We start from the raw sequence: 57,671 nt of genomic DNA, 5'->3' as shown, positions 1-57,671 counted from the left end.
CAAATGCACGCCGAGATTGGTTGAATTACGCACCGACGGCACCACGATGCCGATGGTATCTTGTACCATAAAACGACAAGCACGCGTCCCTGCATCTACGGCAGTCAAAATAAACAAGGCTTCAAATAAAATCGCAAAATGATACCAAAACCCCATCATCGCCGTACTACCAAAGATAGACGATAGGATATGCGCCATACCAATCGCAAAGGTCGGCGCACCGCCTGTCCGTGAGATAATGGAGCTCTCACCCACTTGCTGCGCTAGCGTCGTAAGCGCCTCGGGGGTAATTACAAACCCCAATTTTTGGATAGCGGCTGCCGCTGTCTCTGGGGTTGTACCTAAAAGCGCTGCTGGGGCATTAATCGCAAAATACATACCAGGGTCAAGAATGGTGGCACAGATCATTGCCATGATACCAACCATCGACTCCATGAGCATACCACCATAACCAATGGCGCGAGTATCTACTTCATTGTCCACAAGTTTTGGGGTCGTACCACTCGATACCAAGGCGTGAAAACCAGAGATAGCACCACAAGCAATGGTAATAAACAAGAACGGAAATAACCCACCTTTGAATACCGGACCTGTACCATCGATAAATTTGGTAACCGCAGGCATTTTTAACTCTGGCATGGTAAAGACAATCGCCAGTGCCAAACCTACAATCACCCCTATTTTTAAAAAAGTAGATAAATAATCACGCGGCGCAAGCAGCAGCCACACAGGCAATACCGATGCCACCACACCATAAATCATCAAAGCCCAAGTCAGCTGGGTACCGGTCAAGGTAAACAATTCAGCCATCGCAGGGTCTTTGGCAATATCGCCACCAAATACAATCGCCGCCATCATCAACACAAAGCCGATGATAGACACTTCCATGATTTTACCTGGGCGTAAATAACGCATGTAGATGCCCATCAGTAGCGCGATAGGAATCGTTGCCGCGATGGTAAATAGCCCCCAAGGACTGTGTGCCAATGCTTTGACGACTACCAGTGCCAGTACTGCAAGAATGATGACCATCACGCCTAGCGCACCGAGCATCACCGTAATACCCGTAAAAGTACCCAGCTCGTCTTTTGCCATTTCACCCAGTGATTTGCCATCACGGCGGGTCGAGATAAATAGTACAGTAAAATCTTGTACCGCACCTGCAAATACCACACCAATGATGAGCCATAGCGTACCTGGCAAATAACCCATTTGTGCCGCTAAGATAGGACCGACTAATGGGCCTGCCCCAGCAATCGCAGCAAAGTGGTGACCAAATAAGACGTATTTATTGGTAGGCACATAATCTAAGCCATCTTTTAGGCGGTGAGCCGGTGTCACGCGGCGAGGATTGAGCTCAAAGACTTTTTTGGCGATAAATAAGCTATAGTAGCGATAAGCAATGCTATACGAACACACGGCAGCAGCAACAAGCCACACGGCATTGATACTTTCGCCGCGGTGAAGGGCAATTGTCCCTAATGCCACTGCGCCAATAATTGCAACAAGTAACCATACTATCTTTGATAGCATGGGGGAGTTACTTGTCATTGCGGAATTTGTCTGCATGTCAACTCCTTTTTATATGAAGATCATCCTAGGATAGAGATAAACGCAAGTATGTTAAAAAGCAATTGTGTTAAATGGAACTAAATCAACATGTAATTACGTTAAATAATCATTGCTAGTTTTTTGTAATATTTTGCAAATTGTAACATGGATTAATGGTTATTCGTCATTCAATGTATGACTGTTACCCAATATATACTAAATTTACTGGCTTTAGCCTGCGTCGTTGTTTGGTATAATGACCCAATCGGCTTAAATGCCTGTACATTTTAGCTTATATTTTTTGACCAGCTTTACAAACTTAATCGACCGAGTCACTGCCACGGCATTTATTTTTGCATTTTTTATGTCTTTTCTTATATTTTTTTATGCTTTTTTTAATGAAACATACCCTATGAAACCAACCCAAAATCATAAGCCCCAAATGTTTGACCCAACAGCCAAAATGCCTCCGGTTGATACTGCCAGTAATGCCGATGCCAATCTGCTACATCAGTCAACTGTAACACTTGAAGGCATGCCAAAGGTGAGCGAGTTGCAAAAACTGCAATCAGATAACCGTACAGCGCGTAAGCCTTTTCAGTGGCAGTTTTTGTTGCCGCAATATTGGGGGATTTGGCTTGGGGTCGCGCTGATTTTGCCATTGATTTATTTGCCGTTGCGCTATCAATTTAAAATCGGTCATTTTCTGGGAAAATTGTTATTTGGACTGATTAAAAGCCGCCGAGCCGATACTTTGACCAATTTGTCATTGGCGTTTCCAGAGCTTAGCGAAGATCAGCGTTTAGAGATGGCAGAGAAGATTTTTATCAATGCCGGTGTGGGTGTGTTTGAGAGTCTGTGTGCGTGGTATCGACCGGATGTATTTACCCGCTGCGTCACTGTATCAGGGCTGCAACATGTAAAAAACGCCCAATCGCAAGGTAAAGCGGTGATTTTACTCGGTATCCATTCGACTTTGCTCGATTTGGGTGGACGGCTGACCACCATGTTTACCCCGCTGGATGTGGTGTATCGACCGCAAAACAATGCGCTGCTTGATTGGTTCATTTTTAATGCTCGCTCAAAAGTTTATAGCGACCAAATCAGTCATCGCAATATGCGCCATTTTGCCAAAAACCTTAAAGATAATCATGTGGTATGGATCACCCCCGACCAAGATTTTGGGCTAAAACAAGGCGTGATGGCAGACTTTTTTGGGGTACCCGCTGCCACTTTGACTGCACCACGTCGTATGGCAAAACTGGGCAATAAAGCCAATCTGCCTGCCGTGATGATATTGCATTTCTATCGGGAAACCCCGGATGAGATGCCAAAAGGTCGCAAACCGCATTATCACATCATCTTCTCGCCTATTATTGACAACTACCCAACCGAAGATGAATTAGCGGATGCCAATCGCATCAATCAGCTATTAGAAAATTATATCCGTATCGACCCGACCCAATACATGTGGTTTCATCGGCGCTATAAAACCCAGCCTACTGGTATCCGCTATTACCGCTAATTTTGCTCATTTGGCTCATGGAGCTCAGCCAATTTTTGGCATGAATTTGTAGTCAAAACCCGCTATACTAACGGACAATTTTTTTGCCTATTTTGTACTTTTTTTGCTTTTGTTTGGAATTTTGAATATGAATGACAAAACAGCCGCGCCGCGCCGCATTTTAACAGGTATTACCACCAGTGGAATTCCCCATCTTGGCAACTATGTCGGTGCCATTCGCCCAGCCATACAATCGGCGATACAAGGCGCGAGTACGGGAGAAAGCGATGCTTATTTTTTCTTGGCGGATTTGCACGCACTCATCAAATGCCACGACCCTGAGGCGATTCATGCATCGACCAAGGCAATTGCCGCTACGTGGCTTGCCTGTGGTCTCGACCCTGAGCGCGTGGTGTTTTACCGCCAGTCGGATATTATCGAAATTCCAGAGCTAACTTGGGTACTCAACTGTAACTGTGCTAAAGGCTTAATGAACCGTGCGCATGCCTACAAAGCCGCCGTAGATGCTAACCGTGAAACGCCAGACACTGACCCTGATTATGGCATTTCGATGGGGTTATTTAGTTATCCTGTGCTAATGGCCGCGGATATTTTGATGTTCAATGCCACCCATGTCCCTGTGGGTAAAGACCAAATCCAGCATATCGAGATGGCACGTGATATAGCAGGTACCTTTAATTTTCGCTATTGTGACCCAGAAAAACCGATTTTTGTACTGCCCGAAGCCATGGTAGATGATGACACGCCGCTACTGACGGGGCTTGATGGTCGTAAAATGTCAAAAAGCTATGGCAATACCATTCCGTTGTTTGGCGACGACCCACAAATAGATGGTGAAAAAGCGCTGCGAAAAGCCATCATGCGTATTGTCACCAATTCACAGTTGCCAGAAGAACCCAAAAACCCCGATGAGTCCACGATTTTTGAGATTTATCGTGCATTCGCTAGCCCAGAAGAACAACAACTACTGCGTCAACGTTTTGAGCAAGGTATCGGTTGGGGCGATGCCAAAGAAATGTTGTTTGAAAAAATTAACAGCGAAATTGCCCCTTTCCGTGCTCGTTACAATGAATTGATGGCGAATCCAAAAGAATTGGAAGAAATCCTACAAATGGGCGCAGAAAAAGCCCGCCGTGATGCGCGAAAACGCCTAGAAAAAGTACGAAAAGCCATTGGTATCAAACCCCTTGCCAAACTCAAAAAATAACGAGTCACTCATGTCATTTGCCCACTTTAAAGCCTACACCGATAGGCTTTATCAAATCGATAAAGCCTTTGACGATGCGCAGCCCAACCGTCTCAACCGACATCGCCACCTTGAGCCTGATTCAGCCGAGTTTCTTGCCAGTCTGGTTATCAGTAAGCGGGCTAAAAATATGTTAGAAATTGGCACATCAACGGGCTACTCTACGCTATGGCTAGGCTATGCGTTAGCCCAAATCAATCGCGCCAATACCGCGGATACTGCCACATTGACATCGATTGATATCGATGAATGGCGATTACTAACTGCTCGCAATCACCTGCGCACCTTGAAGTTTGACCACAATATCACGCTACAACAAGTCGATGCCAAGGATTTTTTACGTCAGTCAACTGCCCATTTTGATGTGATTTTCTTGGACGCAGAGCGCAGGTTTTATGGCGACTATGTGGCTGACTTTAAGCGATTGTTGACCTTTGGCGATATGTTGATTGTCGATAATGTCATTTCTCATGCCGATGAAGTAGCAGCGTTTTTGTCAGCCTTTGAACAGGACAACAACTATCTGTGCGCTACCCTATCAATTGGGGCAGGATTGTTTGTGGCGGTTCGACAGTAGTGACCAATTTAGCCATTCGAATTTTTGAGACGCCTGTTCAAAGTCTGCCAGAAGACCTCTATATTCCGCCTGAAGCCTTTGCCATTTGGCTAGAGCAGTTTGAAGGTCCGCTGGATTTTTTGTTGTACTTAGTCAAAAAAAATAACTTTGATATCACCACCACAGCAATTTTGCCGATTACCGAGCAGTACCTGACTTATATTGAGGAATTGGATGACAATCATTTTGAGTTAGCAGGCGATTATTTGCTGATGGCAAGTACCTTAATTGCTATCAAAAGTGCATTGTTACTACCAAGTCCGCAACGGCTGGAGGATGAAAAAAACCCCACCAAGCAGCTGATTGACAGACTTGAACAATACGCCCAAATCAAACACGCCAGTCAGCGTATCGATGCGTTAATGCGGCTTGAGCGCGATGTATTTTTGGCATACGCCAGTTTGCCAAGCCCTGATATATTAGCCAAAGAGATTGCACCCTATCCTGCCACCATGCTTGCCGACAGTTTAATCAAAATGCAGCTAAAACCCGATTACCAAATGCACCATGTCAAAGCCGATATCGTGCCTTTGGCAGAGCGTATGGCAAGTATTAGCCGTATGTTGGCAAGCCGTGGTCAAGGCACTTTTCACGACATATTAGATAAATCACAAGGCAAACTGGGTGTGGTGGTGAGTTTTGTCGCTATTTTGGAATTAGCAAAACAGCGGATGCTAAAATTTGTCGCACAAGAGGATGACAACGCTTCCGATGTAAGCGAACTAACCTTGATATGGGCATCGTCATGACCGATTTTAACCAACAACATCAGCTTGCCCAGCAGCATAGCAAATCTATCGAAGCGATTTTACATGCCTCAGAAACCCCGATTACTGCCAAACAGCTATGTCACTGGCTATCGATTAATCCAAACCAACTGAGCATGGCGCTCACAGTCTTGCAGCAGCGTCTATCACAAGGCGCGTTAACCTTAGCGGATACCGCGAGCGGCTACCGATTGCAAATCGCCAATGACTTTAGCCCACTTATTCAGCAAGTTTTTCCCCAGCGTCAAGAAACCTTAAGCCAAGCGTTATTAGAGACGTTAAGTGTGATTGCTTACAAACAACCGGTGACGCGTGGCGATATTGAGCAAATTCGTGGCGTGACTGTATCAAGCAATATTTTACGGCAACTATTTGATAAAGGCTGGATTATTGAGCAAGGATTTCGCGATACGCTGGGACGTCCTGCACTACTGCATACCACGCCAGCGTTCTTAGCCGCCTTTGGGCTTAAAAGCTTGCAAGATTTGCCAAAGCTACCTGATGTGCAACAGCTTGAGATATAAAAAGCTGCCGACTGGGCAGCTTCTTAAAAACCCTGCCTCAACAACAACCTGCCTCAAGGCAAGCGGCGAGCAGGGGGGCCCCACTGGTTGACATTTGGCTTGGTATCTGTGCAATACCATACTAGCAGCATAATCCCGCCAATAATGGGGATAAAGGCAATGAGCATCCACCAGCCTGATTTATTAATGTCATGTAAACGGCGAACACCTACTGCGATATTTGGAATCACCAATGCCAAAGAAATAAGCCCCGCCACAATACCATCAGTACCCATCATATAATCGATGATTGCCGCACCCAGATACAACATGAACCACGCCAAATAAAAATACCAATATTCTTTACGTCTAGCACGCCCTTTAAAATTGGCATAATTGCTGAGACTTTTTTTAACCCAATCAAAAAAGCCATAATTTTCTTCAATCGCCCATGCTGGATTGACGGCATTCATGCCCGCTGCGTTAGTAACTTGACCATAGTTGGCAGTTGTAGGGTTGTCTGTATAGCCGTGGGGGATGGGAGGAATCGTGCTATCTATCGGTTTGTTCAGATTGACTGCATTGCCTGCGGCAAGACCGACAACTGCCACTGCATAACCCTGCGCATCGACACTAAATTCTACTTGTTGTCCTGCCGTCGGTGCTGTGGCTTGTTGCCATTGTTGGCTAGTAAATGGGTAATTTTTTCCGTCATCCCCCATGATGATACCTTGACCATGTTGCGGCGAAAAATTGGCTATTTGCCCTCTCATTGTTATTATTCCCTGTGCTGTTATTGATTTACTTATGTCGATGATTATAACGTAAAATAATTTTTACAATGTGACATTATTTATGTTCAATTTTTGATTAAAATACTGGTTAAAATTTAGCCACATGACTTTATACTAGCATTCAACCATCGCTTGTCCTACAATAGGCACAAGCATGAAGTTTCATGCTATCACAACATTGTGAAATGTTGCTACCTATTAAAGGATTATTGAATGAAAGACGAAAAACTGCAAAAAGCGCTCGCCCGTCTAGGCTTAGGTTCGCGCCGCCAAATGGAAGATGTGATTCGCGAAGGTCGCGTCAGTGTTAACGGGACTGTGGCTACCATTGGTGACCGTGTCGGACAGGGCGATGAAATCCGAGTCGATGGACGTTTGCTACGCTATACCGCAGAAAATGAAAAACGCCGCCGTATCTTGATGTATTACAAGCCAGAAGGCGAAATTTGCTCAGCCCATGACCCAGAAGGTCGTCCCACGGTGTTTGAGCGCCTGCCACCCCTAAATCATGACCGCTGGGTAATGGTGGGTCGGTTGGACATCAACTCAACAGGTTTATTGCTATTTACCAATGATGGCGAACTGGCTCACCGTCTGATGCACCCATCAAATGAAATAGAGCGCGAATATGCGGTGCGTGTGATGGGCGAAGTCACCCCTGAGATTATCTTAAATCTCAAACGTGGCGTCATGCTAGAAGATGGTATGGCACAGTTTGATGACATCGTTGAAAAAGGCGGTGAAGGTATCAACAAATGGTACCAAGTCAAACTCAAAGAAGGTCGCAATCGTGAAGTGCGCCGCTTATTTGAATCACAAGGCTTAAAAGTAAGCCGATTACTGCGTATCCGTTACGGCTCTGTCAGTCTCCCAAGGGAGCTTCGCACGGGTCGCTATCTTGAGCTAGATCGCCGTGAGATTGACACCTTAGCAGGGCTTGTCAACATTCGCCCGCGCCAAGGCACAGGGCTTTATGGCATTGCCAAACGCCGCCAAGAACGCTTTGAGAAAAAACCGCTAAAAGCGCGCCGCGGCGGTCATCACTTACGCCGCGATAAAGAAAAAAGAAGTAGCTAACCGCTATAAAACTTACAAAAAAGCAACTTACAAAAAAAGCGTATCAAATTGATACGCTTTTTTCATTTTAATGTACCAATGTTAATCTACCATCAACTACGTGCGATTTTTGACATAGCGATAAGTTGACGCAAATTGCTGGCTGACTTCATGAAACATCTCATTAAGCAATTCATCTAATTGCCGATTGACGCGAGCCAATACCTCAATGAGCATCTCGCCTGCGGTCATCTCCCCCTGAATTTTTTGATTGAGCTGACTGGGATGATATTTGGCAATTTGGTCATACTGGTGTACAGCTTCGGGAATCGTCTGCTCAATCAAGCGGTTGACCACAAACTTATTTTCAGTCAACCATTGGGTTTGCGGGTGGTCTGGTTGGTTGACTGACTGACTTTGGTCACGTTGCCACGCCTGATAACGAATGAGTTTATCATGGATTGTATCAAGCAGCATCACAGCAGCTGTTGGCATACGTTCAATTGACGCGCCATCAATACCCAAAATCGAAGGTGAAGATAATCGCAGTTGTTGAGTTTTTGCTTTGAACCATTTTTTATTGCTTGCATTTTTGCTAGCAGGTGGCATTAAGTTAAAACGGCTATCACTACCGAAGGTATTGGGAATTGGCATGTTTGATTGGTACGCCAAGCGCATGGTTTCTGGTTTTGCCGGCGATGCTGTGGGCGGCACAGAATATTGAGACATACCGACCTCAATACCTGCCATATCATGTAGTTTATACCAAGCCAGCCTTATCCATCGATACGCCAAAAAGCTTATCAACAAAATCAACACAGCCAGCAATATACCGAGCAAAATATTCATCTATACGCCCTAACAGCTTGTCTATCAATAACAGCCTGCCTATAAAAAGCAAATATAGCATTACTATGAATGCAACTGTTTAAAAATTCAAGCATGTTAGCGTTGGCTAAGCCTAAAAATTCATCGGTCAAAAAAAGTATTGCGCAAAACTTTTAGCTATTACTTACCCTAAATCGTCATGTTTACATGGTATGCCAATAGCGAAGTTTATTAATTTCAAATAAAAATGCCACGAACATACCAAGATAATACGCCAATTTAAGCTCAAAACTGTCATCCCGCAACTTAAAAGGTAATGCGCAAAGGGTGACGGCAAGCGGAATCCACAATAGCATAAACACCCAATTTTCGATGACATTGAGCCAGCCTTGCATTCCCTTGCTACTGCGTAAAGCCGCCAACCCTAACAGCAAGCAAGCAACTATCAGTGTGTTGATTAAGCCTTTTGGAAGATTGCTGGGATAAATCGATAATTCTTGCTTAGTATAATGTGGCAATGCCATTCAATAAATTCCTAAATAATTACTGAGGATTGGTGTTATGTATAGCGTCAATGTCTAGCATCAATTTGTGGCGTTAATCTCAATGTCTTGATGGGTACCGACTCACCGAGCGAACCGTTACGAATATGCCGCCATCATCCATAGCATCGCCACACAGCTAAATAACAAACCCAAGGTTAACGCATTGCGATTTTGAATCGGTGCACGCCCTGAGTAGCGATTTAACACCTTTGAGCCCACGACAAAAGCCAGTGGAATACCTAGCCAAAAAATCGCAATGGTACTCACCAGTGAGGGCAGCATTGATGATAAACTATCGCCAAACATCAACCTAAACCCAAAACCTGCCAACCCTAGCAACACCGCAAATATTGCCAGCCCAATTGTCAGACCTTTGGGTACTAAAGACGGGGATTGAACGTCCATACCAATTTCCTTGTGTATCATTGCTTGTGTAGCATTTACGCTGGCAAGCGACCGACCAAAGCCAGTTCGGCACGCATCGCATCAATCGCTTGGCGATAATCAGGTTGATTAAATATCGCTGAACCTGCGACAAACATATCAGCCCCTGCTTCGGCAACCGCACGAATATTACTGGCTTTGATACCGCCATCGACTTCAAGACGAATATTGCGACCCGATAGCCTAATCATTTCGCGCACCGCTTCTATTTTTTTGAGGGTGCCATCAATAAATGCTTGCCCACCAAACCCTGGGTTAACACTCATCAATAAAATCTGGTCAACTTTATCCATCACATAGTCTAGATAGTGTATCGGCGTGGCAGGATTCAGCACCAATCCACAGTCAGCACCCCCATCTTTAATGAGTTGTAAAGAGCGATCGACATGTTGCGTGGCTTCTGGGTGAAAGGTAATGATGCTGGCGCCCGCTTTTAAGAACTGCTCAATCATACTATCAACCGGTGACACCATCAAATGCACATCTATCGGCGCAGTTACCCCATAATCACGCAGCGCCTGACAAATCATGCTACCAAAGGTCAAATTTGGGACATAATGATTGTCCATCACGTCAAAATGCACCACATCCGCACCTGCGGCAATAACCTTCTCGACCTCCTCGCCCAGACGGGCAAAATCTGCCGACAAAATCGAAGGCGCAATCAAAAATTGGCTATCATTATTTGGATGGGCAAATTTATTAGGGGCTTGTTTAGGTGAGTCTTCAAGAATTTCAGACTGGTTCATCGTCATTGTCCGTCAGCTTTGATTAAAAAGTGCGGATATTTTAGCAAAGATTATTTTAAAAAACTTAGACTATTTGGTGACTATTATTTGGTAGCTATTATTTGGTGACTATAACTATTGACAGCGATTATTTGCTGTCCGTGAAAATAAATCTGCCATAAGCCTTGCAGAATTTGCATTTAAGTAGTCAAAACAAGCAAAAAACAAGGTAGCTAGACTATGCTAAATTAGGCTAGATTATGATTGATAAGTACCAAAAAAGATAAAACCCAAGTCTTAGGGCAATAGACTTGGGTTTTAGGGCACTTCATGTCAACTATGTTATTATTATTGGCTTTCCATGATATTACTCATCCTGAGCGTCTCAACACTACCATTCCTTGGTATCATCCTTGTGTTGATGAGTTCATTGTAGGTTGTTGCACGGTTGGTTACTAGCCGCAAAAGGCGGAATCTGTTGTAAGTAAATGCTTACATGGGGTTTTAACTTGCCCGCTGCTAGCTTTCTAATGCGCCTTTCAATAATTTGCTAGCATCACTAGCGCTATCAGTCTGAGCTTCCGATAGTTTTTCGCCTTCTTTGACCCCTTCTTTGATGGTTTCTTTCGCCTCTTGGTGATCGGCGATGCTTGGCAAAGGTTCAGGCTGCTCATCCATGACTTCAGGTTCATATTGTAAAGTAGTGAGCACGGGGAAATGGTCGGAGCCAATGTTCGGCATACGCGCCATTGATACCAGCGTGAAGTGATTGCTGTGGAAAACATGGTCAAGCGCCCAGCGCAAAAATGGGTAACTGGCATGAAAGGTATTGATGAATTTTCGCCCAATGCGGGGGTCTAGTAGTCCTGAAATACGCTGAAACATACGCGTGGTATGCGACCAAGCCACATCGTTAAGATCACCTGCAACAATCACCGTCAAGTCGTTGGCGTTGATATGTTTGCCTACCATTAATAGCTCAGCATCCCGTGTCACCGATTTATCGGCTTCGGTTGGACTCGGTGGCATGGGGTGCAAGCAGTATAGCCAAACAACCTTTCCCATGGCTAGGCGAACTTGGGTATGAATCGATGGGATATCATCAACCACCAGATATTTTACTTGGGGATTGATAAGCTCAAGCTTTGAGTACAAATGCATACCATATAAGTTATCGAGTGGCACTTTGACGTTAAATGGATAGTCAGCTTCGATTGGGCTTAAGGCGTCTTGCCACACTTGGTCAGTTTCGAGCGTCAATACAATATCGGGTTGATGGGTATGGATAAGGTCAATCAAAGCTTGTTTATTTGGATTGGTCGTCAACACATTGGCAACCAATAATTTCACTTGATAATCGCGTGATTTTGGCTTTGCCGTTTGCACTTGTTTCTTCCACAAAAACGTATAAGGCAACACCATGTACGCTTGCATAGCCAGCGCAATAAGCAGCAGTAAAATCAATCCCATCTGCCAACGACTGTCAAAAGCGCCCAGCCAAAGTAAGCCAATGAGCGCCACCACCCCCAAAAAAATCCATTGATTTCTGGGAAAATCAGCAACCCTAAACCACCATTCAAACCTAGGGATGGTTGCCCAAAAAGTTGCAAAAACCACAAAACCTGCTAGCAAATGTAACAACAGCGTCATTGTCTATCCTTTCATGTTATATTGCGGTTCATGTTGTTCAATATTAGCTTGTTATCATTAGCTTGTTATCATTAGTATGGCGATATAGTAGCCACAAAAATATGGCTGATAAATTGCAGTTGTGTTGCCAAACGCTATTTTTCACCCTGACATCGCTATCAGCCTACCATCTATAGCTAACTACCATCTATAGCTAAATAGATGCCCCATCTAAAAAAAAATTCACTTGCAAAACCTTACAAATACAGGCAAGGTAGCAGGTTACTAATTGAAAAATCAATGTGGATTTTCTGCACTATTTATTTTATTTTGTTTACAGTAAGGAAGGGTTATCATGAGTCAGCTACGCGTAGGTTTGGTCGGATGGCGTGGAATGGTCGGTTCGGTATTAATTCAACGTATGATAGATGAAAACGACTTTGAAGGGATTACCCCCGTGTTTTTCTCTACCAGTAATGCCGGTGGCGATGCCCCTACCCCAAATGGCATTGCCCCTAGCAAGCTTGAAGATGCGCATGACTTAGCGGCTTTAGCGGCTTGTGATGCCATTATTACCTGTCAAGGCGGTGACTATACTAAAGAAGTCCATCAGCCGCTACGTGATAAAGGCTGGACCGGTTATTGGATTGATGCAGCAAGCACCCTGCGTATGACTGAAAATAGCATCATCGTCCTAGACCCGGTCAACCGCAATGTCATTGATGACGCTATCAAAAATGGTCAAAAAGACTTTATCGGTGGTAACTGTACGGTATCCTTGATGTTGATGGCGATTGGTGAGCTGTTCAAACGTGATTGGGTTGAATGGGTATCTGCGATGACTTACCAAGCGGCAAGTGGTGCGGGCGCCAACAACATGCGTGAGCTTATCAAAGGCATGGGCTACATCCATGATGGCGTCGCAGACGAACTCAATAACCCCGCAGGCGCAATTTTAGAGATTGACCGTAAAGTAGCCGAATTACAACGTAGCAGTGAGTTCCCAAAACAATACTTTGGTGCGCCGCTTGCTGGTAGCTTAATTCCTTACATTGATGTACAACTAGAAAACGGGCAATCAAAAGAAGAATGGAAAGGCTGTGTTGAAACCAACAAAATCTTAGGCAATGATGCAGACAAGACTAATGCCAACATTGTGCCGATTGATGGTATCTGCGTGCGTATCGGTGCTATGCGTTGTCACTCACAAGGCTTGACCATCAAACTAAAAAAAGACATCCCTCTAGAAGAAATTGAAGCTGCGCTTCGTAACAGTGGCAATGAGTGGCTAGATGTGGTAGAAAATGACAAATCTGCGTCGGTTGAGCGTTTAACCCCTGTGGCGGTCACTGGCACCCTTAAAGTTGCCGTAGGTCGTCTTCGTAAGATGAATCTAGGTGGCGAATATTTATCCGCCTTTACCGTGGGCGATCAGTTGTTATGGGGCGCGGCAGAGCCATTACGCCGCACACTTGCGATTATCCGCAATCAATTATAAACCCAAGGTTTTATAAAAAAACACGCTGACTAGGGCGTGTTTTTTTATGCTTCAATGGCTAAACCTGATAATGTTAATGCGTTATTTACCCCTAAAAAACGCCATGACCAGTAAACAGGGATTGGCGTTATCAGGGTATTATCAGGGTATTGTCAGGGTATTGATAGTACAGCGTCATTATCCAAGCATCAATCCACGCTCAAATTGCTATCAACAGCGGGCTTTATGCCAATAATAAGCGAGCCAGACTATTGAGAGTTTTGGACAAAAAGTGTAAAGTTGAGCAGATAATTTGACTGAAACTTTTGTCAAGTTGTTGGACTATCGATTAATTTGATATTTGAATATTGCCTGTCGGTATATTGACTACCGTGCGACCACACAAGTAGGCATTTTTTAACACCCCTAACTAGGCTATGATACCTTCAGCAAGGATTTTTTATGTCTTGGCAAAAATACTCTGTACACTTGGTATTGGGTTTTCCCTTATCGCTTCCCATTGTCGCTTATGCCGTCAATATTGGCGATACTTATGTACAAACCCAACAAAACCAACCTTTAAACGCCAGTATTAATGTCAGTGATATCAATCCAAGAACTTTTTCTGTCAAAGTCGCCCAAGCTGATGTCTATCGCCAGCTAGGCTTGTCAAAAGATGCCGATATTCAAATCAAATTTGTCCCAACCAGTAGCAATGGCGGTCAGATTGTATTGACCAGCAAACGGCCGATTAATGCTCCATTTACCGATGTGGTGCTCAATATCACGGAAAATGGTGTGACCAAAACGCTGCCAAAAACCTTGTTGATGCCCATCGACAGCGCACAAAAAATCACCACGCAAGCCAATACCACGGCTTTGCAATCACCTGCGCAAAACATCGTCATAGGTTCGGCCAATCCTGTGCAGTTGCCTGTTATGTCGCCCGACCCTATGCCCATGCAGCCGATAACGTTGCCATCAACCACCATCAACCAGCTGCCTAATTTACCTACGACTGGTATGCCCGCCGGCGCCGCCCCAAGGACGCTGGCTAGCGAAAACAGTGACTACCTGCGTATCCAAGAGACGCGAACAGTTCGATCTGTTCAGCCAAATGGCGCTGTTTATACGCAAGCCGTGCCACAAACGCAAAACCCCATCCAAACAAACGCTGCAGACAATCAATTACCAAGCCCGGCAGCTAGTTATGGCAATCAACCTTCAGACAAGTCCAAATTTAAGTATAGCGCCAAAAACCCGCAAATCATTGGCGAGACAACCACTTATACACTACAGCGCAATGACAACCTTTGGACAATCGCCAGTAATATCGCAGCGGCAAACCGCAAAGATGTGGATCAAGTAATGGTAGATATTATGGCAGCCAACCCGACCGCGTTCCCCGATAATGACCCAACCAAACTTGTCGCCAATACCCAATTACAAATCCCAAAATACAAAGTAGTCCCTTCACAAATTGGGATAAAATCAGCCAATAAAGCGCGACAACAATATCGTCAAAACAAAAAACGTGTCGCAAGCAAAAAATCTGTCATCGCACCAAAATCTGCTGCCAAACAACCCGCCACCCCAAAGACTACAAAAAAGACACTCAAAGCACAAAAAACACCGCTCCCATATACAGCGACTAAAAAATCTGAAATGACCATCATCGCACCTAATCATAGCAATGGTTCAGTGCAAGGTCAGAGTACCAAGAACAAGGTAGGCAAAGGGATGTCATCCCAAGTGGCGGCGCAAGTGCAGCAAAAACGCCAAGCCACCGCCCAGCAAGCCACTAAAGTTAACAAACTCAATCAAGACTTAGTGGGCGCTGAAAATCGCTTGAAAATACAAAACACCAAGCTTGCCCAATTAGAAAAACGCTTAAAAGAGTTAAACAAAAAATAATACAACTCGTGGATGATATTGCCTGTGTGCTGTGTCATTTCATACCGTACAACAAATTTGTGGTGATTCATTAGTCGCATAAAGCGGTAGCTTATATCTTGCTATGCCCTAATGATCACTATCTACCGTAACGATGAGGTAAAAGATGGATCCGATAATGATAGGTATCGCAGCAGTGGTGATTTTGGTAATTGTTGCTGGCTTTTTCTTGATGAAAAAAGGTAAGAACGAGACAACGGTTGATACTCAGACCCAAGTCAAACGTCCAAAAACCTTGGCTGAGCAGCAGCGCGAATTAGAACTGCAACGTCAATCACAGATGCCAAGCCCAGCTGCGCCTGACCTACCGCAAACGACTTTACAGACTGCTCAAACCCTCAATACTACAGAGAGTGCGCAGCATGAGTTACAAGCGGCTGAGCAATTGATTCAAACCCAAGACTATGAGGGCGCTATCACAACGTTACGTCGTGCGCTAAAAAATCATCCTTCACATAGTGGGTTGAATTTTACTTTACTTAATAGCTATGCCTTGGCTAAAGATTATCAGCACTTTAATAGCTTCTACCTAGAAGTATTGGCAGTGAACAATGCTGATCTCACTACCCAAGCCAATAACCTAAAAATGCTGGTAGATGAAGAACAAAGGATAACTGCACGCAGCGCAGCGATGACCCATACCGCTGAAGCCGTTGAATCAGATGGACTTGATTTTGATTTGCCAGGTTTTAAACAAGACAGTGATAAGCCAGCCATCAACAGCACTTCACAGGTTGCCATGCCGAGCGTCACTGAAGCGGCACAGCCAGCAACCCTAGCTAATGGTGCTAGCAACAATGCCGATAATGAATTAGATTTTGACTTTGCACTCGATGTGCCTGAAACCAAAATTGCACCTGTTACACCTGTCCCGCCTGAAACTAAGCCTACTACTGAAACCACAGCGGCGCAACCACAATCAGATGAGTTAACTTTTGACGATTTTGATTTTGATCTACCTAGCAATGAGCCCGCGACCGCTAAGACTGTCGCTGCCCCTGCCCTAGAATCGCCTACCGAAATTGTTACCCCAGTGAAAGAGGAATCTGTAACAACCACTTTGGCAAGTAACGTCAATAACGAGGCTATTAGCGACAGCGATTTTGATTTTGACTTTAGTTTACCAGAGACGCAATCAACACCTACCGCTACTGCTGTAGAACCAATGATAATGACCCAAACGGCTGCACCGAGCGCTGACAACATCGCAGATGATTTTGATTTCGACTTTGATTTGAACGCTGAGCCAGCGGTTACTCCAACCCATGACGCTACTACAGAAACCGCCTTAAGCTTTGGCGCGTCAGATACCAAAGCATCTAGCAATCTAACTTCCGATGCAGCAACCTCTGTACCGTTTGCAAGTGATGAAGCTACAGATATTGCATCGTTTGCTTTGGATGATGAATTAATACTTCAAGCAGAAGCAGCCACATTAGCCACAGTTGCTACCCCATCAGTCACTGAGCCTGTTGTTGATTTGGCAGAAGTCAGCGCTCCTATAGAAGTCAAAGCCCCTAGCCAGTCTGACTCGCTACTTATCTCAGATGATATGTTTGATTTTGCGCTAGACGATGACACGACCAAAGCGCAAGACGCTACGTCAAATGTCTTGGTCACTGAGCCTACCCCATCAGATGACTTGATTGATTTGTCCTTTGATGATACAGCTACTCAAGCAACTAATCAGACAACTACGACCCGAACCGCTAGTCTTGAAACAACATCGATAGCAGATAACGTAAGCCTAACAACGGCACCAGTTGTTGAGGATTTATCAGCGATACTGGATGTGATTAAGGATATCGACACGGATACGTTAAACGTAGATTTGGCAGAACAGTATGTGAATTTAGGGGAATACGACAGTGCCAAACGCTTGCTTGATGAAATCAAAGACAGCAACAACACGGCGTTGGTAGAACGTGCCACAGCGTTAAGACAACGTATCGCTTAATCATGTTCTGCATAAAAAAAGGATAGTAAATTGACTATCCTTTTTTTTGGTCTAATTTTTTTTGAATTACTTTATAACAACTTAATACTCAATCGCTATGGGTGTAAGTCCCGTTTTAAAAGCATGGGCTTTTTCAACATAATGTAATGCGGATAGTTGAAGCATCACTTCGCGCCCCTGCGGCAAGGTTTTGACAACTTTCGCAGGGCTTCCCATCACGATGGAATTATCTGGGATTTGCATATTTTCGGTGACAAGCGCATTGGCACCGATGATGCAATTTTTGCCGATTTGGGCATTATTGAGCACAATCGCACCGATACCAATCAAGCTATTATCACCAACAGTGCAGCCGTGTAGCATCGCCAAATGCCCAATCGTCACGCCTTCGCCAATGGTGACGGCGATACCTTCATCGGTGTGTATCACACTGTTTTCTTGCACATTACTATTTTTGCCCAAATAAATCGGTGCATTGTCCGCGCGTATCACCGCGCCAAACCACACACTGACGTTATCAGCTAGATGTACATCGCCGATGATTTCAGCCGAGTCTGCGACCCAGCCTGTGAAGGGTGCTTGATAGGTGGGTTTTTTGTCTTGCCATTGGTACAGCATATCAAATCCTTATGAAAAAAAAGCGCGTCAACTAAAAAATTGACCCTCTAATTTTAGCAAGTGCGGATAAATTAGCAATGGGTTATTGTGGCCAATGCAGTTAAATCAAAGCCCTGCTTTTAGGCTCGCTTCGATAAATTTATCAAGGTCGCCATCTAGCACCGCTTGGGTATTGGACGTTTCCACCCCTGTACGCAAATCCTTAATCCGCGAGTCATCGAGCACATACGAGCGAATTTGACTACCCCAACCAATATCCGATTTGGTTTCTTCTAGCGCTTGTTGCTTTTCCATACGCTGCATCATTTCACGCTCGTACAGTTTGGCGCGTAGCATTTTCATTGCCGTGTCTTTGTTAGCATGTTGGCTACGTTCATTTTGACACGCAACCACAATCCCTGTCGGTTGGTGGGTGATACGTACCGCAGAGTCGGTGGTATTAACGTGCTGACCGCCTGCACCGCTTGAGCGATAAGTATCGATGCGTAAATCGGCAGGATTGATATCAATCTCGATATTATCATCAATTTCAGGCGATACAAACACCGCCGCAAACGACGTGTGGCGACCGTTGTTGCTATCAAACGGTGATTTTCTCACCAAACGATGCACGCCGATTTCGGTACGTAACCAGCCAAACGCATAGTCACCTTTGACATGAATCGATGCGCTTTTAATCCCTGCGACCCCACCTGCTGATAGTTCCATGATTTCGGCTTTAAAGCCATGTGATTCACACCAGCGCAAATACATCCGCAGCAGCATCTCTGCCCAGTCTTGGGCTTCGGTACCGCCTGAGCCTGACTGGATATCAACATAGCAGTTGTTGCCATCCATCTCACCGCTAAACATACGTTTAAACTCTAAATCTGCGACTTTGGCTTCGGCCTCATCGAGTTCCGCTTGTACGTCTGCCAGTAGCGTCGCATCATCGGCTTCCACCGCTAAGTCAATCATGGCTGTGGCGTCTTCTAACTTATCATCTAAAGCGGTAATCACGCCAATGACATTATCAAGCTGCGATTTTTCTTTACTGATTTTGGTGGCACGCTCTGGGTCGTTCCACAGTTCTGGGTTTTCAAGCTCTAAATTGACTTCTTCCAAACGCTCTTGCTTGGCTTCGATGTCAAAGATACCCCCGAAGCTGGTTGCCACGGTCAGTTAAGTCTTTGATATGCTCTAAATACGGGTTGATTTCCATGTGAGGTTACCTTAACGTGTTACTATGAAAAATGCGCCATTATACCTGAATCTGTTACTGGATTCATCTTAGCTGTCGCCATTCATCTTAGCTGCCGCCTACTACGCCTGTGCTTTTATCGACCAATCTTCCACTGCCCAATGATGCGCTAAGGCATGCGCGTGTAGAGTATCATCGGGGCATACCGCAATCGCCACATCTGCCCATTCTAATAGCGGCAAATCATTTTTTGAATCCGAATAGGCATAAGTTTTGGTGTATGTTATGCCTTGCGCATTTTTTTGAGCAATCCAATTTTTTAAATGAATGATTTTGCCTTCTTTAAAGTTTGGCTGCCCTGCGACCTTACCCGTGTACCCCTGCTCGGTGACTTCTAGTTCAGTGGCTAAAATATTATCTTCCTCTACCAAAAATAATTTGTTAGCAATCGCTTTGACCACAAAGGCATTGGTGGCGGAAATCACTACTACATCGTGCCCTGCTTGTAAATGTGATTGGATAGCGTTAACCGCTTTTGGACGCACTTTTGGCGCGATTTCTTCTTGTAAATATTGCTCACGCCACTGGTGCAACTGCGCTAAGGTATGCTGTTTTAAAAAGCCTGCCACAAACTCGTTATAGACGACCGCATCGAGCGTCCCTGCGATATAGTGCTCATAAAACTCCCGATTTTTAGCACGATACAGCGATTCTTCTACCAGATGATGTTTGACCAAAAACTCGCCCCACATATAGTCACTATCGGTATCAATGAGGGTGTTATCGAGGTCAAATAGCGCCAATTCTTTGTGTAGTACGGTTGACATAGGACAGCCTTTAGCATGGTTAGTGAAAAGTTAAATTGCGGGGTTTTGGTCATCGACGGTTAAGGTATCACCAAATCGCCAGGTACGGATAATGCGCAGCTCCAAATAATCTTGCATTTGTTTTGAGAACTTACCAAATGGCGCGGCTTTACGCACCGAATTTTTTGCTGCTTCATCCAAGATGGTAGCGCCTGATGACTGTAACACTTTGATGGATTTGACTTGCCCGTTAGGCTCGATAATCACCATCAGCATGACATCACCTTTGATGCCTTTGGCGCGGGCTTCTTGGGGATATTGCTGGTTGCCAATATGATAGGCTTGTTGGCGAAAATTCTCGATATAGCGTGCGGCTTCACCCGTGGTGGTGGAGTTACTGCTGATAGTTTTGACCGCAGATTTTTTGGCTAGTAATTGGCGGTTACTGCTGATTTTGGTTTCAAGGGTGGCAATTTGTGCCTGTACCCGTTGTTCTTGCGCGGCTAGATTTTCGCTATCGTCTTGTTTTTTAATGTTATTTTCTCTGCGGATTTTTTCAAAGCTTAACGTGGTACGTAGATAACTTTCTTGAAATGCTTCTTGACGCGTTTGGCGTTCTTGACTCACGATATCATCGGTGTCATTGATTGCTTCGTCTTGTAAGGGGCTTATGGTATTATTTTCAAGCCGTAGCTTTTCGTTGGACTCACCGCCACCTTGCTGGCCGGCATTGGCGATAAAATCGGCTTTCTCATTCTTTTGCAGATTTTCGGTCAACACCGTGGTGACTTCTTGCACCGCTGCGGTTGGTGAGCTTTTATCTTCAAATTGGATACCAAAAATAACAGCCGCATGAATTGCCACTGCCGTAATGGTAGCAAATAGCATGACGCTGTCTTTGCAAGCCGCAGTATGTGGCATTAACTTATGAAAAACATCACGGTGACTGTCTTTGCTATACACCAAAATATAACCCTTTAAACGATGATGACGCTATCTCTACAACCTTGCTAAAAAAATACAAATCACTCATGTATTATAACGCGCAGATATTATAGATTAAATCAAACATTGGCTGAAGCTAAATTCATACGCCATTAGCAATCAATATTTACCAATTACTGGTAAAAGATTTTTTGTAGACTGGTCAGTGACTTTATGATTAGCAACTTTACAATGCCCAAAAACTGACTACAATAATAGCTTTCAATCCAAATATAAAAAACTGAGAAACGATAGTGATAACGAGCAAAACGCAACTGGATGAATTTTTTGCCACCCATTCTGAAGAAATCGCACGTGAACTGATGCAAAAATCGCAAACGTGGTATGAAAAAATCGAAGATTTTGCCAGTCAAGAGTTTATCGTGCCCGCCACCGAAAAGCAGCTGAACGATGCCATTCAAAAATTTGTGGTTGAAAAAGTCAAAGCGATATTGAGTATGCATCTAGAGATTCATGAAGGCTGGCTTCGACTGTATGCAACGATTAACTATAATGGCATTTTCGCTGACCTTGCTGTCAACTTGGGTGTGGTACATGCCCAATTTGACCGTTATCGCCAGCGCTTGGTATTTCAGCAACTGACTGACACCGATGTCATTAGCTTGTATTCAGATTCCTATGTTAAATCAAAAGCGATTCATGCGGCGCTTTGGTTTTTCAAACGGGTGTTAAAGAAAGACCCCCTCGGCATGATTTTGGAGAAAATCAATTTGGTGCACCAAAAAGATGATATCTTGTATCTCGATATTGGTCGCTGGCTGAAGAAGAACGAAAAAATCATGGCAACGCTGCGCAAAGTGCAAGTTAATCATGGCTATCTTGCTGAACAGCAACTACTGCTGAGAGCCAATGCCAACGTCGGTGAAATTCTCAATATAGGTAGTAATGACCAATTGATTACCGAAGCGGATAATCCTGCAGTGACCACTAACGCCACAAAAGCGGCTTAGAATTTTTTCATCGGTATCAAACCTCATCCTTTACCGCTTTTGCTCTACTGATTTTTTACCGATTGTGCTTTGCCAATTAACGAGGTGTTTACCAATAGTTTTCAACGGCGATATTGCCTTCGCCGCGGCGATTCATGGTCAATCCAATTGATTTTAACGCTTCTTTGGTATCTTCGACCATCTGTGGATTACCACACAGCATCACGTGACTGCGCGCTTTATCCAGTTTTTGCCCTACCAACTGGGTTAATTTTCCCGACACTATCAAGTTAGGAACCCGCGCTTTTTCTCCGGCATAATCCGCTTCCCGCGTGACAATGGGCAAAAATACAAACGCTGCTCCATTGTCGCCATAGATTGACTTAATTGAGCCAATCTCCTCTTGATAAGCAAGCTCTTGCGAGGTGCGTGCGCTGTAAACCAAAATAATGCGCTGATATTGCTGCCATACATCAATGGTCTTTAAAATCGATAAAAATGGTGCTAAACCCGTGCCTGTTGCCAGCAACCACAAATCATTGGGTAGGGGTAACTGGTAGCGGGCTAAGGTCAAATAGCCAAATGGCGTGGTATTGAGCAATAAACTATCGCCCACTTGGATATGATTAACCTTACTGGTGAATTCCCCTTCAGGAATGACGACCGAAAAAAATTCAATAAATTCATCATAGGGTGAAGATGCGACGGAATAGGCGCGAAACACATAGCCATCAAGGTCAACGTGCTGACCTTTCGTCTCATAATCTTGTGTCTCAGAAGTTATTAACTTGGTCTCATGGTTTTGTGCAAAATATTGCAAATCTTTGCCATGGATACCGAGCCTAACAAATTGCCCTGCGGTAAATTTAAAGCCATCGGGACGCGTGACTTTAAAACTTAGCAAGGTGGGTGCCCAACGGGTCACTTCAATCACTTTAACGCGAATACTTTTATCATCTGACATGTTATCTTGACCATTTTTTTTGCATCATTATAAACAAAAAAGCGTACCTTAATGAGCTAAGATACGCTTTTTTATGTCGCAGTCTTAAAATTGGATTAATACATACGAACTAGCGTGATAATTTTTGATAATGTTTCGGGGAAAATACCGAAGTACAATACCGCTAACGTCACCAACAACACCATGATGCCGCCTGCTTGAATACCCCAATGATTGACCGCATCGTGCGGCTGTACTTCTTGGGGACGTCTAAACAAGGTGACCATAAGATTTAGATAGTAATACAAGCTAATTGCACTACCCACGATAATCATGGCAGTGAGCCACCAACTTTGCGCTGAAACCGTAGCAAAAATCGCAAAGAATTTGCTGATAAACCCGGCGGTCAATGGAATACCTGCCAATGATAATAGCATCACAGTCAATACGGCAGTTAGCACAGGACGTTGCCAAAAAATCCCTTGGAAGTTTTCAACTAACTCTGCTTCACCTTGACGTTTGTACGGGCTTGACATGATAGTCACGACACCGAACGCACCAATGGTGGTAAACGCATACACTGCCATGTAAAGGCTGACAAAACCTGCTGATTCAACTTTTACGGCGCTGATAATCGCTAACACATAGCCGATGTGCGCAATAGATGAATAGGCTAACAGACGTTTTATATTGTGCTGACGAAGCGCCAGTACGTTACCGATAATCATCGATAAACTGGCAATCACCACAATCAAGGTATTGATTGCTGGCAAGGCTAAGGTCGCCGTAGACAATAAGAAACGTAATCCTAGCGCCATCATAGCTACTTTGGAAACACTGCCCAAGAAAGTTGCCACAGGCGCAGGCGCACCTTGGTAAACGTCTGGCGTCCAAGTATGGAATGGTACTGCTGAGAGTTTAAAGGCAATACCAAATAACATTAATGCAGTCCCCACCACCAAAATCGGCATAATCATACCATTTTGAAACATGGGTACGATTGCCATACCAATTTGACGGAAGGATAAAGTACCTGTGTTTGAGTAGATCAGTGCCATACCCATCAACATGGTAGCAGAGGCTGTCGCCGATAAAATGAGGTATTTGAAACCTGCTTCTAATGATTTACCACGCGCATAAGTATAAGCCAACATACCATATAGCGGTACCGACAATAACTCTAAGCTGACAAAGAAAGAGGCTAAGTTATCAGCGCATACCATAAACAGCGCGCCCAATGTTGAGATAAGCATTAGCAAATACAATTCTTCTTTGTTGTCACCATAGCCCTCAATGTAACCATACGCCAAGGTAAAACACGCCAATGAGCTGATTAAAATAATCACCATATTGAACTGGGCAAAGCTATCCACCACAAATAAGGGAGCAATCAAGCCTTGCGATGGCGTAAATAATTCATACAGACCATGCAACATGCTATCAGGATTGCCACCCAATAATTGTATAAGGACAACAAACAAGGCGGCATTAAGGCCAATCACACTGATGGTACCTGCCACAAAATTTGAACGCTTCATGGCGATGGCAATCATCACCACTACCGTGGTAATTGAAATTAAAATCATTGGAAACAATGGCATGAGCACATTGCTAGCAAATGGAATAATAGGATTCATCTATTTTACCTCCATATGAGCAAATGGCTCTTGAGAAGTAGGTACAACTTGCTGGACATGATATGCCTCACTAATCCACTGCATACTGTGATCAGAGGTATCTAAGAATGATTGCGGATATAGACCTAACCATATTAAACCAAACGCAAGCACCAACAAGATTGCCGCTTCACGCGCATTAATATCACGCATCGGTGACATTTTTTCAATCGTCGCTGTCGGCGTACCAAATAATGCTTTATAAATCATAATTAATGCGTATAAACCTGCAACGACTAAGCTAAAGGTTGCAAACACCACTGCCACAGGATGCGAGGCAAAAGACCCTAGAAGAATTAAGAACTCACCGATAAAGTTACCGGTACCTGGAATACCTAATAATGCCGCGGCAAAGAACATAAGTAACGGTGGGTAATAACGCATTTGACCCCACATACCACCCATTTGGCTCAAATCACGGGTATGTAGACGCTCATAAAGCTGACCGCTCATGATAAATAATGCCGCTGAACTAAGACCATGTGCCAACATTTGAATCATCAAGCCTTGGAAACTAATTAAGGTACCGGCATACAACGCAAGTACCACAAAACCCATGTGTGAAATACTGGTATAAGCCAGTAACCGCTTGATATCTTGCTGCATAAACGCAAGCCAAGCCCCATAAAAAATACCAATACCGCCCAAGGTAATCGCAATCGGTGCAAACTGAGCACTGGCTTCTGGGAATAATGGTAGGACAAACCGCAATAAACCATACGCCGCAGTTTTAATCAAAATACCAGCCAAATCGACCGAGCCTGCAGTCGGTGCTTGTGCGTGCGCATCGGGTAACCAGCCATGCAGTGGGAAAATTGGTAATTTAACCGCAAAGCCAATAAAGAACATCAGCATGATTGGATATTGCCATTTGCCAAGATCTGTACCGAGCAAGTCCATATAGTTAAAAGTTATTTGACCTGTCGTTGATGCATGAATCATCACCAAAATCAAAATACCAATCAACATAATCAGACCCGATGCTTGGGTATAAATAAAGAATTTGGTTGCGGCATATTCTTTGGTTTTACCACCAATCGCATTGTGTCCCCAGATTGCAATCAAGAAATAGATAGGAACTAACATCATCTCCCAAAAGAAGAAGAACAAGAACATATCGATTGCTAGGAAAACACCAATAACACCGCCCAAGCTCCAAAGTAGATTAAGATGGAAGAAGCCCACACGGCGAGTAATCTCACCCCATGAACACGCCACCGCCATCATACCTAAGAAGGCTGTTAGGCTCACCATCAACAGCGATAACCCATCAATAGCTAGATGGAAACTGACCCCCAATGAGGGCATCCAAGATAGTTGAAACTCTGCCAACCAAGTCGGTTTAGCAGTCACTTCCGCAATGGTTTGTGCTGAACCAATAAAGTTACCGTTTTGCCAAATAGCTACCGTAATCAAAAACGTTAATAGCATGCCAAGAAACGCAATCCAACGAGGAAAACGTTCATCAACTTTTTCAACCAACCAGCACAGAAAACCTGCAATGATTGGAATAAATATCAAGGCGGGTAATAAGAGATTATTTTGCATAACTGTTACTTCCCTATCATCATCATTACCAACACCAACAATACTGCCATGCCAAGACCGAAGCTTGCAGCATACCCACGAATCGAGCCAGATTGGAACCATGTCGCCACTCGGTTACCTGCCAGCGATAGGGCTGGTAAAATATTCCAAGTGCGGTCAATCGGGTCAATTTTAATTAATTTACCAATCAATAAGAATGGTTTAACAAATACAATGTCATACAAAGCATCAAAGCCTAAACCATGATAGCACCAGTAATTAAGCGCACGGCCCAAACCTGTTTGGTTAAACTTACTCACGATGCGACCTTTATCTAGGGCAAACAAGAAAGCACCCACAATCAAGCCCGCCAACATCGCAGCCATCACAATCATTTCTGCCGTGTGCTTACCGGATTCTACCTCAGGATGAATCACGCTAAAACTTTGTGGCAATACGCCTGCTAATGGTGGATGAATCATCGCCCCCACTGCAGTTGATAGCACCAACAATACCGCAAGCGGCAGCCAGTATGTCCAACCTTTAAGATCGTGAATAGGCGTTTTTTCTTCACCAAAGAACACAATCCAAATCATACGAAACGTATAAATCGAGGTTAAAAACGCACCTACTACTGCCATCCAAAATAAATTCATATGACCTGATGCGAAGGTTTCCCAAATGATTTCATCTTTTGAGTAATAACCCACTGTAATCCAAGGAATCGCAGCAAGTGCCCCACCCCCAATCGCAAACACCGCAAATAGAAATTTATTTTTATAAAATAACCCACCCATTTTAAAGATGTTTTGCTCATGATGGTAAGCCAAGATAACAGCGCCTGACCCTAGAAATAATAAAGCTTTAAAGAACGCATGGGTCATCAAGTGGAAAATCGCAACTTGCCAAGCGCCTACCCCTAATGCCAAGAACATATAGCCGATTTGACTCATGGTCGAATAAGCTAAGATACGTTTGATATCGGTTTGTGCAAGCGCACAGAAACCAGCAACCAACAATGTTGTTGCCCCAACGATACCCACCCAACTTGCCAACACGTCAGGGGTCAATAAGAACACAGGATGTAAACGGGCAATTAAATACACACCTGCGGTAACCATCGTTGCCGCATGAATCAAGGCTGAAACAGGCGTAGGACCTGCCATCGCATCAGCAAGCCAAGAATGTAGCGGAATTTGTGCAGATTTACCCATCGCACCAAGCACTAGCATCACAGCCGCAACTTTGATAGTAGGATAGCTATGACCAAAAATCGTCACCGTTGACCCTGCCGACGTTAGCATTTGCGATACATTGGCATTGATATCTGAGATATTTAACGTACCCAATTCACGGAACAACAAAAATAAGCCAAACGCTAAGAACACATCACCCACACGGGTTACGGTAAAGGCTTTCATCGCAGCACGGCCGTTGGCGCGCTTGTGATAATAAAAACCAATTAATAAATAAGAACAGATACCAACGCCTTCCCAACCTAAGTACAACAGCACTAAATTGTCAGCAAGCACAAGTAACAACATACTTGCGACGAACAGGTTCATATAGCTAAAAAATCTTGCGTAGCCTGTTTCACCGCGCATATACCATGATGCGAAAATATGAATTAAAAAACCGACACCGGTAATCACGCCCATCATGGTCACGCCCAAACCATCCAGCATAAGACCAAATTTTGGGGCAAAACTACCGACTTGCATCCACGTCCACAATGGCTGATTAATGACAGCGCCTTGTGGGTGGTTCATTAAAAAATCACTGCCTGCCATCAAGGCACACAAAGCAGCCAAACCCATACTACCGACACCGACCACTGCGGCTGCGTTTTCGCTTAAGCGGTCACGCATGGTCGCTAGAATCAGAAAGCCAATCAGCGGCAGCATAAAGGTTAAAGGTAACATACTCATTTTGATTTCACCCTTTCATCTCATTTGCCGTATCGACATCTAAATGACCACGCTTATGATAAAACTGTAAAAGAATAGCCAACCCAATTGCGACTTCAGCGGCTGCCAAAGTTAGCACCAAAATAAACATAATTTGTCCGTCAGGACTGACCCAGCGACTACCTGCCACTACAAATGCTAAGGCAGCAGCATTCATCATAATCTCAAGACTCATCAACATAAACAAAAAATTACGTCGTACCATCACACCACAAAAACCAATGGCAAACAAAATCGCTGACAAGATTAGACCGTGCTCTAATGGCACATGCTCTAATGGAAAGTGTCCCATTATGCCTTCTCCTCCTGAACTTCGCGTAACACAGCCGGTTGGCTGGGCTCTCTATCAATAAACTTCGTTAAGGCAGGTTGTATGGTATTACCAAGCTCACTGTTATGACTTTCGTTTTCATCATCCAAGGCAGATTTTGCCAAATGATAAGCCGCCACCAAACCCGCTAGTAATAAAAACCCTGCAATTTCGACCAACAATAAATATTCAGTAAATAATTTGGCACCGATCATTTTTGCCGTAACTGGCTCTACCCCGATAAACGCTGGCATCATTCCTTCAAAACCATGTTTCATGCCAATCAAACTAAACAAGGTCAAACCCACAATAAATGCAAGTCCTGCCGGTACTGCCCAAGCCGAGGATGATAACCAGCTTTCTTCTTCTAAGGTAGTTTGGGTGCCTAAGTTCAGCATCATCACCACAAAAACGAACAATACCATAATCGCACCCGCATAAACGATGATTTCAAGCGCACCGGCAAATGGCGCACCTAAGGCAAAGAAAATACCTGATAACGCCAGCAGCGTGACAATCATGTTTAATAACGCATGCACAGGATTGGTACGAGTAATCACGCGCAAACTAGCCAAAATAGCGACAATCGCTAATAAATAAAACCCTATCGTTGCTCCGGTTATCATGGCAATAAACTCCGTAAATCAATCGGCGCAGACTCATTTTGGTGTGCCCCTTTAGGTTTATCTTTGGTCGCCATCCCAGTCACACGGTAATAATTATAGTCAGGAAATTTACCCGGGCCTGAAATTAACAAATGCTCTTTTTCATACACCAAGTTTTGACGGTTGTATTCACCCAGCTCAAAATCTGGCGTCATCTGAATAGCCGTTGTCGGGCACGCTTCTTCACACATACCACAAAAGATACAACGCGAAAAATTAATACGGAAAAACTCTGGATACCAGCGTCCGTCTTCACGTTCCGCTTTTTGCAGTGAAATACAGCCCACCGGGCAAGCGACAGCACATAAATTACAGGCCACACAGCGCTCATCCCCATCCGGGTCACGTGTCAGTACAATACGCCCCCGAAAACGCGGCGGTACAGGAACAGGTTGTTCTGGGTATAAAATCGTATCACGTTTACGGGTCGCATGGCTTGCGACCATGATTAGGGTGCGCAGAATTGAGCCAAAACCCGTAATCGTGTTTTTTACCATAGTCAAATACATACGTTAATCTCCACCTTACCCTACACCATGGGTGCGCCATAATACATAGGCCGCCGTCGCGAGTAAATTAATCAAGGTAATGGGTAGACAAATTTTCCAGCCAAAGTTCATTACTTGGTCATAACGTGGACGCATCAGCGCCCCACGCGCCAATACAAACATGGTCATAAAAAATAGCGTTTTTAACATGAACCAAATAATCGGCGGGATAAAACTCAGTCCATCAAATAATGGCAACCAACCACCAAAGAATAAAATAGTAATCAGCGATGATACCAACACGATATTCACATACTCACCGACAAAGAACATACCAAATTTCATACCTGAGTATTCAACATGGTAACCTTCTGCCAATTCTTGCTCTGCTTCTGGCTGGTCAAATGGGAAACGGTGGGTAACTGCCACACCTGCGACCATAAAGGTTAAAAACCCTAAAATTTGACCAAATACATTCCAGTGCCAAAAACCACCGGCTTGTGAGTATACGATATCGCGTAAGTTAAATGACCCTGCCAACGCCACCACACCCATTAGCGATAATCCGAGAAAGACTTCATAACTAATGGTTTGGGCAGCAGAGCGTAGACCACCAAGCAAGGCATATTTATTGGCTGATGCCCAGCCACCAAACATCACGGCATAAACCGCCAACCCTGCCATCGCAAAGAAGAACAAAATACCGATGCTCCAGTCTGCGCCACCGAGTGATGGCGTAACTGGTACAATGATATAAGCGGCTAAAGCGGTAAACAATGAAATCGCAGGCGCCAAGACAAAGATAAATTTATCGGCAAATTTGGGGGTCCAGTCTTCTTTAAAGAAGATTTTGAGCATATCCGCGGCTACTTGTAGCGAACCTTGCCAACCCACACGGTTTGGACCATAACGGTCTTGCCAAAGTGCCAACATGCGACGTTCATAAGGAATCATCAACGCGGCAAAAATCACCACCGCCAAGAAAATAACAATTGATTGCACTGCCAAAAATACAATTGACCAAGCTTCAGGGGACATTACCCCAGCCAGCCATGCAGGTAAATCGGGCATCTGTCTAACAGAATAATCCATTATACCCCCTCCCCTGGAGTTACTTGAGCTGTCACGCCACCATTATTAGCTGCTGGTGGTACGACAGTGTTGGTAGTTGCTGATTTTACGATACTGATGTCGGTATAAGGCTGCGCTAGCAAGGCTTCTAATGCACCCGCCTGACCCACAGGATAGCCCACACAGCTTTCGGCTAAGTAATCGACAAGCTGCACAGGTAATGTAGTCGCTACACCCTTCACTGTGACCGTTAACATATCACCTGATTGCAGCTGCCATTTATCGGCATCATCCGTTGATACACTAAAAGCAGCTGGCATCAATTGTGAGGCGACCACTTCACTACGGGCGGTTAATTCATCACTAGCAAAAATATTATACACAGGCACTAGCTGGCTTGAACCTTGTTGGCTAGCTGCCGCAGGCGCAATATACTCACGTTTTGGCAATGCGGTTAACGCATCGAAAATACGCACGCCTGGATCGCCATGTTTTAAATGACCACCCACTTTATCTTGGTATTTATTCCAAGCTTGCGGTGAGTTCCAACCTGCTGACCAAGCAAATGGAATCATTGCTGAATCCGTTTGGGTGCCCACATAACCTTCTTGGGAGAAGGTTAGGCCCGTATCGATATCTTTTGGCTGCTCTGGCTCATGCACAGAAATCGGTGCACGCATCGCCGTACGACCTGAATAACGGCGTGGCTCACGCGCGACTTTTAGACCGGTAATACGGTAATCGGCTGATGGCGCTGCTTGTCTGATTGCGGCTAATTGTGGATTGGTGTCTGCGATTGCAGTAATCACATCATCAAGCTGCGTCCAGTCAATCGCACGGCCATTGAGCTCAGACTCTACTGCATGTAACCAACGCCAGCTTTCTTTGACCATACTTTGCGGGCGATAGTAAACAGGATCATAAACTTGGAAGAAACGCTGTGCACGACCTTCTGCTGAGATTAGTGTACCGTCTGCTTCTGCAAAGGTTGCTACAGGTACCATCACATCTGCATGGTTATGCCATTGGTAAGCTTCATGATCAAGTACAATCAGTGATTTGTTGGCTACCAATTGGTTCATTTGCTCAGCGGTTAGACGGCGGCTGATGTCATTTTCCATGACAATCACCACATCGGCATCATCACCTAATTCATCAATCGCTTTACCACCGAGTAAGTTGACGCCTATGCTATTGGCAGCAGGTACTGACAAGTACAAACCTGCTTTTTCTTGATAGCCTTTGGTCGGGTTCATACGGCTTGGGCGTTTAACTTGCTTAGCTTGTTCAGCAAATGCCGCTTCATCCATCTCTTGTTTGAGTTTGGCTTGCTCTGCATCGATTTTGGCAATCTCTGCATCCACTTGGACGTTGTGGGCGTCAACCACGCCTTTTTCATAGATGACCACTTCACCGCGTTTTTGTTCGGCGATATTGGCAATTTGTGCCGCCGCTTCTATGATAGCAGTGTGGTACAGTGATGAGCCTGAGATGATAAGGGGTTTGGTTGCTTTAAGTAGCGTCTGCGCGATATGTTTAGCAAATGCTTGCATATCAGCATTATCGTCTTCATCGATGACCAAATCTTTTGGTAATTGTGAGGTAGCCAACGTTTTCATGTGCTCAGCAATGCTAAAGCCTAGTTCAGCGATATCGCTTGGGGTAGCAACGCAGCTTACTTTGGCAATATCATCAAGGCGCGTATCTTTGACATCCACAATAAAGATTGGGCTGTAGTCTTTTTGACCGATACGAGCCACAGGCTCTGCCAAGAAATCTGGCGTTTTTAGTGCATCTGCCATTTGTTTGGCGCGATTTTTTGCCGCTTGGCGTACTGCCAGTGCAATACGCGGACTGGTTTGGGTAATATCTTCACCCAAAATCAATACCGCATCATAATCCTCAATCTCACGCATGCTTGGATTATGGATATTTTCTGTGGTCAACACATCGATACATTTTTGTACCACAGTTTTTTCTTGTTTGCTAATACCAATGCTAAAATTTTCGGCACCGACTAAGCGTTTTAGGGCATAGTTTGATTCAAGGCTGGCAACAGGTGAACCAATACCGATGGCTTTTTTGCCTTGTAACCGGTTTTTGATGGCATCAATAGTATGGTCAATGCTCAGATTGGTTTGTTTACCGTTGAGTGTTTCAACCGCTTGAATTGGGCGGTCTTGGCGGTTAACATAGCCATAGCCGAAACGACCACGGTCACATAAGAAGTAAGCGTTGACTTCCCCATTAAAACGGTTTTCGATACGGCGCAATTCGCCATAGCGCTCACCCGCTGAGATATTACAACCTGCCGAACAGCCATGACAAATGCTTGGTGCATATTGCATGTCCCATTTACGATTGTAGCGCTCTGAGTGAGTTTTGTCAGTAAATACCCCAGTTGGACAAACTTCGGTGAGGTTACCTGAGAATTCACTTTCAAACTGACCGTCTTTATCACGACCAAAGTACACACGGCTTGCTGATGCGTAAACGCCCAAATCTTCACCACCTGCATAGTCTTTGTAATAACGCACGCAGCGATAACACGCGATACAGCGGTTCATCTCATGATTGATAAATGGACCCAAGTCTTGGTTTTGGTGGGTACGTTTAGTAAAGCGGTATTTACGATGATTGTGACCTGACATGTAGGTCATATCTTGCAAGTGACAATGACCGCCCTCTTCACAGGTTGGACAGTCATGGGGGTGGTTAGTCATTAAGAACTCAACCAAGCTTTTACGGAAGTTTTTGACTTCTGCATCCGTCACTGAGATCCACATGTCTGGGGTCGGATTGACCATACACGACATGACCAAACGACCACGACCCGCTTCATAATCTTCTTTGTTATTATATTGCTTGACGGCACATTGACGGCAAGAACCCACCGAGCCCAATGCAGGGTGATAACAAAAATAAGGGATATCGATGCCAAGCGATAAACAAGCTTGTAGCAAGTTATCGGCACCATCAACTTCGACGTCTTGACCGTCTATATGAATAATTGCCATGCTAATTCCTTACACTGATTGCCCATTGGTGGTCTTAACGGGTTGATACACTTCAACTTTTCCGCTATTTGCAGATGAAGGCACGCCCGTTGGGGACAATTGTTCTTCAGGCGCCACATTGTTACCAATTTTGGCTTCAAATTCTGGTAAAAAGTATTTTAACGCACTTTGTAATGGCTCAACCGCACCCGGTGCGTGGGCGCAGAAGGTTTTACCTAACCACAAATCTTTGGTCAATTGGCGCAGCACGTCAATATCGACAGGTTGACCATTGCCTGTATCGATGGCATGCAAGGTTTTGACCCCCCATGGCAAACCATCACGGCAAGGCGTACACCAACCGCAGGATTCGCGGGCAAAGAATTTTTGCAAATTGAGCGACAGTGACACCATATCTTGCGATTCATCTACCACCATAATCAAGCAGGTACCTAAACGGCTACCTGCTTTCATGATGGGTTCAAAGTCCATGGGTAGGTCTAAATGCTCATCACTGGCGGTTAAGAAGTCAGTTGACGCACCGCCTGGTAACCAAGCTTTTAATTTACGCCCATCTTTCATGCCTTTGGCATAATCAAAAATAATTTCGCGAGCGGTGGTACCAAATGGCAGTTCCCATAGACCGGGCTCATTGACTAGACCTGAACAACCCATGATTTTGGTGCCGGGGTTTTCTGATTTGCCTTGTGCCAAGCCTTTATACCATTCTACGCCATGCAGCATGATGCCCGGCATGTTGTTTAAAGACTCTACGTTATTGACCACAGTGGGACGACCCCATGCCCCTGATACTTGTGGGAAGGGTGGCTTAGTACGTGGATTGGCACGGCGACCTTCAAGCGAGTTAATGAGCGCAGTTTCTTCACCACAGATATAACGGCCTGCACCGGTATGCACGTGTAAATCAAAGCTATAGCCTGAACCTAAGATATTATCACCTAAATACCCTTTGGCACGGCACTCATCCAATGCATTATTTAGGCGTTTGGCGGCTTCAATGTACTCACCACGGATAAAAATATACCCTGCGGTTGCGCCAATGGCATAACCTGAGATAATCATCCCTTCAATCAGCTGAAATGGTAGGCGCTCCATCAATAGACGGTCTTTAAACGTGCCTGGCTCCATCTCATCTGCGTTACAAATCAAGTAACGGGGTCCGCCATCCGGTGGCGTCATAAAGGTCCATTTAAGACCTGCATTAAAGCCTGCACCGCCACGTCCACGCACGTTGGCATCTTTAATCATGTTGCCCACTTCTTTGGCAGATTTAGCCAAGGCATTTTTTAAACCTTCAAACCCTTTTAGGCTTTCATAAGTTGCCAAATCTAGCACTGAGTCATAATGCGCCAAACGCCAAGTCAGGGGCTTGGTCTCACTGGTGGCTGTCGCTTTGTCACCATAAATAGGAATGCTTTGCTCGCCCAATTGACTGGGTGATTTGCCAATTTTTCGATTATTAATTTGACGGGTTATATTCATGCGTATTGCTCCAGCAATTCAGCAATCTCTTCAATTTGGACAGGACCGTAGGTATCTTCATCAATCAAAACCGCTGGACCTTTATCACAGTTACCCAAACAACAAATGGGTAACAAGGTAAAACGATTGTCTGGGGTGGTTTGACCAAAACTAATACCTAAGGTACGCTCAAAGGCTTGACCTAAATTCTCTGCACCTACCAGATAACAACCAATCGAGTCACAGACCAAAATCACATGACGACCAACCGGTGAGCGGTAGATACGGTTATAAAATGTTGCAACCCCTTCCACATCGGTGACTGGGATTTTTAAGATATTAGCAATCGCGTTGACTTGTGCATCATCCACCCAGCCGTTACGGCGTTGGACAATTTTTAGCGCATCAAGGGATGCCGCGCGGCTTTGTGGGTAATGATGCATAAATTCATGAATGTCGTGAATTTCTGCTTCGGTTAGAATGCTTGCGACATCCACCTTTGGGGTTTTATCAGTTACAATCTTCATCGGTGGTTTTCTCCTAACGGTCAACGTCTGCCATAACAACGTCAATTGACGCTAGATAAATAATTAAGTCAGATACCAAGCTACCATTAATCACTGACGGCATTTGCTGTAAGTGGGCAAAGGTCGGTGTACGAATACGGGTACGGTAACTCATGGTTGAGCGATCAGACGTAATATAATAGTTGGTAATACCTTTCACTGCTTCCACCATAAAGGAGGACTCGCCTTCTGGCATAACAGGACCCCACGATACTGAGATAAAGTGGTTAATCAAGGTCTCAATGTCATTTAAGGTGCGGTCTTTGGGTGGTGGGACAGCCAGTGGGTGGTCGGCTTTGTATGCCCCCATTGGCATGTTATTGAGACATTGCTCAATGATACGCAGTGACTGACGAATCTCTTCAATTTTGACCAAACAGCGGTCATACGCATCGCCATTAAACTCAATTGGCACTTCAAAATCAAAATTTTCATAGCCAAGATAAGGACGCGCTTTACGTACATCGTAAGGGATACCGGTGGCACGAAGTCCATGACCTGATACGCCCCAAGCCAGTGCAGATTTAGCATCGTATTGGGCAACGTTTTGGGTACGAAGTTGTAGCACCTTGTTTTTCATGGTAGCTTTGACGTATTCATCGATACGTTTTGGCATCCAATCTAAGAATTCACGAACCAGTTTGTGCCAGCCGTTTGGCAAGTCCATCGCGGTACCGCCGATACGAAACCACGCTGGATGCATACGATAACCGGTTACCGCTTCAATCACATCATACGCTTTTTGACGGTCGGCGAACATATAAAATACTGGCGTCATACCGCCCGCATCCTGAATGAAGGTGCCCCAGTACAGCAAATTATTGGTGATACGGAAGAACTCACTCATCATGATACGAATGGTATTCGCGCGATCCGGCACCGTAATGCCTGCCAATTTTTCCACTGACATGATGTAGGGTAATTCATTCATCACCCCGCCAAGATAATCGATACGGTCAGTGTAAGGAATAAATGAATGCCAAGTTTGACGTTCGGCGATTTTTTCAGCGCCGCGATGGTGATAACCAATATCTGGAATACAGTCGATGACCTCTTCACCATCTAACTGAAGCACAACGCGAAAGGCACCGTGCGCAGAAGGGTGGTTAGGACCCAAGTTTAGGAACATAAAGTCTTCGTCACGACCACTACGTTTCATGCCCCACTCTTCTGGGATAAATCGTAGGTTCTCCTGCTCAAACATCTGCTTGCCTTTATCGAGATAATAAGGCGGTACTTCAGTTGCACGAGAGGCGTATTCTTTACGCAGTGGATGACCTTCCCAGTATTTTGGCAATAAAATACGGGTTAAATGGGGGTGACCATCAAAGGTAATACCAAACATATCCCACGCTTCGCGCTCATACCAGTTGGCATTGGGCCAAATGCGGGTTGCCGTAGGGATGTGTAAATCAGATTCTTTGAGCGCCACTTTGATACGGATGTCTGTGTTGCGCTCTAACGACATTAGATGATAGAACACGGTGAAATCACTGTCAGGCAAGGCATTGCCATCCCTGTCTTTACGATGCTGGCGTAAGCGCTCATCAATCGCTGAAATATCCAGTAACATCACGTAAGGCTGTGGCAAGGTGCGAAGGTACATGAGTACTTCGATGACCTGTTCACGGCTGACCCAAATAGTGGGAAAAGCGTCAAAGGTTTTTTGTACAACAAACTGCCCCTCAAACTTGCGATTTAATTCTGCAATCACTGCTGGGACATCAGTTTGTGCTTGATTATCAGTTACCGTTACCATGAGTGGCACTTTCCTCATTCACAATTATTAAGAAGGTAGTGGAATACCTTTTTTGTTTTGAACGCAATTCGCTAAGCTTTCACTTAGCGAAAATTCATCCTAAATCTATCCAGAGATTGACTCTAGCATTAATCAATCTCTAGCATTAATCAATGTTATCTGGGCTGCGTAGATTTTTGACCGCGATGCGATCGGCTTGTTTACGGTCACGTTCTGGCTGCATGACAGGTTGGTAGATACCTTGGTCATTGACATGAATACCGAGTGGACGGCGTTCTTTAGTAATCGATTCTTGCAGCAGCATGATGGCTTGAATCAAAGCTTCTGGACGGGGTGGGCAACCAGGGATATACACATCGACGGGAATGATTTTATCAACGCCTTGCACCACTGAATACACATCGTACATGCCGCCTGAATTGGCACAGGCACCCATTGAGATGACCCATTTAGGCTCAAGCATTTGCTCGTAGAGACGCTGAATAACAGGCGCCATCTTCATAAAGCAAGTACCGGCCACAATCATCACGTCAGCTTGGCGTGGTGACGCGCGAATAACCTCAGCGCCAAAGCGCGACAAGTCATGCACGCCTGTTAATGTCGTTGCGTATTCTACATAGCAGCACGAGGTGCCAAAGTTAAATGGCCACAACGAATGCTTACGACCCCAGTTTGCAAGGCTATGGGTCAAATCTTCTAATCGCGTCATGACGACGTTTTTATTGACTTCCTCTTCGTCAATAATTTGACGAGTTTGGGCGGGAAATCTGTCGGCATCTGGATTGGCTTTGGTTAATGTATATTTCATAATGCTCGATCACCTTGATTTTTAAAGCAGGATTTCGCTCTATGTCACTACAAATGCAAAAGACCTTGCAACACAGATTACAAAGTCGGATTATTATTTTACAGCGTTATTGTTTGGGTTTTGGTTCATTGCGCCAGACAACTGTGCAGGGATTTTACCAGTCGGATCAATTTCTAACTCTTCAACACCATTAAAGCGGGTAATATCCGCCAGATTAAAGCCCGCAGGCGCAGCAGCCAAACGTTTTGGTTTAGGCTTTTTGTCAGCAGGTGACCAGTTAAGTGCCCCTAGTTTGAGCAGATAATATAGACCGATTAACAGCTCTACCACAAACAGCACAACGGTCCAAAATCCCAGCCAACCTGCTTCTCTGACCGATACCGCATAGGTATATAGATATAATGCTTCTAAGTCAAAGATAACAAAGAAGATAGCGACGATATAGAATTTTGCAGATAAACGGATTCTGGCAGAACCAGCACTGACCACACCCGACTCGAAATTTTCTTGCTTTTGAAAGCCTTTAGAAGTACCACCTAACAATCTTGGTACAACAAGCATGAAAATACAAAGTCCTATGGCTGCCAAAATAAATACAATTGCAGACCAATCAATGACTGGAATCATGAGGATACTCCTGGGCAATACGACTAACCGTTACGTAGGTTAAGCAATTCAAGTTGGGACGATATTTTTGATATTTCCACCAAGCCCGTCTGGCTCAAGCGTAATATCACAAAGACGATGGCAGATAACGTCTTAAGAACTATTTTCCTTAAGATTACCTCGTACCAGCTAACAAGCTGCCCCGCTGCACATCCATTGACCATTATTGTAATCGGTGAGTGATTGGCTAGTTACTAAACAGGCTAGTCAAATATATTGCTAAAACCACGATGAAAACCTAATATAAAGTAGCATCACATCACTTTATAAAAATGCGTATTTTAACAAAAGTAACTATATATTGCTGTTAACTGGCTAAAACACGGATAGTTTACTCATTTTATGTAAAAAATGCTAGTAGCAGGCTTCAATCTTCCGGTAATTAACCGTTAATTAAATAGCAACACTTTAGCAAAAAAACCCTGCCATAAGCAGGGTTTATCAGCCAAAAATCATTTAAATAAGGTATTGAATAAAATAGTTAAATACTTATTGGTTAATCACATCCACGCCTTTAGGTGGCGTGAAGCTAAATTGATTACTAGCAATTGAGGCATTGCGTTTCACATTTGAGAATCGAATAGTGGTGGTTTGTCCCAAATTATCATTTAATACCATCATCACAGGATTACCGCCGTTAAAAGCGATACCTAAGCTTTTAAAGTTGGCATTGCCACTTTTTGGATACAACACATAATAATTTTTTGAGGCAATCGGCTGGGTCACATTAAAACTATTGGCGATTTTGCTAGGATCGCCTGACAAAATCAGTGCTGGGGTATCCCCTACTTGATTGCTCACGCTTTGCTTGGTCGCTTGATTTAAGTCTTTATCGTACACCCAAAGCGTATTGCCATTGGCAACAATCAACTGCGATGCCGTGCCATCAATCTGCCAACGAAACTGGTTTGGACGTTGCACAGCCATGGTACCTGAGAAATTTCTTGATGCTTTACTTAAGCCCTTGCCGCCTGTGCCAGAGGTGGTTTGACTAAAATTGGCGGTCATGCTTTTGACATTTTTAAGTAGGTTGTTTAAGTTTGTTGCCGCAGTTGATGAATTGGCGACAGCGGCATTGGCTGATTGCATAGCGACTGTCATCGGCATGCTGGTAATCAATAATGCTGATAATGTAGCCTTGGCTAATTTATTGATAATTTTATTGGTAGATGTTGTCATAGTAGGTTCCTCATTCAATAAAAATTGTTAAAAGTTTAGCAAAAGTATTCAAAAATAATATTAGCCCAGCATGCTAATCAACAAATTAAAAATTAACAAGTTAAGCTAAATTCGCTGACAGATATTGTCGCTAAATTTTTCTTACCCTACTAGACGCCCCATGCAATGATTGTTGTTGAAGTTGTAACAAATGTAACAATAGCTGAGTGATAAGAAAGTTTTGACTAGATAATGACTAACCACTGCCAAACCATTGAAGACTATCCAAAGCCCATTAACACGCTTAGCTATAAGCAATAAAAAACCCAATAAGTGCGACTTATTGGGTTAATTTGTTTAACAACAAGCTGAGTGATTATTCAGCTGCGCCTTCAACAAATACGTAGCGACGATTGAATTTACCTTTAACGGCAAATTTTACGACGCCGTCAGTTAAAGCAAATAATGTATGGTCACGACCCATACCTACACCTTCACCTGCGTGAAATTCTGTACCACGTTGACGTACAATGATGTTACCAGCAACAACTTGTTGACCGCCAAAGATTTTTACGCCAAGCATTTTTGGGTTTGAATCACGACCGTTACGGGTAGAACCTGCGGCTTTTTTATGTGCCATGTCGATGTCTCCTAGAGATTAATGTGTTTGAAATAGTCAATTAAGCAGTGATTGCTTTGATTTTTAACAAAGTATACCATTGACGGTGACCTTGTTCTTTATGGTAATGTTTACGACGTTTGTGTTTTACAATACGTACTTTCTCGCCACGACCATGTTCTACTACTTCAGCTTCGACCACTGCACCGGCAACCACAGGTTGACCAATTTTGATATCGCTGCCATCAACGACCATTAAAACGTCTTCAATTTTGATGGTATCGCCTTTTTCAGCTTTTAGCAATTCAACTTTTAAAAATTCATCTTGAACGACGCGATGTTGTTTACCACCACTTTTGATTACTGCATACATCTTGGTTGCTCCAATAAACCCGTACACCGTGGCTACCAAGGGCGATAACACTTCTACGACGGATACACAGGGAAATATAAGGTCGCGATTTTAACGTTTTTAGTGTTTAAAATCAAGTAAAACTTCACGGATGTGGGGTCGATTTTGGCTGATAAATTATTGCGCGTTTGTCAACGCCATGGACGCTCAGTAATACAAGTTGCCAATAAAAATACACAGCTATAACTTACACAAAAAACGGCAGTGTGGTATGATTTTGCCGACTTTCACCACAAGCCAAATTTCACGAATTTTCACTCCAAGCTTTGAGCCAACCTATGCTAGACAATGAACAATCAAATCCTACATCCACTGCTATCAATGCTGTTACCAAAGACAGTAACAGCACGCCTGTCACCTATCAGCAGATTCAATCTATTATCGCTGACGATTTCGAGATTATGGATAAGCAGGTGTATGGCAGTCTAAGCTCCAAAGTCAAACTGGTCATGTCGGTGAGTCAGCATGTCATCAACGCAGGCGGTAAACGTATGCGCCCGCTCATTTCGCTGCTTTGCTCACGCATTTGTAACGATCAGCCATCACAAGCTGCCATGCATTTGGGCGCAATCACTGAGATGCTGCATACCGCAACGTTAGTACATGACGATGTGATTGATGCGTCAGGTATGCGCCGTGGTAAGCCGACCGCGAATGCAACGTGGGATAATGCAACGGCTGTGTTGGTGGGTGACTATCTGATTGCCCGTTCATTTAATCTTTTGGTGGGTTTTGGCTCGTTGCCGTTATTGCAGTTATTCTCAGATGGCACCTGTGATATCGCTGAAGGGGAAGTCTTGCAGCTACAACATCAGCATGACCCCCAAGCTACCGAAGCCGATTATATGAAAATCATCGATGGCAAAACCTCTCGGCTATTTATGATGGCAAGTCAAGGCGTGGCTATTTTGGAAAATCGCCCTGAATACAATGACGCCTTCGCGATATTTGGTCAGCACTTTGGTAATGCCTTCCAAATCATTGATGACGTGCTCGATTTTGTCGGTGATAGTGAGGTGCTCGGCAAAAACGTGGGTGATGATATTGCTGAGGGCAAGCCAACCTTGCCGCTGATTAAAGCGCTTGAAATGACCACGGGTGATACGCATGAAAAATTGCGGATTGCCATTCAGACAGGGGAAGTGCAAGACACGGGCGAGATTATTGAGATTGTCAAAAACAGCGGCGCACTGGCGTACTGCCGTGACAAAGCGATGCAAGAAAGCGAAATTGCTAGACAAGCCGTGCTAACCTTACCTGATTCACGATATCGCCAAGGTTTACTCGATTTGATGACGCTTGCCAGCCAACGGCTTTATTAATTGTTAATAAAGGCTGTGTGGTGATCAGTTTGATGTCCAATTCGATGGGCGGTAAATAATACGTCATTAAATCGTCATACAAGTTTGCTAATTTTTTGATAGTTTTTTGATTGATACTTTTATCATTAATAATTTTGTGATTGATGGCTTTTTGATGGTTAGCTTTAAGATTATGGATGCTGTATGTCTAATACTATCCCCTCTTCATTATCAGATATTAAACAACAACTTATCGAAGATAAAGCCAAAAAAACTCAAGAACTATCGGCATTAGATACCATTCAATCACTTGCCACGATCGTCCCTGCTAACCCCACCACCATTGACATTAAATTTCGACCTTCCAAACACGCGGATTTTATGCAAGCTGCCAAGGTGCGTACCCCAAAATATAAATTCTACGTGGAAGTCGGTGGCGACCCTACCCACCCTACCATCGTACTGATTATGGGGCTAGGCGCGCAAAGCTTGGTATGGCCCAATGAATTTTGCTATGCATTAATCAATGCTGGATTTCGGGTCGTGCGATTTGACAATCGCGACATAGGCAAATCCAGCAAACTTAAGCACAAAAAACTGACCCCCGCTCATGATTCGCCTATTTATAAAGCCAAATTGCTCGGCAGATTCGGACTGGGTTTACCGCTTAAAAACCTGCAAACTCCGTATGATTTGTACGACATGGCAGAAGATGCCTATCAACTGCTCAAAATATTGGGGATCAAAAAATACTTTGTGATTGGTCAATCGATGGGCGGTATGATTGCGCAAATCATGGCAGTGCGTTATCCCCACCAAGTAGAAAAATTGGGACTATTATCCACCAGTAACAATCGACCCTTTTCGCGCCCACCCGCTATTGAAGCCATCAGGGCTTTTACCCAGCCACTACCCAAAAGCCAAGATGCTGACGCATTGACCCAGCAGTTCGTGCAAACCATCAAGACCATCGCCAGCCCCGATTACTTTGATGAACAAGCGGCGTTCAGCAAAGCTAAAAAACTATTTAAACGACGTTTTTATCCGAAAGGCACGCAGCGGCAGTTACTGGCGATTTTGGCGACGGGGTCACTGGTCGATATTGACAAACAAATCCACCAGCCCACCCTCATCATTCATGGCAAACAAGACAAACTCATTCCATTTAGTCATGCCTATTCGCTTGCTAAGCACATTGCGCACAGTCAGTTGATACTAATTGATGAGCTTGGTCACGACATGCCACTTGCGCTCATAGAAAAACTGGCAAGCCAGTTTATCGCGCATTTTAGTTACAATGCGCCAATCAATTGATTGTGATGCGAAAATTAACTCATTGTGATGATAAGCATTTGCTCCCATTCAACCTTTAAATCGGCTGGGATTGGCAAATCTTTTTCAAAATAGTATTTAAAACTTGACATCAAGATAGTTGCCATCATGGTGGCTTGGTAATCAATCGCCTCAGCCGTCAAATAGTCTGTCGCCTTTTGTTTTTTAGCCAGTTCAATAAAGTTTTGCTTACCCATCAAAAACATATCATGATAAAGATTGTGGTGTTGGGTACGGATTTTCCACAGGGCAAGCATCTGTTGGCGGCGTTCAAACATTTTTTGTGAATGATTTTCCATAATCATTTGTAGCATTTGACTATCAGCATTGAGCCTGTCTTGAAATAGCTGGCTGACTTCCTGCTTGAAATCATCAATCATCTGCCCAGCCAAATCACCCTTACCACTGTAATATTTATAAAAAGTAGCGCGATTGACTTTGGCGCGCTCCAAAATTGCTTGGATAGCAATATCGTTGTACTCCTGCTCGGACAACAACATAATAAAGGCTTCACGGATGGCTTTATGGGTTTTGACAACACGTAAATCAGGTGACTTGTTACGATTTAAAGTCATGCGCAAATGCTTCCTTATTAAAAAAATCTATCAATGGCTTTGACATTTTAAAATTTTTATCCATACAAATAGGTAATAATTGTTGCTTAAACACTTACTTTGTTTAATATTGTTGGTTTCGCAATCTAAGATTTTTTTTTAAAATAATGGCTGCCGATAACTGGTAGTAATGTAGCTATCATTTAGTTATCCTAAAGTTTTGTGTCTTATCGTAAATATTGCAACAACAATGTCGCATTTATTTTATAATATTTTTTTTAAAATTCCCTACTTTTTATGAGGTTGGTATGAGATACCCAGTGTTGTTCATGGTGTCATTAGCGAGTTGTAGCTTATTAATCGGGTGTAATAAGTCAGACACAGCAGCCCAGCAACAAAGTGGCGGCGGCGGTGCAGGAGCACAGGCGCAAATGCCACCCACAATAGTCAATGTACAGCCTGTAACATTCCAAACGATTCCACTTACCAAAGAGTTATCAGGTAAAGTTGTCGCCTATCAAGAAGCCACCGTTACGCCGCAAGTGTCAGGTATTATTGACCGCCAGTTGTTTCGCGAAGGCACTTTTGTCAAACAAAATCAGCCGTTATATCAAATCAATACCGATAGCTACACCAGTGTACTTGCCGGTAGTCGCGCAAGCCTTGACCAAAGCCTTGCTAGTGTCAATACCGCAAAAGCCAACTATAATAATGCCTTAGCGGTGCTAGAAACCCGCCAAGCCGAACTTGCGCTGGCTCAAACCAATTTAAACCGTCTAAAACAGCTACGTGGTACTGAGGCTATCTCAAGTCAAGAATATGACCAAGGGGCAACCGCCGTGCGTACCGCTCAAGCAGCGGTTAAAAATGCGCAGGCGCAAGTCGGGGTGGCACAAGCCAATATTGATGCCGCCCAAGCAGCGGCTCGCGGCGCACAGCAATCAGTGAATAGCAATCAGCTCACCATGAGCCGTACTGTGGTTAAAGCGCCTATTAGTGGTATCACCAGTCGCTCAAATGTCAATGTCGGTGCGCTTGCCACCGCGGGCACGACGCAGATGGTAACCGTCTCGCAACTTAATCCAATTTATGTCGATATCAGTCAATCAGCCGCCGAGTTATTGGCGCTTCGTCAGCAATTTGCGGCTGGTAAACTTAGCACACCGCGTACCGCACAGGTTCAGTTAAAGCTCGCTGATGGCTCAACCTACCCGATGGTGGGGCAACTTCGCTTCGAAGAAGCTAAAGTGGATAGTACCACAGGCACGGTTAATCTGCGTGCGGTATTTAGCAATGATAACTTTGTGCTGTTGCCAGGGATGATGGTGAATGCCCAGTTGATTCAAGGTATCATCAATAATGCCGTATTATTGCCACAAAGTGCCATTAATCGTACAGCCAAAGGTGAATCAACCGTGTATGTGGTTGACGCCAATAATAAAATCCAAGTACGCCCAGTTACGGTTCAAGGTACCCACCAAGGTCAATGGATTGTCACTAGCGGTCTAAAACAAGGTGAGCAAGTGGTGATGGTTGGTGGCGCCAAAGTCAAACCAGATCAGCAAGTCAAAGCCATGCCATATGTGGCATCGCAGCCAGCCTCAACCGCGGTACCGACCAATGCTTCTACCACGACGACGACCAAAACGACCGTAACAAATAGCTCAACTACCGCCAAAACTGCGCAGCCATAAGCACGGGAGATATCATGTCACGCTTTTTTATTGATAGACCCATCTTTGCTTGGGTGATTGCCATGCTCATCATGCTGATGGGTATCTTAGCAATTTTTAAATTACCGATTGAGCAGTACCCACGTATTGCCCCACCTACCATTAGTATCTCAGCAACTTATCCAGGTGCCGCTGCCCAAACCATTGAAGACTCCGTCACGCAGGTGATTGAGCAAAAAATGAAAGGGCTTGATGGATTGATGTATATGTCCTCAAGTTCATCATCAAGTGGCGCTGCGCAAATTACCTTGACCTTTGAGAATGGGACAGATCCCGATACGGCACAAGTCCAAGTCCAAAACAAACTGCAATCTGCCATGAGTTCGCTGCCAGAGATGGTGCAGCGCATGGGGGTCAACGTCAATAAGTCCACGAGTGGCTTTTTGATGGTACTGGCGATGACATCCGAAGATGGCAGTATGGATCGTGCCGATATTGCCGATTATCTCAACTCCAACGTGGTTGACCAGCTCAGCCGTGTCGATGGTGTGGGTAACGTCAATGTGTTTGGCTCTGCGTATGCCATGCGTATTTGGTTAGACCCTGAAAAACTTCGTACCTATGGTTTAATACCCTCGGATATCACCAGCGCAATTCAAGCGCAAAACGCACAAGTATCAGCCGGTCAGCTAGGACAAACACCCACTGACGAAGCCCGTCAAGCCATTAATGCCACAGTGACTGTGCAAAGTTACTTACAAACCCCAGAGCAATTTCGTAATATTTTGCTTAAAAGTAACACAAATGGCGCGCAAATTCGCTTGGGCGATGTCGCCAAAGTGGAAATTGGTAGTGAAAGCTACAGCCCCATTGCCCGCTACAATGGCAAGGATGCGGCAGGTATCGGTATCTCACTGTCATCTGGCGCCAATGCTTTAAGCACACGTGATGCCGTAGAAGCCAAACTTAAAGAGCTTGAACCTAATTTTCCTGCGGGCTTAAAAGCCTCAGTTGCCTATGACACCACGCCATTTGTACGTTTGTCGATTGAGGAAGTGGTCAGAACACTTGCTGAAGCGATTGCGCTGGTATTTTTAGTGATGTTCTTGTTTTTACAAAGCTGGCGCGCAACGATTATTCCTACGTTGGCAGTACCTGTGGTAATACTGGGTACGTTTGGTATTTTGTACGCATTTGGCTATACCATCAATGTGTTGACGCTGTTTGCCATGGTGTTATCCATCGGTCTATTAGTCGATGACGCGATTGTCGTGGTCGAAAACGTTGAGCGTTTGCTGGAAGAAAATCCAGACATGACGCCACTGGAAGCCACCCGTGAATCGATGCGCGAAATCAGTAAAGTGGTGATTGGTATTGCCTTGATTTTGTCGGCTGTCTTTTTACCGATGGCATTCTTTGGCGGCTCAACTGGGGTGATTTATCGCCAGTTCTCCGTGACGCTTATCAGCAGCATGGTACTATCTGCCCTAGTTGCCTTGATTTTCACCCCTGCCCTATGTGCGACTATCCTCAAACGCACTAAAGCCCATGACAAACACAGCGGGCATCAGACCGGTTTCTTTGGCGCATTTAACCGTATGTTTATGCGTCTTAGTAAAGGCTATGAAAGCTTTGTGGGTCGCAGTATCAAAATGCGCTGGCTATATATGATTCCTTATGCCTTGGTGATTGCGGCATTGGTGTTCTTATTTACCCGTATTCCAAGTTCATTTATTCCCGAAGAAGACCAAGGTGTGCTGTTGACATTGGTGCAACTGCCTGCCGGTAGTACCCAAAATCAAACGCAAGCGGTTATCGAAAAGGTCAACGCCTATTATAAAACCCAAGAAAAAGACCTTGTGCAGTCTGTATTTACGGTCAATGGCTTTAGTTTTGCCGGTCAAGGGCAAAATATGGGATTGGCATTTGTACGCTTAAAAGATTGGGATGAGCGCCCTGGTAAAGAAAATACCGCGCAATCGATTGCCAAACGTGCCATGGGTTATTTTATGACCCAAGTCAATGAAGCCCAAGTATATGCCATTTCACCGCCTGCTATTCAAGGTTTGGGTACGGCAACGGGTTTTGATCTGCAGCTACAAGACTCAGGCAACTTAGGTCACGAAGGCTTGCTGCAAGCCCGTAACATGCTACTGGGCATGGCGGCGCAAAATAAACAAGTCAGTGGCGTGCGTCCAAATGGACAAGAAGATTCACCCCAATACAAAGTCAACGTCAATTATGATTCTGCTGCGGCTATGGGTGTCGCGCCGAGCGTGATTAACAGTGTTCTTAGTACCGCTTGGGGTGGTAGCTACGTCAATGACTTTATGGATCGTGGTCGTATCAAAAAAGTGTATATGCAAGGTGAAGCTGAGAGCCGTACCACCCCAGAGGACATCAACAAATGGTATGTACGTAACAGTGACAATCAGATGATTCCGTTTAGCTCGTTTGCCACCGGTGAATGGCAGTATGGTTCGCCTACGCTAACGCGTTATAACAGCTTGTCATCGATGAACTTACAAGGTAACGCAGCGCCAGGACTTAGTACCGGTCAAGCGATGACGGCGATGGAACAAATGATTGCCAAACTGCCAAAAGGTATCAGTTATGAATGGACAGGTTTATCGTTAGAAGAGAAAAAATCTGGCGCCCAAGCACCCATGCTGTACGCCATTTCGATTTTAGTGGTTTTCTTATGTTTAGCTGCACTGTATGAAAGCTGGTCAATTCCCTTTGCAGTACTACTTGTTGTGCCACTTGGGGTATTGGGTGCTGCGCTGTTTACCGGTTTACGCGGGCTTTCAAACGATATTTATCTGCAAGTGGGTCTGCTGACCGTTGTCGGTTTATCTGCCAAAAATGCGATTTTGATTATTGAATTTGCCAAAGAACGACAAGATTTGGGACATAGTCTATATGACTCGGTTACTGTCGCTGCTCGCCAACGATTACGCCCGATTATTATGACATCATTGGCGTTTGGTATTGGTGTGGTGCCCTTATTCTTGGCAACGGGCGCAGGCTCAGGTAGCCAAAATGCGATTGGTACAAGTGTATTAGGCGGCGTGGTCAGTGCGACTATCCTAGGGGTGTTCTTTATCCCAATGTTCTATGTGTGGATACGCTCACTGATTAAAGGTAAAAAACCGCACGACCCCAATGATGGCAATGATGGCAACATTGGTGATTTACAACCTGTATCACCCTACTCACCTAATCCTGCTGAACCTGTCGCTGTCACACAGCCCACACAGGTGAGTATCTATAAGCCTGAGGACAGTTCACAATCAAACCATCAATAAGACATAAATGGGTAAACATTTTACCCATTTAATCTTTTACAATAACAAACACATTATGTTTATACAGGTAAGTTATATGGATTCTACCTTTCGCCTAGTACCCCTGACCGCTATAGTAGCCACCCTACTATCGCTCAGCGCTTGTCAAACCATTCCAAAAGCCAAAACTGAGCCTGTCGTGGCGCAGCCGCATATCGCAATTAATCAGCCTTATGAAACCTATGACAGTCAGACTGTTAGCGGCACCAATCAGCCGAGTATCGCGTCTCAGCGTTGGCAGGATTTTTATAGTGATGCCAAGCTAAAACAACTGATTCAATTGGGTTTAGACAACAACAAAGACATCAGTGCCACGATTTTGGCAATTCAAAAAGCCCGCGCACAATACCAAATCCAAGACATCGCCGATGTGCCCACTATCAATAGTTCTGGCTCATATTCTTACGGTGCAACAAACTCAAGAGATGCCAATCCTAGTAGTACTTACAATGTCGGTCTGGCAATGTCAAGTTACGAGTTTGACTTTTGGGGACGTATTGCGAGCCTCAAAGATGCCGCCTTACAAAACTATCTTGCGACCACTGCTGCCAAAGATGCCGCGCAAATTAGCTTGATTAGTAACATTGCGCAAAGCTATGTGGCCTACAGCTATAATCTGGCACAACTGCAACTTGCCAAACAAACCTTAGCCACACGCCAAGATTCACTTCGCATTAACCAGCTGCGTTTTAAAGCAGGTCTTGATTCGCAGCTAAGTACCGTACAAGCCCAAGCGGCGGTTGAAGCTGCCAAAGTGTCTATCGCCCAAGCACAAACTAATTTGTTGACCAACCAAAATGCCCTGCGCTATTTAGTAGGTGCCCCGGTGGATAATAGCCTACTACCCGCAGCGGCCATTAGTAGCATCACCAATAATCGTATTTTTGGCACGGGCTTACCCAGTGATTTGTTATTGTATCGTCCTGATTTGCGTCAAGCGGAATATAACTTAAAAGCCGCAGGCGCAAATATTAACGCCGCGCGCGCTGCGTTTTATCCAACCATTAGCCTATCGGGCAATGTGGGTGCTGCCAGCTCAAGCTTAGGCGATTTGTTTAAAACAGGCGCATTTAGCTGGGGTTTTGGACCGAGCGTGAGCTTGCCGATTTTTGATGCAGGTCTACGTAAGGCCAACTACCAAGTGAGTGAAATCGAGCAACAACAAGCGCTAAATACTTATGAAAAAGCGATTCAAACCGCTTTTAAAGAAGTCAATGACGTATTTGCCAATCGCGCAACGTTAAATCAGCAGTTGACCGCGTACAACCAGTCGCTTGCTGCTAACCAAAAATACTATCAAATTGTTCAAGCGCGCTTCAAAGCAGGTTTAGACAATTATTTGGGCGTATTAGATGCACAGCGTTCGATTTACAGCAGCCAACAAAGTATTCTAAATACCAAGCAGTCGCAATTGCTCAGTCAAATTCAGCTATACCAAGTTTTAGGTGGCGGGGTGAGTCGCGATGTACCGCTCGAAACACCCACAGAAAAACATACGAATTTCAGCACCAAGTTGTCACAGGTTGCCAACAATGCCCAGCAAAAAATTACTGATGCAGCCCATCAGCCTGCCCAAGTGACTACTAAAACAACCTCAACAACGACCACCACAACCACAGTCCAACCCTAATACATTAGACCTAGCTCATTAGAGCTAGTGCATTAGATTAGCCGTAAGCTGTTATAGTAAAAAACCCACATCACTGTGGGTTTTTTATGGGTTTTTTACTATAAATGGCTGTTTTAAAATGCATAACTGGCGATGCCATGCGCGATGAGCTTTCCTTCATCATTGACCAACATCATCCGCGTGGTACAGCCTTTTCGTCCCATACGAATCACTTCGGCTGTGACCATAAACTCATGACCGCGCCCAGGGGCTAGATAATCGACGCGCAAATCGACGGTTGCCATGCGTTTGATTTTTTTGGTCTGCTCTTCAAACGTGCCTTGGTCACGACGATAGATTTCCAGCATGCCCTCAAGCCCGCCTATGGTATCTAATAGCGTCGCCGTCATACCGCCATGCAAAATCTCAAAATTTGGATTACCGATGAGGGCAGGATTGGACTTGACCTTACCATATACTCTGCCATCTTCATAATGATAGGTAGTAAAGGTATGCGCCACAAATGGGCTTTGGGACATGATGTTGGCGAGCTGCTGCCCTAGCACATCAATACTAGGTTTGCTGATAGCGTGATGCTCACTGTCTTCATTGAGCTGCAGTTGCGACTCGTTTGCCAAATCAGAATGCTCATCATTTTCTTTAGACGTCGTGTCAGTCATGTTAGTGCTATCAGTCGATAACTGAGCGGCTAATTGATTGGCATTTACAGGGTTTAAACTCACGGCGCCCTCCATGCGTAAGTAGATTGTGGTAAGATAGCTTTTTAAAAAATTATCATTCTAGCAAATTTTGCTTATTTATCCTTATACAATTTCTGCGTTACTTGATAACGTTACTTAATAATAAGTATCACTCGATAATAAGAGGTTTTTATGAGTTATATTTTTAACCGTTCATTCCCCAATACTCGCTTACGTCGACTACGTTACAACGACAATATCCGCGCCATGGTGCAAGAAACCAGCATTGAACCCAAGCATCTGATTGCGCCCGTGTTTGTCATTGAGGGTAAACAGCAGCGCCAAGCTGTGGCAAGCATGCCAGGCGTTGAGCGTTTGAGCGTGGACTTGCTAATTGAGTATGCCAAGCAACTACTCAGTCTAGGCGTCACCACCATTGATTTATTCCCTGTCATTAGCCCAAACCTTAAATCGCTACAGGCTGAACACGCCTATGATGAGAACGGTCTTGCCTGCACTGCTATCAAAGCGATTAAAGACGCCCTACCTGAGATGGTGGTGATGACTGATGTGGCACTCGACCCCTATACCAGTCATGGTCAAGACGGTATTGTCGATGACAATGGCTACGTGCTCAATGACATTACCGTTGAAATCCTCGCCAAACAAACCCTGAGCCACGCCCGTGCAGGGGCGGATATCATCTCGCCAAGCGATATGATGGATGGTCGTATTGCCGCGCTTCGTCAAGCATTGGATGGAGAAAATTTTATTAATACCGCCATTATGGCGTATTCTGCCAAATACGCGTCTGCGTATTATGGACCGTTTCGTGATGCAGTCGGCAGCGCAGGCAACCTTAAAGGCGGACACAAAAAACAATACCAAATGGATTTTGGTAATCGCGCTGAAGCCCTGCATGAAGTCGCCCTCGACATCCAAGAAGGCGCGGACATGGTAATGGTCAAACCAGGTCAGCCTTATCTTGATTTGGTACGCGAAGTCAAAGATACGTTTGGCGTGCCGACTTATGCGTATCAAGTATCGGGTGAATATGCCATGCACATGGCGGCGATACAAAACGGCTGGTTAAGCGAGGACGTTATTTTAGAATCACTGTTAGGGTTTCGCCGTGCAGGTGCTGACGGTATCTTAACTTATTTTGCAATGACAGCCGCCCAAAAGCTCAATCAATAATATCTTAAAATTTGATTAAAACTTAAAGGCGACACTGGTTTATCAATCAGTGTCGCCTTTTTTTGATGTTACATTTATTAACTTAAAAGCATCGAGCGCGCTAACGAGTGTGATAAAAAGTTACTTAATGTCATAGAGAATAACAAATCTGCTAACTTTTATTATTTTTTTATCCATTTACTTACTAAATAGAAACTTAGTTTATCCTTCAATTTCATGCACAATAAGTTAAAGTAAAGAAGCTAAAGCTAAAATACACACTCTTATTTACCCCTATTGACTAAGCTTACTAATTTTGGACGAGCCTTTTTTGGCGTCATTTTTAGCGTTTTACAATAATTGATTACTTTTTGGCATTATATTTTTGAAAAAAATAAGCAGATAATGGGGTTAATAACAAATAAAAGACGAGAGTGGTATCTGCTAGCTGATTAATCGAGGATAAGATGATGAGTAATGCACCAATTTCTAATAGTTCGATTGCTAATAGCCCAATCAAAAACGCCATGATGGCAGTGGCTATGATGTCATTTTTGGCACTCAGCTTTAAACTTTCCGCTGATTTGACAAAGGATACTCAGCCATCGATAAGTCCGACTGATGCGGTTGTTAGTACCTTAAATCAGCCGAGCCAACAGGTGGTATTGTCTACCCATAATTAATATATTGTTATCAATTTAATTAACAGAAGATGCGATGCCGCATCTTTTTTTTATGGCAGTCATTGATGACCACCGGCTTATGGATTATTGCACGGATTAATTCTTAAAATTTTACCGTCAACTATGCCCTTATCTTTTGCGCTTTAGACTATAATAGTCGATTGTCAATTTTTTACTGAGCAACTTTTATTAACGGTGGAAGCGACTATGAGCCAATTAAACCCTCGCCAACAAGAAGCCATGCAATATGTCTCTGGACCCTTGCTGGTACTGGCAGGTGCAGGTTCGGGTAAGACATCAGTGATTACCCGTAAAATCGCTTATCTGATTGAAGAATGCCAAATGCCAGCTGAGCGTATCACTGCGGTCACCTTTACCAACAAAGCGGCTCGCGAGATGAAAGCCCGTGTGCAAAAATTATTGCCAAGTGATAAAACCAAAGGCTTAACTGTCTCGACGTTTCACCAATTTGGCTTGCAGTTTTTACGTTACGAGTTATTGCATACGCCGCTTAAAGGCAATTTTTCCATCATGGACGCCGAAGATAGCAAGCGGCTGTTGATGGATTTGATGGTGCGAGACAACATGAGCGGTGCCGAGAGCCGTGAATTGGTCGGTAAAGCTATCAAAATGATTTCCGATTGGAAAAATGACCTAATCCCCCCTGAAAAAGCAGCGGATACGCTGACCGACCCTGAAGATATGCTATTTGCAACGCTCTATCAACTCTACGAGCGTAACCTACGTGCCTATAATGCGGTGGATTTTGATGACTTAATTGTAATGCCGACACGGCTACTGCAAGAAAATACCCAAATACGTGACAAATGGCAAAATCGCATACGCTATCTACTGGTAGATGAATACCAAGACACCAATACCGCGCAATATGAATTGATTAAACTGCTCGTTGGCGTGCAGCCGCGTTTTACGGTGGTGGGTGATGATGACCAATCCATCTATGCATGGCGTGGGGCAAAACCTGAAAACATGGCACTGCTGCAAGAGGATTTTCCCAAATTAAAGGTGGTTAAGCTTGAGCAAAACTATCGCTCTACGTCGCGTATTTTGCACGCTGCCAACTCAGTGATTACCAATAATGAGCATTTATTTGAAAAAAAATTATGGTCAGATAAAGGGCATGGCGAGCTGATTCGCATCATCAATTGTCGTAACGATGATGATGAAGCCGAACGCGTTGCCAAAGAAATCATCACTCACAAACTTCGCAATGCCAATGAATGGCAAGATTATGCGGTACTGTATCGTAGTAACTTTCAGGCGCGTATGTTGGAAGCTCAGCTACGTCAGCTGCAAATTCCTTATAAGTTATCAGGCGGCACGTCGTTCTTTGCCCGTAGTGAAATCAAAGACATTATGAGCTATTTGCGCTTGATTCTAAATCCTGAAGACGACAGTGCCTTTTTACGCATTATCAATACCCCAAAACGTGGGCTTGGACCTGCCAGCCTTGAAAAACTCGGACTATTTGCCCAAGAACACCAAGTCTCACTATTGATGGCAAGTGGTCATAGTGGACTGACGCATGTGTTACCCAAAAAAGCCAGTGGCGAGCTTAAAGAATTTGCTGATTTTATCGAGCGTTACACCCAAGAGCTATACCAGCATCCCGACCCTGTGCCGCTGGTCAAGCAAATGATTGATGAAACTGGCTATATTGATTTGGTACGAAGCGAAGCAAAAACCCCGCAGCAAGAAAAAATTCGTATTGATAATATCGAAACCCTATACGCCAGTATCCAAAACCTGATTAACCGCGCGGATGATGACGATGATCGCACCATTGATGCAGTCATTCGTAAGCTTGTGTTACTTGATATGCTTGAGCAGCAGCAGGAAGAGGAAAATACCAATAAAGTCAATCTGATGACACTACACGCCGCTAAAGGGCTTGAGTTTGATTATGTCTATATCATGGGACTTGAAGAAGAACTATTACCGCATAAAAACTCCATTATTGCTGAATCCATCGAAGAAGAACGACGCTTGATGTACGTGGGGATTACCCGTGCCCGTAAAGAGCTGACCATGACAATGGCTGCCCAGCGCCGTGCAGGCGGGCAAATGAAAACCACCACCCCTAGCCGATTTATCGACGAGTTGCCGACAGAACATATCGATGCCCCTGGCATGAAAAAATCAGCGGCAGCGCATCAACCCAAGAAAACCGCAGAGGATTATTTGGCCAATATTCAGGCGTTACTCAAAAGCAAAGCCGCCAAATAATTAATTGATAAAAAAAACGGCATAGCAGAAAAGGCGTAAAAAAAGGGCAAAAAGGTAACTTTAAGCCCTTTTTTTATTGCAAAACAGCCTGTATGACAAAGATTTGACCCAATCACTCAAGTAAATGTAACTAAATATTTCTTGGGAAACAGGTGTTTGATAGGAGATGTAACAAAAAATTTCAAATAGGTAGCTTAGTTACCTTTTTGGCAAATTTCATTTCATAACTTAACGTCCGACCTGTTAAACACAGACAGTAATCTAAATTTATTTTGCTATGATGGCTTTAACAAAACAAGCAGGGCAATATTTGAATTCCACAGATTCAAATTAACTTAACTAAAATTTTACATAGCTTGTTGTGATACTTTTCAAAAAACTTCTAAAGGAGAAGACGATGAAAACTTTAAATAAAACCCTTTTAGCCTTAATTGCAGGTACAGTTGTGACTGCAGGTGCAAACGCTGCCCTTTATCAAACCAATACTGTGGGTTACGCAGGTCAACCCTATGTAGGTGTTAAAGCGGGTCAATTTAATACTGATGTTGACCGTCTTGATACTGACAACCAAACCGCTTATGGTGTGTATGCAGGTTATAACTTTACCCCTAACTTTGGTGCAGAAGTAGAATATGTGGATTCTTCAAAAGAAGATCTAAAATATAGCGGTACGAAAGTAGGTGAAATTAGCACTAACACGGCAGGTTTATATGGTACTTATAAATACCAATTTCCAGCATCGAATGTTTATGCCAAAGGTAAATTAGGTATTGCGCAAACCCAAGTTGATTTTGATGGTGATAAATATGACAAGTCGGGTGTAGCAGGTGGTGTCGGCTTAGGTTATAACCTTTCACCAAATGCATCTGTAGAAGCTGAATATACGCGTCTGCCTTCAGTTGACGTAACAAATAATGTTTCAGTTGATACAGACTTAGTCACTGTCGGTGCTCACTATAAATTCTAATTGAATTGCTAATTGAATTAATAGATGAATACTGGATATCAATACAAAAGAGTAGCTTATGGCTGCTCTTTTTTTGGTATCTTTTTTTCTTCAAAAAACTTACTTTGGTAGTTGCTCAGTATTGTGCCATTTAGGTTTATAATAGAGTGGTTTTTATACATCTTTTTATAAATTTAAGATAAGTTGGTGAGCATGAAGCAAGTACAAGTCAAGATTTTAAACCCCAAAATTGGTAATGATGATAAATTTCCCCTACCTCATCGCGCGACAGACGGCTCTGCGGGCATAGATTTGCGTGCTTGTATCGATGAGCCTATCAGCATAAAAGCTGGTGAAAGCCAGTTGATTGGTACAGGACTCGCCATCTATATTCAAGACCCTGATTATGTCGGTTTTATCATGCCGCGCTCAGGGCTAGGGCATAAGCATGGTATTGTCCTCGGTAATCTGACGGGCGTAATTGATGCTGATTACCAAGGCGAATTAATGGTCTCTATCTGGAACCGTAGTCAAACCGATTATGTCTTACAACCTGGCGAGAAAATGGCGCAGTACTTGGTCGTGCCGATTGCGCGTCCGACTTTTGAGATTGTAGCGGAGTTTTCTGATATCAGTGTACGCGGTGAAGGCGGCTTTGGCTCAACGGGAACCCATTAATTGTTACCGTTTTCTCATTTTTTTTTAACAATTTATAACAGAGTATTTAATTATTTTGCCAAACTTCAATGCTATGATTTTGGTGGTATAAAATCAGTTACTGAAGTTACGCAGCCCTTTAAAAAAGCGCTATCATAACAAAAAAAGCAGTCAG

50 protein-coding genes (1 of these 50 running past the window's edge) are annotated in these 57,671 nt (G+C 44.2%); 20 read left to right on the top strand and 30 right to left on the bottom strand.

Annotated features, from left to right (window positions below; translation table 11 throughout):
- Positions 1–1,551, bottom strand: the 5' portion of a protein-coding gene (locus RTP55_RS03910; RefSeq protein ID WP_409418413.1) for a carbon starvation CstA family protein. It extends 540 nt beyond the left edge of the window; 1,551 of the gene's 2,091 nt are visible here — the first part of the coding sequence; its start codon is at positions 1,549–1,551; the stop codon falls past the left edge of the window.
- A 535-nt stretch (positions 1,552–2,086) separates the two neighbouring features.
- Between RTP55_RS03910 and RTP55_RS03905 the strand changes: the two genes are divergently transcribed.
- The 5 genes from RTP55_RS03905 to scpB all read left to right on the top strand — a co-directional run bounded on the left by RTP55_RS03905 (position 2,087) and on the right by scpB (position 6,229).
- Entirely contained in the window at positions 2,087–3,076 is a 990-nt protein-coding gene (locus tag RTP55_RS03905) for an LpxL/LpxP family acyltransferase (protein WP_312384592.1), read from the top strand.
- A 127-nt stretch (positions 3,077–3,203) separates the two neighbouring features.
- Positions 3,204–4,283 (top strand): tryptophan--tRNA ligase, encoded by a 1,080-nt coding sequence (trpS, locus tag RTP55_RS03900; protein WP_312384350.1) that lies wholly within the window; start codon positions 3,204–3,206, stop codon positions 4,281–4,283.
- Between the two features lie 10 nt (positions 4,284–4,293).
- Positions 4,294–4,899 carry an O-methyltransferase gene (locus RTP55_RS03895; protein ID WP_219330965.1) on the top strand — a complete coding sequence of 202 codons (606 nt, stop codon included), beginning with the start codon at positions 4,294–4,296 and terminating at the stop codon, positions 4,897–4,899.
- The gene (locus RTP55_RS03890) at positions 4,899–5,687 is read left to right on the top strand and encodes a segregation and condensation protein A (RefSeq protein ID WP_312384348.1); all 789 of its coding nucleotides are present in this window, start codon (positions 4,899–4,901) and stop codon (positions 5,685–5,687) included. Before RTP55_RS03895 ends, RTP55_RS03890 begins: the two co-directional genes overlap by 1 nt.
- Complete coding sequence (scpB, locus tag RTP55_RS03885) at positions 5,684–6,229, top strand: SMC-Scp complex subunit ScpB (protein WP_062334329.1); 546 nt, start codon at positions 5,684–5,686, stop codon at positions 6,227–6,229. The genes RTP55_RS03890 and scpB overlap by 4 nt, the downstream gene beginning before the upstream one ends.
- Positions 6,230–6,282: 53 nt before the next feature.
- On the opposite strand, the gene RTP55_RS03880 is transcribed toward scpB, so the two are convergent.
- On the bottom strand, positions 6,283–6,981 hold the full coding sequence (locus RTP55_RS03880) for a DUF805 domain-containing protein (RefSeq protein ID WP_312384346.1): 699 nt from the start codon (positions 6,979–6,981) through the stop codon (positions 6,283–6,285).
- Between the two features lie 234 nt (positions 6,982–7,215).
- On the opposite strand from RTP55_RS03880, the gene rluB reads away from it, so the two are divergent.
- Positions 7,216–8,079: a 23S rRNA pseudouridine(2605) synthase RluB gene (gene rluB, locus RTP55_RS03875; RefSeq protein ID WP_036591148.1), complete on the top strand. Its 864-nt coding sequence runs from the start codon at positions 7,216–7,218 to the stop codon at positions 8,077–8,079.
- A 96-nt stretch (positions 8,080–8,175) separates the two neighbouring features.
- Here the strand turns inward: rluB and RTP55_RS03870 are convergent, their stop codons facing one another.
- The 5 genes from RTP55_RS03870 to RTP55_RS03850 form a co-directional block, all read right to left on the bottom strand.
- The gene (locus tag RTP55_RS03870) at positions 8,176–8,907 is read right to left on the bottom strand and encodes a hypothetical protein (protein WP_312384344.1); all 732 of its coding nucleotides are present in this window, start codon (positions 8,905–8,907) and stop codon (positions 8,176–8,178) included.
- 182 nt (positions 8,908–9,089) lie between these two features.
- The gene (locus tag RTP55_RS03865; RefSeq protein WP_007115494.1) at positions 9,090–9,410 is read right to left on the bottom strand and encodes a hypothetical protein; all 321 of its coding nucleotides are present in this window, start codon (positions 9,408–9,410) and stop codon (positions 9,090–9,092) included.
- A 117-nt stretch (positions 9,411–9,527) separates the two neighbouring features.
- Entirely contained in the window at positions 9,528–9,836 is a 309-nt protein-coding gene (locus RTP55_RS03860) for a hypothetical protein (RefSeq protein WP_188875439.1), read from the bottom strand.
- A gap of 35 nt (positions 9,837–9,871) precedes the next feature.
- On the bottom strand, positions 9,872–10,624 hold the full coding sequence (gene rpe, locus RTP55_RS03855) for a ribulose-phosphate 3-epimerase (protein ID WP_312384342.1): 753 nt from the start codon (positions 10,622–10,624) through the stop codon (positions 9,872–9,874).
- A gap of 498 nt (positions 10,625–11,122) precedes the next feature.
- Positions 11,123–12,253, bottom strand: a complete 1,131-nt coding sequence (locus RTP55_RS03850; protein WP_312384340.1) for an endonuclease/exonuclease/phosphatase family protein — start codon at positions 12,251–12,253, stop codon at positions 11,123–11,125.
- Between the two features lie 334 nt (positions 12,254–12,587).
- Here RTP55_RS03850 and asd point away from each other — a divergent pair, with 334 nt between their 5' ends.
- The 3 genes from asd (at position 12,588) to RTP55_RS03835 (ending at position 17,619) form a co-directional block, all read left to right on the top strand.
- Positions 12,588–13,730 (top strand): aspartate-semialdehyde dehydrogenase, encoded by a 1,143-nt coding sequence (asd, locus tag RTP55_RS03845; protein ID WP_312384337.1) that lies wholly within the window; start codon positions 12,588–12,590, stop codon positions 13,728–13,730.
- Between the two features lie 441 nt (positions 13,731–14,171).
- The gene (locus RTP55_RS03840; RefSeq protein ID WP_312384335.1) at positions 14,172–15,623 is read left to right on the top strand and encodes a type IV pilus assembly protein FimV; all 1,452 of its coding nucleotides are present in this window, start codon (positions 14,172–14,174) and stop codon (positions 15,621–15,623) included.
- Positions 15,624–15,780: 157 nt separating this feature from the next.
- Positions 15,781–17,619 carry a hypothetical protein gene (locus RTP55_RS03835; RefSeq protein WP_312384333.1) on the top strand — a complete coding sequence of 613 codons (1,839 nt, stop codon included), beginning with the start codon at positions 15,781–15,783 and terminating at the stop codon, positions 17,617–17,619.
- 81 nt (positions 17,620–17,700) lie between these two features.
- On the opposite strand, the gene RTP55_RS03830 is transcribed toward RTP55_RS03835, so the two are convergent.
- From RTP55_RS03830 to RTP55_RS03815, 4 genes are all read right to left on the bottom strand, one after another.
- Positions 17,701–18,237, bottom strand: coding sequence for a gamma carbonic anhydrase family protein (locus RTP55_RS03830; RefSeq protein WP_096488635.1), 537 nt, complete (start codon positions 18,235–18,237; stop codon positions 17,701–17,703).
- A gap of 105 nt (positions 18,238–18,342) precedes the next feature.
- Positions 18,343–19,438 (bottom strand): peptide chain release factor 2 gene (gene prfB / locus RTP55_RS03825; protein WP_219330954.1). Its coding sequence is split into 2 segments (ribosomal slippage): positions 18,343–19,365 and positions 19,367–19,438, totalling 1,095 coding nucleotides; the frame shifts between segments, so codons are not numbered across the junction.
- A gap of 101 nt (positions 19,439–19,539) precedes the next feature.
- Positions 19,540–20,244, bottom strand: coding sequence for an HAD family hydrolase (locus tag RTP55_RS03820; protein WP_312384329.1), 705 nt, complete (start codon positions 20,242–20,244; stop codon positions 19,540–19,542).
- 30 nt (positions 20,245–20,274) lie between these two features.
- Positions 20,275–21,186: an energy transducer TonB gene (locus RTP55_RS03815; RefSeq protein WP_312384590.1), complete on the bottom strand. Its 912-nt coding sequence runs from the start codon at positions 21,184–21,186 to the stop codon at positions 20,275–20,277.
- A gap of 275 nt (positions 21,187–21,461) precedes the next feature.
- Between RTP55_RS03815 and RTP55_RS03810 the strand changes: the two genes are divergently transcribed.
- Positions 21,462–22,178, top strand: coding sequence for a hypothetical protein (locus RTP55_RS03810; RefSeq protein WP_312384326.1), 717 nt, complete (start codon positions 21,462–21,464; stop codon positions 22,176–22,178).
- An 88-nt stretch (positions 22,179–22,266) separates the two neighbouring features.
- On the opposite strand, the gene RTP55_RS03805 is transcribed toward RTP55_RS03810, so the two are convergent.
- The 17 genes from RTP55_RS03805 to rplU form a co-directional block, all read right to left on the bottom strand.
- On the bottom strand, positions 22,267–23,121 hold the full coding sequence (locus RTP55_RS03805) for a ferredoxin--NADP reductase (protein ID WP_312384324.1): 855 nt from the start codon (positions 23,119–23,121) through the stop codon (positions 22,267–22,269).
- A 95-nt stretch (positions 23,122–23,216) separates the two neighbouring features.
- Positions 23,217–24,737 (bottom strand): NADH-quinone oxidoreductase subunit N, encoded by a 1,521-nt coding sequence (locus tag RTP55_RS03800; protein WP_312384321.1) that lies wholly within the window; start codon positions 24,735–24,737, stop codon positions 23,217–23,219.
- A complete protein-coding gene (gene nuoM, locus RTP55_RS03795; RefSeq protein WP_065252366.1) occupies positions 24,738–26,324 on the bottom strand; it encodes an NADH-quinone oxidoreductase subunit M in 1,587 nt (528 codons plus the stop codon).
- 5 nt (positions 26,325–26,329) lie between these two features.
- Positions 26,330–28,231 carry an NADH-quinone oxidoreductase subunit L gene (gene nuoL, locus RTP55_RS03790; protein ID WP_312384316.1) on the bottom strand — a complete coding sequence of 634 codons (1,902 nt, stop codon included), beginning with the start codon at positions 28,229–28,231 and terminating at the stop codon, positions 26,330–26,332.
- 7 nt (positions 28,232–28,238) lie between these two features.
- Positions 28,239–28,562: an NADH-quinone oxidoreductase subunit NuoK gene (gene nuoK, locus RTP55_RS03785; protein WP_007115476.1), complete on the bottom strand. Its 324-nt coding sequence runs from the start codon at positions 28,560–28,562 to the stop codon at positions 28,239–28,241.
- The gene (gene nuoJ, locus RTP55_RS03780) at positions 28,562–29,206 is read right to left on the bottom strand and encodes an NADH-quinone oxidoreductase subunit J (protein WP_312384315.1); all 645 of its coding nucleotides are present in this window, start codon (positions 29,204–29,206) and stop codon (positions 28,562–28,564) included. Before nuoJ ends, nuoK begins: the two co-directional genes overlap by 1 nt.
- Complete coding sequence (nuoI, locus tag RTP55_RS03775; protein ID WP_007115474.1) at positions 29,203–29,754, bottom strand: NADH-quinone oxidoreductase subunit NuoI; 552 nt, start codon at positions 29,752–29,754, stop codon at positions 29,203–29,205. Before nuoI ends, nuoJ begins: the two co-directional genes overlap by 4 nt.
- Before the next feature lie 15 nt (positions 29,755–29,769).
- Positions 29,770–30,825 carry an NADH-quinone oxidoreductase subunit NuoH gene (gene nuoH / locus RTP55_RS03770; protein ID WP_007115473.1) on the bottom strand — a complete coding sequence of 352 codons (1,056 nt, stop codon included), beginning with the start codon at positions 30,823–30,825 and terminating at the stop codon, positions 29,770–29,772.
- Complete coding sequence (gene nuoG, locus RTP55_RS03765; RefSeq protein ID WP_312384311.1) at positions 30,825–33,821, bottom strand: NADH-quinone oxidoreductase subunit NuoG; 2,997 nt, start codon at positions 33,819–33,821, stop codon at positions 30,825–30,827. The genes nuoH and nuoG overlap by 1 nt, the downstream gene beginning before the upstream one ends.
- A gap of 9 nt (positions 33,822–33,830) precedes the next feature.
- The gene (gene nuoF, locus RTP55_RS03760) at positions 33,831–35,303 is read right to left on the bottom strand and encodes an NADH-quinone oxidoreductase subunit NuoF (RefSeq protein ID WP_065263348.1); all 1,473 of its coding nucleotides are present in this window, start codon (positions 35,301–35,303) and stop codon (positions 33,831–33,833) included.
- On the bottom strand, positions 35,300–35,809 hold the full coding sequence (gene nuoE, locus RTP55_RS03755) for an NADH-quinone oxidoreductase subunit NuoE (RefSeq protein WP_007115470.1): 510 nt from the start codon (positions 35,807–35,809) through the stop codon (positions 35,300–35,302). Before nuoE ends, nuoF begins: the two co-directional genes overlap by 4 nt.
- A gap of 13 nt (positions 35,810–35,822) precedes the next feature.
- The gene (nuoC, locus tag RTP55_RS03750) at positions 35,823–37,625 is read right to left on the bottom strand and encodes an NADH-quinone oxidoreductase subunit C/D (RefSeq protein WP_409418410.1); all 1,803 of its coding nucleotides are present in this window, start codon (positions 37,623–37,625) and stop codon (positions 35,823–35,825) included.
- A gap of 127 nt (positions 37,626–37,752) precedes the next feature.
- On the bottom strand, positions 37,753–38,415 hold the full coding sequence (locus RTP55_RS03745; protein ID WP_060996372.1) for a NuoB/complex I 20 kDa subunit family protein: 663 nt from the start codon (positions 38,413–38,415) through the stop codon (positions 37,753–37,755).
- 93 nt (positions 38,416–38,508) lie between these two features.
- A complete protein-coding gene (gene ndhC / locus RTP55_RS03740) occupies positions 38,509–39,042 on the bottom strand; it encodes an NADH-quinone oxidoreductase subunit A (RefSeq protein ID WP_159374373.1) in 534 nt (177 codons plus the stop codon).
- Between the two features lie 528 nt (positions 39,043–39,570).
- A complete protein-coding gene (lolA, locus tag RTP55_RS03735) occupies positions 39,571–40,260 on the bottom strand; it encodes an outer membrane lipoprotein periplasmic chaperone LolA (protein WP_312384308.1) in 690 nt (229 codons plus the stop codon).
- Positions 40,261–40,615: 355 nt separating this feature from the next.
- Positions 40,616–40,879 (bottom strand): 50S ribosomal protein L27, encoded by a 264-nt coding sequence (gene rpmA / locus RTP55_RS03730; RefSeq protein ID WP_036591251.1) that lies wholly within the window; start codon positions 40,877–40,879, stop codon positions 40,616–40,618.
- A gap of 40 nt (positions 40,880–40,919) precedes the next feature.
- A complete protein-coding gene (gene rplU / locus RTP55_RS03725) occupies positions 40,920–41,231 on the bottom strand; it encodes a 50S ribosomal protein L21 (RefSeq protein WP_062334263.1) in 312 nt (103 codons plus the stop codon).
- A gap of 440 nt (positions 41,232–41,671) precedes the next feature.
- On the opposite strand from rplU, the gene RTP55_RS03720 reads away from it, so the two are divergent.
- Together RTP55_RS03720 and RTP55_RS03715 are read left to right on the top strand one after the other, a co-directional pair.
- Complete coding sequence (locus RTP55_RS03720) at positions 41,672–42,592, top strand: polyprenyl synthetase family protein (protein WP_312384588.1); 921 nt, start codon at positions 41,672–41,674, stop codon at positions 42,590–42,592.
- 183 nt (positions 42,593–42,775) lie between these two features.
- Complete coding sequence (locus RTP55_RS03715; protein ID WP_312384304.1) at positions 42,776–43,885, top strand: alpha/beta fold hydrolase; 1,110 nt, start codon at positions 42,776–42,778, stop codon at positions 43,883–43,885.
- A 14-nt stretch (positions 43,886–43,899) separates the two neighbouring features.
- On the opposite strand, the gene RTP55_RS03710 is transcribed toward RTP55_RS03715, so the two are convergent.
- A complete protein-coding gene (locus RTP55_RS03710) occupies positions 43,900–44,478 on the bottom strand; it encodes a TetR/AcrR family transcriptional regulator (RefSeq protein WP_312384302.1) in 579 nt (192 codons plus the stop codon).
- A 287-nt stretch (positions 44,479–44,765) separates the two neighbouring features.
- Between RTP55_RS03710 and RTP55_RS03705 the strand changes: the two genes are divergently transcribed.
- The 3 genes from RTP55_RS03705 to RTP55_RS03695 all read left to right on the top strand — a co-directional run bounded on the left by RTP55_RS03705 (position 44,766) and on the right by RTP55_RS03695 (position 51,107).
- Positions 44,766–46,151, top strand: coding sequence for an efflux RND transporter periplasmic adaptor subunit (locus tag RTP55_RS03705; RefSeq protein WP_312384301.1), 1,386 nt, complete (start codon positions 44,766–44,768; stop codon positions 46,149–46,151).
- A 14-nt stretch (positions 46,152–46,165) separates the two neighbouring features.
- Positions 46,166–49,438 carry an efflux RND transporter permease subunit gene (locus RTP55_RS03700; protein ID WP_312384299.1) on the top strand — a complete coding sequence of 1,091 codons (3,273 nt, stop codon included), beginning with the start codon at positions 46,166–46,168 and terminating at the stop codon, positions 49,436–49,438.
- A 76-nt stretch (positions 49,439–49,514) separates the two neighbouring features.
- Positions 49,515–51,107, top strand: a complete 1,593-nt coding sequence (locus RTP55_RS03695; RefSeq protein WP_312384297.1) for an efflux transporter outer membrane subunit — start codon at positions 49,515–49,517, stop codon at positions 51,105–51,107.
- 113 nt (positions 51,108–51,220) lie between these two features.
- Here RTP55_RS03695 and RTP55_RS03690 read toward each other — a convergent pair whose 3' ends face one another.
- Complete coding sequence (locus RTP55_RS03690; RefSeq protein ID WP_312384296.1) at positions 51,221–51,829, bottom strand: thioesterase family protein; 609 nt, start codon at positions 51,827–51,829, stop codon at positions 51,221–51,223.
- 150 nt (positions 51,830–51,979) lie between these two features.
- Here RTP55_RS03690 and hemB point away from each other — a divergent pair, with 150 nt between their 5' ends.
- The 5 genes from hemB (at position 51,980) to dut (ending at position 57,517) form a co-directional block, all read left to right on the top strand.
- Positions 51,980–52,984, top strand: coding sequence for a porphobilinogen synthase (gene hemB / locus RTP55_RS03685; protein WP_312384294.1), 1,005 nt, complete (start codon positions 51,980–51,982; stop codon positions 52,982–52,984).
- Positions 52,985–53,433: 449 nt separating this feature from the next.
- Entirely contained in the window at positions 53,434–53,646 is a 213-nt protein-coding gene (locus RTP55_RS03680; RefSeq protein WP_312384293.1) for a hypothetical protein, read from the top strand.
- A 207-nt stretch (positions 53,647–53,853) separates the two neighbouring features.
- Positions 53,854–55,893: a UvrD-helicase domain-containing protein gene (locus tag RTP55_RS03675; protein WP_312384292.1), complete on the top strand. Its 2,040-nt coding sequence runs from the start codon at positions 53,854–53,856 to the stop codon at positions 55,891–55,893.
- Positions 55,894–56,290: 397 nt separating this feature from the next.
- Positions 56,291–56,860, top strand: a complete 570-nt coding sequence (locus RTP55_RS03670; protein WP_312384290.1) for a porin family protein — start codon at positions 56,291–56,293, stop codon at positions 56,858–56,860.
- A 192-nt stretch (positions 56,861–57,052) separates the two neighbouring features.
- Positions 57,053–57,517 carry a dUTP diphosphatase gene (gene dut, locus RTP55_RS03665; protein WP_135890274.1) on the top strand — a complete coding sequence of 155 codons (465 nt, stop codon included), beginning with the start codon at positions 57,053–57,055 and terminating at the stop codon, positions 57,515–57,517.
- Positions 57,518–57,671 lie beyond the last annotated feature (154 nt).

It is taken from the genome of Moraxella sp. CTOTU47579 (assembly GCF_032004885.1).
GTDB lineage: Bacteria > Pseudomonadota > Gammaproteobacteria > Pseudomonadales > Moraxellaceae > Faucicola > Faucicola tetraodonis.
Note: the sequence above shows the minus strand (reverse complement) of the source record. Positions and strands in the feature narration are given on the sequence as shown.

What these genes read in the sequence shown, in the direction of transcription:
- RTP55_RS03905 (WP_312384592.1), top strand. Translation starts at nt 2,087, where the DNA reads ATGCCAAAGGTGAGCGAGTTGCAAAAACTGCAATCAGATAACCGTACA.
- trpS (WP_312384350.1), top strand. Translation starts at nt 3,204, where the DNA reads ATGAATGACAAAACAGCCGCGCCGCGCCGCATTTTAACAGGTATTACC.
- RTP55_RS03895 (WP_219330965.1), top strand. Translation starts at nt 4,294, where the DNA reads ATGTCATTTGCCCACTTTAAAGCCTACACCGATAGGCTTTATCAAATC.
- scpB (WP_062334329.1), top strand. Translation starts at nt 5,684, where the DNA reads ATGACCGATTTTAACCAACAACATCAGCTTGCCCAGCAGCATAGCAAA.
- RTP55_RS03880 (WP_312384346.1), bottom strand. Translation starts at nt 6,981, where the DNA reads ATGAGAGGGCAAATAGCCAATTTTTCGCCGCAACATGGTCAAGGTATC.
- rluB (WP_036591148.1), top strand. Translation starts at nt 7,216, where the DNA reads ATGAAAGACGAAAAACTGCAAAAAGCGCTCGCCCGTCTAGGCTTAGGT.
- RTP55_RS03870 (WP_312384344.1), bottom strand. Translation starts at nt 8,907, where the DNA reads ATGAATATTTTGCTCGGTATATTGCTGGCTGTGTTGATTTTGTTGATA.
- RTP55_RS03865 (WP_007115494.1), bottom strand. Translation starts at nt 9,410, where the DNA reads ATGGCATTGCCACATTATACTAAGCAAGAATTATCGATTTATCCCAGC.
- RTP55_RS03860 (WP_188875439.1), bottom strand. Translation starts at nt 9,836, where the DNA reads ATGGACGTTCAATCCCCGTCTTTAGTACCCAAAGGTCTGACAATTGGG.
- rpe (WP_312384342.1), bottom strand. Translation starts at nt 10,624, where the DNA reads ATGAACCAGTCTGAAATTCTTGAAGACTCACCTAAACAAGCCCCTAAT.
- RTP55_RS03850 (WP_312384340.1), bottom strand. Translation starts at nt 12,253, where the DNA reads ATGACGCTGTTGTTACATTTGCTAGCAGGTTTTGTGGTTTTTGCAACT.
- asd (WP_312384337.1), top strand. Translation starts at nt 12,588, where the DNA reads ATGAGTCAGCTACGCGTAGGTTTGGTCGGATGGCGTGGAATGGTCGGT.
- RTP55_RS03840 (WP_312384335.1), top strand. Translation starts at nt 14,172, where the DNA reads ATGTCTTGGCAAAAATACTCTGTACACTTGGTATTGGGTTTTCCCTTA.
- RTP55_RS03835 (WP_312384333.1), top strand. Translation starts at nt 15,781, where the DNA reads ATGATAGGTATCGCAGCAGTGGTGATTTTGGTAATTGTTGCTGGCTTT.
- RTP55_RS03830 (WP_096488635.1), bottom strand. Translation starts at nt 18,237, where the DNA reads ATGCTGTACCAATGGCAAGACAAAAAACCCACCTATCAAGCACCCTTC.
- RTP55_RS03820 (WP_312384329.1), bottom strand. Translation starts at nt 20,244, where the DNA reads ATGTCAACCGTACTACACAAAGAATTGGCGCTATTTGACCTCGATAAC.
- RTP55_RS03805 (WP_312384324.1), bottom strand. Translation starts at nt 23,121, where the DNA reads ATGTCAGATGATAAAAGTATTCGCGTTAAAGTGATTGAAGTGACCCGT.
- RTP55_RS03800 (WP_312384321.1), bottom strand. Translation starts at nt 24,737, where the DNA reads ATGAATCCTATTATTCCATTTGCTAGCAATGTGCTCATGCCATTGTTT.
- nuoM (WP_065252366.1), bottom strand. Translation starts at nt 26,324, where the DNA reads ATGCAAAATAATCTCTTATTACCCGCCTTGATATTTATTCCAATCATT.
- nuoL (WP_312384316.1), bottom strand. Translation starts at nt 28,231, where the DNA reads ATGAGTATGTTACCTTTAACCTTTATGCTGCCGCTGATTGGCTTTCTG.
- nuoK (WP_007115476.1), bottom strand. Translation starts at nt 28,562, where the DNA reads ATGGGACACTTTCCATTAGAGCATGTGCCATTAGAGCACGGTCTAATC.
- nuoJ (WP_312384315.1), bottom strand. Translation starts at nt 29,206, where the DNA reads ATGATAACCGGAGCAACGATAGGGTTTTATTTATTAGCGATTGTCGCT.
- nuoI (WP_007115474.1), bottom strand. Translation starts at nt 29,754, where the DNA reads ATGTATTTGACTATGGTAAAAAACACGATTACGGGTTTTGGCTCAATT.
- nuoH (WP_007115473.1), bottom strand. Translation starts at nt 30,825, where the DNA reads ATGGATTATTCTGTTAGACAGATGCCCGATTTACCTGCATGGCTGGCT.
- nuoG (WP_312384311.1), bottom strand. Translation starts at nt 33,821, where the DNA reads ATGGCAATTATTCATATAGACGGTCAAGACGTCGAAGTTGATGGTGCC.
- nuoF (WP_065263348.1), bottom strand. Translation starts at nt 35,303, where the DNA reads ATGAATATAACCCGTCAAATTAATAATCGAAAAATTGGCAAATCACCC.
- nuoE (WP_007115470.1), bottom strand. Translation starts at nt 35,809, where the DNA reads ATGAAGATTGTAACTGATAAAACCCCAAAGGTGGATGTCGCAAGCATT.
- nuoC (WP_409418410.1), bottom strand. Translation starts at nt 37,625, where the DNA reads ATGAGGAAAGTGCCACTCATGGTAACGGTAACTGATAATCAAGCACAA.
- RTP55_RS03745 (WP_060996372.1), bottom strand. Translation starts at nt 38,415, where the DNA reads ATGAAATATACATTAACCAAAGCCAATCCAGATGCCGACAGATTTCCC.
- ndhC (WP_159374373.1), bottom strand. Translation starts at nt 39,042, where the DNA reads ATGATTCCAGTCATTGATTGGTCTGCAATTGTATTTATTTTGGCAGCC.
- lolA (WP_312384308.1), bottom strand. Translation starts at nt 40,260, where the DNA reads ATGACAACATCTACCAATAAAATTATCAATAAATTAGCCAAGGCTACA.
- rpmA (WP_036591251.1), bottom strand. Translation starts at nt 40,879, where the DNA reads ATGGCACATAAAAAAGCCGCAGGTTCTACCCGTAACGGTCGTGATTCA.
- rplU (WP_062334263.1), bottom strand. Translation starts at nt 41,231, where the DNA reads ATGTATGCAGTAATCAAAAGTGGTGGTAAACAACATCGCGTCGTTCAA.
- RTP55_RS03720 (WP_312384588.1), top strand. Translation starts at nt 41,672, where the DNA reads ATGGATAAGCAGGTGTATGGCAGTCTAAGCTCCAAAGTCAAACTGGTC.
- RTP55_RS03715 (WP_312384304.1), top strand. Translation starts at nt 42,776, where the DNA reads ATGTCTAATACTATCCCCTCTTCATTATCAGATATTAAACAACAACTT.
- RTP55_RS03710 (WP_312384302.1), bottom strand. Translation starts at nt 44,478, where the DNA reads ATGACTTTAAATCGTAACAAGTCACCTGATTTACGTGTTGTCAAAACC.
- RTP55_RS03705 (WP_312384301.1), top strand. Translation starts at nt 44,766, where the DNA reads ATGAGATACCCAGTGTTGTTCATGGTGTCATTAGCGAGTTGTAGCTTA.
- RTP55_RS03700 (WP_312384299.1), top strand. Translation starts at nt 46,166, where the DNA reads ATGTCACGCTTTTTTATTGATAGACCCATCTTTGCTTGGGTGATTGCC.
- RTP55_RS03695 (WP_312384297.1), top strand. Translation starts at nt 49,515, where the DNA reads ATGGATTCTACCTTTCGCCTAGTACCCCTGACCGCTATAGTAGCCACC.
- hemB (WP_312384294.1), top strand. Translation starts at nt 51,980, where the DNA reads ATGAGTTATATTTTTAACCGTTCATTCCCCAATACTCGCTTACGTCGA.
- RTP55_RS03680 (WP_312384293.1), top strand. Translation starts at nt 53,434, where the DNA reads ATGAGTAATGCACCAATTTCTAATAGTTCGATTGCTAATAGCCCAATC.
- RTP55_RS03675 (WP_312384292.1), top strand. Translation starts at nt 53,854, where the DNA reads ATGAGCCAATTAAACCCTCGCCAACAAGAAGCCATGCAATATGTCTCT.
- RTP55_RS03670 (WP_312384290.1), top strand. Translation starts at nt 56,291, where the DNA reads ATGAAAACTTTAAATAAAACCCTTTTAGCCTTAATTGCAGGTACAGTT.
- dut (WP_135890274.1), top strand. Translation starts at nt 57,053, where the DNA reads ATGAAGCAAGTACAAGTCAAGATTTTAAACCCCAAAATTGGTAATGAT.